Annotated in this window: 51 protein-coding genes (2 of these 51 only partly in view); 35 read left to right on the top strand and 16 right to left on the bottom strand. The window is 70.9% G+C overall.

Going from position 1 to position 57,671, the window contains the following annotated elements; genetic code table 11:
- From smc to ACFC1I_RS04075, 3 genes are all read left to right on the top strand, one after another.
- On the top strand, positions 1-3,266 hold the 3' portion of the coding sequence (gene smc / locus ACFC1I_RS04085; protein ID WP_376006569.1) for a chromosome segregation protein SMC. 280 nt of this gene lie to the left of the window's left edge; 3,266 of the gene's 3,546 nt are visible here — the last part of the coding sequence; its start codon lies beyond the left edge, outside the window; it ends in the stop codon at positions 3,264-3,266.
- A 21-nt stretch (positions 3,267-3,287) separates the two neighbouring features.
- Positions 3,288-4,160, top strand: coding sequence for a signal recognition particle-docking protein FtsY (ftsY, locus tag ACFC1I_RS04080; RefSeq protein WP_376006568.1), 873 nt, complete (start codon positions 3,288-3,290; stop codon positions 4,158-4,160).
- Between the two features lie 81 nt (positions 4,161-4,241).
- Positions 4,242-4,742, top strand: coding sequence for a DUF2004 domain-containing protein (locus tag ACFC1I_RS04075; RefSeq protein ID WP_376006567.1), 501 nt, complete (start codon positions 4,242-4,244; stop codon positions 4,740-4,742).
- 43 nt (positions 4,743-4,785) lie between these two features.
- Here ACFC1I_RS04075 and lipA read toward each other — a convergent pair whose 3' ends face one another.
- Positions 4,786-5,754: a lipoyl synthase gene (lipA, locus tag ACFC1I_RS04070; RefSeq protein ID WP_376006774.1), complete on the bottom strand. Its 969-nt coding sequence runs from the start codon at positions 5,752-5,754 to the stop codon at positions 4,786-4,788.
- Between the two features lie 86 nt (positions 5,755-5,840).
- Complete coding sequence (gene lipB / locus ACFC1I_RS04065) at positions 5,841-6,539, bottom strand: lipoyl(octanoyl) transferase LipB (RefSeq protein WP_376006773.1); 699 nt, start codon at positions 6,537-6,539, stop codon at positions 5,841-5,843.
- 68 nt (positions 6,540-6,607) lie between these two features.
- Here lipB and ACFC1I_RS04060 point away from each other — a divergent pair, with 68 nt between their 5' ends.
- From ACFC1I_RS04060 to ffh, 5 genes are all read left to right on the top strand, one after another.
- Positions 6,608-7,603, top strand: coding sequence for a TetR family transcriptional regulator (locus ACFC1I_RS04060; RefSeq protein WP_376006566.1), 996 nt, complete (start codon positions 6,608-6,610; stop codon positions 7,601-7,603).
- A gap of 72 nt (positions 7,604-7,675) precedes the next feature.
- On the top strand, positions 7,676-8,356 hold the full coding sequence (locus ACFC1I_RS04055; RefSeq protein ID WP_376006565.1) for a hypothetical protein: 681 nt from the start codon (positions 7,676-7,678) through the stop codon (positions 8,354-8,356).
- Positions 8,353-8,859, top strand: coding sequence for an RNA polymerase sigma factor (locus ACFC1I_RS04050; protein WP_376006564.1), 507 nt, complete (start codon positions 8,353-8,355; stop codon positions 8,857-8,859). Before ACFC1I_RS04055 ends, ACFC1I_RS04050 begins: the two co-directional genes overlap by 4 nt.
- Before the next feature lie 71 nt (positions 8,860-8,930).
- A complete protein-coding gene (locus tag ACFC1I_RS04045) occupies positions 8,931-11,000 on the top strand; it encodes an elongation factor G (RefSeq protein WP_376006563.1) in 2,070 nt (689 codons plus the stop codon).
- Between the two features lie 57 nt (positions 11,001-11,057).
- On the top strand, positions 11,058-12,620 hold the full coding sequence (ffh, locus tag ACFC1I_RS04040) for a signal recognition particle protein (RefSeq protein WP_376006562.1): 1,563 nt from the start codon (positions 11,058-11,060) through the stop codon (positions 12,618-12,620).
- A 90-nt stretch (positions 12,621-12,710) separates the two neighbouring features.
- Here the strand turns inward: ffh and ACFC1I_RS04035 are convergent, their stop codons facing one another.
- Positions 12,711-13,220 (bottom strand): hypothetical protein, encoded by a 510-nt coding sequence (locus ACFC1I_RS04035; protein WP_376006561.1) that lies wholly within the window; start codon positions 13,218-13,220, stop codon positions 12,711-12,713.
- A gap of 528 nt (positions 13,221-13,748) precedes the next feature.
- Positions 13,749-14,912 carry a glutamate--cysteine ligase gene (locus tag ACFC1I_RS04030; protein WP_376006560.1) on the bottom strand — a complete coding sequence of 388 codons (1,164 nt, stop codon included), beginning with the start codon at positions 14,910-14,912 and terminating at the stop codon, positions 13,749-13,751.
- Between the two features lie 229 nt (positions 14,913-15,141).
- Between ACFC1I_RS04030 and rpsP the strand changes: the two genes are divergently transcribed.
- From rpsP to ACFC1I_RS04010, 4 genes are all read left to right on the top strand, one after another.
- Entirely contained in the window at positions 15,142-15,573 is a 432-nt protein-coding gene (gene rpsP, locus ACFC1I_RS04025; protein WP_376006559.1) for a 30S ribosomal protein S16, read from the top strand.
- A 4-nt stretch (positions 15,574-15,577) separates the two neighbouring features.
- Entirely contained in the window at positions 15,578-15,808 is a 231-nt protein-coding gene (locus ACFC1I_RS04020) for an RNA-binding protein (RefSeq protein WP_045276246.1), read from the top strand.
- A 1-nt stretch (position 15,809) separates the two neighbouring features.
- A complete protein-coding gene (rimM, locus tag ACFC1I_RS04015; RefSeq protein WP_376006772.1) occupies positions 15,810-16,478 on the top strand; it encodes a ribosome maturation factor RimM in 669 nt (222 codons plus the stop codon).
- Positions 16,479-16,579: 101 nt separating this feature from the next.
- The gene (locus ACFC1I_RS04010) at positions 16,580-20,629 is read left to right on the top strand and encodes a molybdopterin-dependent oxidoreductase (RefSeq protein ID WP_376006558.1); all 4,050 of its coding nucleotides are present in this window, start codon (positions 16,580-16,582) and stop codon (positions 20,627-20,629) included.
- Between the two features lie 114 nt (positions 20,630-20,743).
- On the opposite strand, the gene ACFC1I_RS04005 is transcribed toward ACFC1I_RS04010, so the two are convergent.
- Positions 20,744-22,177: an MFS transporter gene (locus ACFC1I_RS04005; RefSeq protein ID WP_376006557.1), complete on the bottom strand. Its 1,434-nt coding sequence runs from the start codon at positions 22,175-22,177 to the stop codon at positions 20,744-20,746.
- A gap of 180 nt (positions 22,178-22,357) precedes the next feature.
- Between ACFC1I_RS04005 and trmD the strand changes: the two genes are divergently transcribed.
- A complete protein-coding gene (gene trmD, locus ACFC1I_RS04000; RefSeq protein WP_376006556.1) occupies positions 22,358-23,053 on the top strand; it encodes a tRNA (guanosine(37)-N1)-methyltransferase TrmD in 696 nt (231 codons plus the stop codon).
- A 21-nt stretch (positions 23,054-23,074) separates the two neighbouring features.
- Here the strand turns inward: trmD and ACFC1I_RS03995 are convergent, their stop codons facing one another.
- From ACFC1I_RS03995 to nirB, 4 genes are read right to left on the bottom strand one after another with little or no spacing between them, the layout of a single operon-like run.
- The gene (locus ACFC1I_RS03995; RefSeq protein ID WP_376006555.1) at positions 23,075-24,211 is read right to left on the bottom strand and encodes a uroporphyrinogen-III synthase; all 1,137 of its coding nucleotides are present in this window, start codon (positions 24,209-24,211) and stop codon (positions 23,075-23,077) included.
- Positions 24,208-24,981 carry a uroporphyrinogen-III C-methyltransferase gene (gene cobA / locus ACFC1I_RS03990; RefSeq protein WP_376006554.1) on the bottom strand — a complete coding sequence of 258 codons (774 nt, stop codon included), beginning with the start codon at positions 24,979-24,981 and terminating at the stop codon, positions 24,208-24,210. The genes ACFC1I_RS03995 and cobA overlap by 4 nt, the downstream gene beginning before the upstream one ends.
- The gene (nirD, locus tag ACFC1I_RS03985) at positions 24,978-25,379 is read right to left on the bottom strand and encodes a nitrite reductase small subunit NirD (RefSeq protein WP_376006553.1); all 402 of its coding nucleotides are present in this window, start codon (positions 25,377-25,379) and stop codon (positions 24,978-24,980) included. Before nirD ends, cobA begins: the two co-directional genes overlap by 4 nt.
- Positions 25,376-27,955: a nitrite reductase large subunit NirB gene (gene nirB / locus ACFC1I_RS03980; protein WP_376006552.1), complete on the bottom strand. Its 2,580-nt coding sequence runs from the start codon at positions 27,953-27,955 to the stop codon at positions 25,376-25,378. Before nirB ends, nirD begins: the two co-directional genes overlap by 4 nt.
- Positions 27,956-28,235: 280 nt before the next feature.
- On the opposite strand from nirB, the gene glgX (ACFC1I_RS03975) reads away from it, so the two are divergent.
- Entirely contained in the window at positions 28,236-30,437 is a 2,202-nt protein-coding gene (gene glgX, locus ACFC1I_RS03975; RefSeq protein ID WP_376006551.1) for a glycogen debranching protein GlgX, read from the top strand.
- Positions 30,438-30,501: 64 nt separating this feature from the next.
- On the opposite strand, the gene map is transcribed toward glgX (ACFC1I_RS03975), so the two are convergent.
- The gene (map, locus tag ACFC1I_RS03970) at positions 30,502-31,284 is read right to left on the bottom strand and encodes a type I methionyl aminopeptidase (protein ID WP_376006550.1); all 783 of its coding nucleotides are present in this window, start codon (positions 31,282-31,284) and stop codon (positions 30,502-30,504) included.
- Between the two features lie 119 nt (positions 31,285-31,403).
- Between map and ACFC1I_RS03965 the strand changes: the two genes are divergently transcribed.
- The 9 genes from ACFC1I_RS03965 (at position 31,404) to ACFC1I_RS03925 (ending at position 38,525) form a co-directional block, all read left to right on the top strand.
- Positions 31,404-31,898, top strand: coding sequence for an MFS transporter permease (locus tag ACFC1I_RS03965; RefSeq protein ID WP_376006549.1), 495 nt, complete (start codon positions 31,404-31,406; stop codon positions 31,896-31,898).
- 166 nt (positions 31,899-32,064) lie between these two features.
- Positions 32,065-32,415: a 50S ribosomal protein L19 gene (gene rplS, locus ACFC1I_RS03960; RefSeq protein WP_045297891.1), complete on the top strand. Its 351-nt coding sequence runs from the start codon at positions 32,065-32,067 to the stop codon at positions 32,413-32,415.
- 131 nt (positions 32,416-32,546) lie between these two features.
- On the top strand, positions 32,547-33,323 hold the full coding sequence (gene lepB / locus ACFC1I_RS03955; RefSeq protein ID WP_376006548.1) for a signal peptidase I: 777 nt from the start codon (positions 32,547-32,549) through the stop codon (positions 33,321-33,323).
- On the top strand, positions 33,320-33,979 hold the full coding sequence (locus tag ACFC1I_RS03950) for a ribonuclease HII (protein WP_376006547.1): 660 nt from the start codon (positions 33,320-33,322) through the stop codon (positions 33,977-33,979). Before lepB ends, ACFC1I_RS03950 begins: the two co-directional genes overlap by 4 nt.
- 61 nt (positions 33,980-34,040) lie before the next feature.
- Complete coding sequence (locus ACFC1I_RS03945) at positions 34,041-34,364, top strand: DUF2469 family protein (protein ID WP_376006546.1); 324 nt, start codon at positions 34,041-34,043, stop codon at positions 34,362-34,364.
- Positions 34,365-34,476: 112 nt separating this feature from the next.
- Entirely contained in the window at positions 34,477-34,845 is a 369-nt protein-coding gene (locus ACFC1I_RS03940; protein WP_376006545.1) for a YraN family protein, read from the top strand.
- Positions 34,842-36,365: a YifB family Mg chelatase-like AAA ATPase gene (locus ACFC1I_RS03935; protein WP_376006544.1), complete on the top strand. Its 1,524-nt coding sequence runs from the start codon at positions 34,842-34,844 to the stop codon at positions 36,363-36,365. Before ACFC1I_RS03940 ends, ACFC1I_RS03935 begins: the two co-directional genes overlap by 4 nt.
- Entirely contained in the window at positions 36,362-37,549 is a 1,188-nt protein-coding gene (gene dprA, locus ACFC1I_RS03930; RefSeq protein WP_376006543.1) for a DNA-processing protein DprA, read from the top strand. Before ACFC1I_RS03935 ends, dprA begins: the two co-directional genes overlap by 4 nt.
- Positions 37,550-37,619: 70 nt before the next feature.
- Entirely contained in the window at positions 37,620-38,525 is a 906-nt protein-coding gene (locus tag ACFC1I_RS03925) for a tyrosine recombinase XerC (protein WP_376006542.1), read from the top strand.
- Positions 38,526-38,533: 8 nt separating this feature from the next.
- On the opposite strand, the gene ACFC1I_RS03920 is transcribed toward ACFC1I_RS03925, so the two are convergent.
- Complete coding sequence (locus ACFC1I_RS03920; RefSeq protein ID WP_376006541.1) at positions 38,534-39,049, bottom strand: murein hydrolase activator EnvC family protein; 516 nt, start codon at positions 39,047-39,049, stop codon at positions 38,534-38,536.
- A 395-nt stretch (positions 39,050-39,444) separates the two neighbouring features.
- On the opposite strand from ACFC1I_RS03920, the gene rpsB reads away from it, so the two are divergent.
- The 6 genes from rpsB (at position 39,445) to ACFC1I_RS03890 (ending at position 44,296) form a co-directional block, all read left to right on the top strand.
- On the top strand, positions 39,445-40,341 hold the full coding sequence (gene rpsB, locus ACFC1I_RS03915; RefSeq protein WP_376006540.1) for a 30S ribosomal protein S2: 897 nt from the start codon (positions 39,445-39,447) through the stop codon (positions 40,339-40,341).
- 103 nt (positions 40,342-40,444) lie between these two features.
- Positions 40,445-41,272: a translation elongation factor Ts gene (gene tsf, locus ACFC1I_RS03910; RefSeq protein ID WP_116193167.1), complete on the top strand. Its 828-nt coding sequence runs from the start codon at positions 40,445-40,447 to the stop codon at positions 41,270-41,272.
- A gap of 84 nt (positions 41,273-41,356) precedes the next feature.
- A complete protein-coding gene (gene pyrH / locus ACFC1I_RS03905) occupies positions 41,357-42,076 on the top strand; it encodes a UMP kinase (protein ID WP_376006539.1) in 720 nt (239 codons plus the stop codon).
- Between the two features lie 52 nt (positions 42,077-42,128).
- Entirely contained in the window at positions 42,129-42,683 is a 555-nt protein-coding gene (gene frr / locus ACFC1I_RS03900; RefSeq protein ID WP_045297881.1) for a ribosome recycling factor, read from the top strand.
- A gap of 9 nt (positions 42,684-42,692) precedes the next feature.
- On the top strand, positions 42,693-43,736 hold the full coding sequence (locus tag ACFC1I_RS03895; RefSeq protein WP_376006538.1) for a phosphatidate cytidylyltransferase: 1,044 nt from the start codon (positions 42,693-42,695) through the stop codon (positions 43,734-43,736).
- On the top strand, positions 43,733-44,296 hold the full coding sequence (locus ACFC1I_RS03890; protein WP_376006537.1) for a DivIVA domain-containing protein: 564 nt from the start codon (positions 43,733-43,735) through the stop codon (positions 44,294-44,296). Before ACFC1I_RS03895 ends, ACFC1I_RS03890 begins: the two co-directional genes overlap by 4 nt.
- A 101-nt stretch (positions 44,297-44,397) precedes the next feature.
- On the opposite strand, the gene ACFC1I_RS03885 is transcribed toward ACFC1I_RS03890, so the two are convergent.
- Positions 44,398-44,562, bottom strand: a complete 165-nt coding sequence (locus ACFC1I_RS03885) for a hypothetical protein (RefSeq protein ID WP_376006536.1) — start codon at positions 44,560-44,562, stop codon at positions 44,398-44,400.
- On the opposite strand from ACFC1I_RS03885, the gene ACFC1I_RS03880 reads away from it, so the two are divergent.
- From ACFC1I_RS03880 to ACFC1I_RS03870, 3 genes are read left to right on the top strand one after another with little or no spacing between them, the layout of a single operon-like run.
- The gene (locus ACFC1I_RS03880; RefSeq protein ID WP_376006535.1) at positions 44,552-45,115 is read left to right on the top strand and encodes a lytic transglycosylase domain-containing protein; all 564 of its coding nucleotides are present in this window, start codon (positions 44,552-44,554) and stop codon (positions 45,113-45,115) included. The genes ACFC1I_RS03885 and ACFC1I_RS03880 overlap by 11 nt on opposite strands.
- 3 nt (positions 45,116-45,118) lie before the next feature.
- Positions 45,119-45,403, top strand: a complete 285-nt coding sequence (locus ACFC1I_RS03875) for a hypothetical protein (RefSeq protein WP_376006534.1) — start codon at positions 45,119-45,121, stop codon at positions 45,401-45,403.
- 1 nt (position 45,404) lies between these two features.
- Entirely contained in the window at positions 45,405-46,130 is a 726-nt protein-coding gene (locus tag ACFC1I_RS03870; RefSeq protein ID WP_376006533.1) for an alpha/beta hydrolase, read from the top strand.
- Positions 46,131-46,133: 3 nt separating this feature from the next.
- On the opposite strand, the gene ACFC1I_RS03865 is transcribed toward ACFC1I_RS03870, so the two are convergent.
- Positions 46,134-47,201 (bottom strand): AI-2E family transporter, encoded by a 1,068-nt coding sequence (locus ACFC1I_RS03865; protein WP_376006532.1) that lies wholly within the window; start codon positions 47,199-47,201, stop codon positions 46,134-46,136.
- A gap of 177 nt (positions 47,202-47,378) precedes the next feature.
- Here ACFC1I_RS03865 and ACFC1I_RS03860 point away from each other — a divergent pair, with 177 nt between their 5' ends.
- Together ACFC1I_RS03860 and ACFC1I_RS03855 are read left to right on the top strand one after the other, a co-directional pair.
- On the top strand, positions 47,379-49,232 hold the full coding sequence (locus ACFC1I_RS03860) for a glycosyl transferase (RefSeq protein ID WP_376006531.1): 1,854 nt from the start codon (positions 47,379-47,381) through the stop codon (positions 49,230-49,232).
- The gene (locus tag ACFC1I_RS03855; protein ID WP_376006530.1) at positions 49,232-50,170 is read left to right on the top strand and encodes a tetratricopeptide repeat protein; all 939 of its coding nucleotides are present in this window, start codon (positions 49,232-49,234) and stop codon (positions 50,168-50,170) included. Before ACFC1I_RS03860 ends, ACFC1I_RS03855 begins: the two co-directional genes overlap by 1 nt.
- 83 nt (positions 50,171-50,253) lie before the next feature.
- Here the strand turns inward: ACFC1I_RS03855 and glgB are convergent, their stop codons facing one another.
- The 3 genes from glgB to glgX (ACFC1I_RS03840) form a co-directional block, all read right to left on the bottom strand.
- Complete coding sequence (gene glgB, locus ACFC1I_RS03850; RefSeq protein WP_376006529.1) at positions 50,254-52,431, bottom strand: 1,4-alpha-glucan branching protein GlgB; 2,178 nt, start codon at positions 52,429-52,431, stop codon at positions 50,254-50,256.
- Positions 52,428-54,512 (bottom strand): maltotransferase domain-containing protein, encoded by a 2,085-nt coding sequence (locus tag ACFC1I_RS03845; protein WP_376006528.1) that lies wholly within the window; start codon positions 54,510-54,512, stop codon positions 52,428-52,430. Before ACFC1I_RS03845 ends, glgB begins: the two co-directional genes overlap by 4 nt.
- A gap of 76 nt (positions 54,513-54,588) precedes the next feature.
- Positions 54,589-56,673, bottom strand: coding sequence for a glycogen debranching protein GlgX (gene glgX, locus ACFC1I_RS03840; protein WP_376006527.1), 2,085 nt, complete (start codon positions 56,671-56,673; stop codon positions 54,589-54,591).
- Between the two features lie 114 nt (positions 56,674-56,787).
- Between glgX (ACFC1I_RS03840) and ACFC1I_RS03835 the strand changes: the two genes are divergently transcribed.
- Positions 56,788-57,671, top strand: the 5' portion of a protein-coding gene (locus tag ACFC1I_RS03835; RefSeq protein WP_376006526.1) for a cysteine desulfurase family protein. Its footprint extends 310 nt past the window's final position; only the first 884 of its 1,194 coding nucleotides appear in the window; the start codon lies at positions 56,788-56,790; its stop codon lies beyond the right edge, outside the window.

Here is a 57,671-nt window from a genome sequence, read left to right as displayed (position 1 = left end):
AGTACTCCGAGGTGACGATCAGCCGCACGCTGTTCCGCAACGGCTCGAGCGAGTACGCGATCAACGGTGAATCCTGCCGTCTGCTCGACGTGCAGGAGCTGCTGAGCGACTCCGGCCTCGGTCGCGAGATGCACGTGATCGTCGGCCAGGGACGGCTCGACAGCGTGCTGCAGGCGACACCCGAAGACCGCCGGGGCTTCATCGAAGAGGCGGCCGGCATTCTCAAGCACCGTCGCCGCAAGGAGAAGACCCTCCGCAAGCTCGATGCCATGGAGGCGAACCTCACGCGGCTGAGCGACCTGGCGGGTGAGCTGCGCCGCCAGCTGAAGCCGCTCGGCCGCCAGGCCGAGATCGCCAGGGAGGCGGCGACCATCGCCGCCGTGGTGCGCGACGCGAAGGCGCGTCTGTTCGCCGACGAGATCGTGGGCCTGCGCGCCGAGCTCGCCTCCCACGCGCAGAGCGAGCACGAGCGGCATGCCGAGCGCATGGTGCTGCAGGAGCGGCTCGACAACGCCCGGGTGCGCATCGAGCAGCTCGAGGGCGACCAGCGCTCCGAGAGCGTGGACCGCGCGCGCCGCGTGTCGTTCGGGCTGGAGCGGGTGCAGGAGCGGCTGCGCGGACTGTACGCCCTCGCGGGGCAGCGACTCGCGCTTCTCGGTGACGCGGAGGACGAGGACCGCATCGAACTGACGACCGTCTCCCAGGCGATGATCGACGAGGCCCGGGCTGAGATCGACGACGTCTCCGACGGCCTCGGCGCGGCGCAGGACGCCGCCGCCGACGCTGCGCGGGGCGTGGTGCGTGCCCGGGCCGAGCTCGACGCCCTCGATTCCGACATCGCCGCGCAGAGCGCGCTCGTCTCGGAGCACGACATGCGCATCACCGCGCTGCGCGGCACGGCGGAGGCCGCGGCATCCGCTCTCGCCGCCGTCCGAACGGCGGTTGAACGCCAGCAGAAGGCGCTCGACGCGGCGCTCGCGCGCCGCGCGGAGGCCGAGGAGATCCTCGCGGGCGTCGACCCCGACCTCGTCCCCGAGGAGTCCTCCGCCGACCACGCCGCGGCCTATGAGCGGGCGCAGCGCGACGCGTCCGAGTCCGAGTCCGAGGTGTCGTCGCTGCGGGAGCGCCTGCACGCCGCCGAGCGCGAGCGCGACGCCCTGACCGCACAGACGGCCGCGCTGAGCCGGGCCCTCGACGTGAAGAACGGCGCCTCCTCGCTGATCTCGGAGGGGCTCGACGGCGTCCGGGGACTCGTGGGCGACGCGGTGCAGGTGAGACCCGGTTTCGAGGCTGCGATCGCGGCCGTGCTGGGACCGATCGCCGAGGGCGTGCTCGTCGAGGACCGCGCCGCCGCGTTCGTCGTCGCCGAGGCCGCACGTGAGGCCGATGCGGGCGTGGTCGACATCGTGATCGCCGCGGCCGGCATGATGCACCCGGCATTCCCCGCACTGCCGGGCGTGGTTCCGGCGCGCGACGTCGTGACCGCACCCGAGGGCGTGCTCGGCCTGCTGTCGTACGTGGTCGTCGTCGACGATCTCGACACCGCGCGCGACGCCGGCCCGGCGCTCGCGGACGCCGAGCTCGGCGGCCCGATCACCCTCGTGACGCGCCGCGGCGAGGTCTACACCGAGTACTCGCTCCGCGCCGGCGCGGGAGCCTCGCGGTCGCGCCTGGAGCTGGCCGCGGAACGGGATGCTGCGGCAGACCGCCGCGACGAGATCGCCGTCGTGGCGGACTCGCTGCGCGCCGCACTCACCGATGCGACCCGCGAGCTCGAGTCTGCCCGCCTGCGGACCAAGACCACTCTCGCGACCCTCCGCGAGCACGACGCCGCCCTCGCGGCCCATGCCGAGCAGGTCAACCGGGCGACGGTGCGACACGAGGCCGCCGTCGCCGAGTGCGATCGCCTCGCCGCCGGCCTCGCCCAGGCGGCCGCGGCGGTCGAGGAGGCCGAGTCCTCGGCGCGCTCCGCTGATGAGCAGCTCACCACGGCCCTCGAGGCCCCGCGTCCGATCCTCGACGCGTCCGCACGTGAGGGGATGCTCGGCGCGCTCGAAGAGGCGCGCGACAGCGAGATGCGCTCACGCCTGGACGTCGAGACGCTGCGCGAACGCATCCGCGCCGGGGAAGCGCGCGTCGTCGCGCTCGAGCGCCAGCGCGAGCGGGAGCGCGAGGCGGCGGCTGAGGCCGCGCGGCGCGCCGTGATCCGACGCGCGCAGCGTGAGATCGCCGCCGGCGTCGCGGGTCAGCTGCCTGCCGTGATCGACTCGGTGGATCGCTCCCTCGCGCAGGCCCGCGCAGAGCTGGCCGCGGCGGAGTCCGAGCGCACGGCCGTGACCGCCGAGCTCGCCGAGCTCCGCAGCCGGGAGACCGGCGTCAGGGAGCGGCTCGCCGGGCTGACCGAGAGCGTCCACACCCTGGAGCTGCAGATCCACGAGAAGCGTCTCCACGTCACCGGACTCCTCGAACGGGTGCAGTCCGAGCTGGGGTTCGACGAGGATATTCTCGTTTCGGAATATGGTCCGGATCAGCCGGTTCTCGTCGAACTGGGCCAGCCCCCTCGAGATGACGACGCTGCTGAGGGCGCAGCATCCGTTCCCTACGATCGTGCGCAGCAGAAGCGGCGACTGCAGGAAGCCGAGCGCAAGCTCGCGCAGCTCGGCCGCGTGAACCCGCTCGCGCTCGAGGAGTTCGAGGCGCTCGAGCAGCGCCACAAGTTCATGACCGAGCAGCTCGCAGATCTCACCCAGACCCGCAAGGATCTGCTCACGATCATCGAAGAGCTCGACGAGCGCATGCAGACGATCTTCCTCGCGGCCTTCGAGGACACGAAGATCGCGTTCGGCGAGGTGTTCCCCATCCTGTTCCCCGGCGGCACGGGGTCGATCACGCTCACCGACCCGGACTCACCGCTTACCACCGGGATCGAGGTGGCCGTGCGGCCGGTCGGCAAGAAGATCGAGCGCCTCTCGCTGCTCTCAGGCGGAGAGCGATCCCTTGCGGCCGTCGCGCTGCTCACCGCGATCTTCAAGGCGCGGCCGAGCCCGTTCTACATCCTCGACGAGGTCGAGGCGGCGCTCGACGACGCGAACCTCGGGCGCCTGCTCGGCGTCTTCGAGCAGCTGCGCGCCTCGAGTCAGCTCATCGTCATCACGCACCAGAAGCGCACGATGGAGATCGCGGACGCACTCTACGGCGTGTCGATGCGGCAGGACGGGGTCTCGGCGGTCGTCGGCCAGCGCATCGCCGAACGCGCCGCCTCGTGACCTGACCCTAGGCTTAGAGGCATGGCAGAGAGCTCCTGGTCGCTCGGACGCGCGCTGCGCGGCATGTTCGTCAAGCCCACGATCGACGAGACGACGTGGGACGCCCTCGAGACCGCGCTGCTCACCGCGGACTTCGGACCGGACATCACCGAGCGGATCGTCGACGAGTTGCGCGAGAAGGTGGAGCGGTATCGCACCACCGATCCGCGGGATCTCCAGCGCATGCTGAAGGAGACCCTCGAGGAGCACTTCGCGAAGTTCGACACGACGCTGCGCCTCACCGAGCGCCCGGCCGTCGTGCTGGTCGTCGGCGTCAACGGCGTCGGCAAGACCACGACGATCGGCAAGTTCGCGAAGTTCCTGCAGCGGTACGGCCGCTCCGTCGTCGTCGGTGCGGCCGACACGTTCCGGGCCGCCGCGGTGGACCAGCTCGCGACGTGGGCCGAGCGCGGCGGCGCGACGATCGTCCGGCCGCAGCAGGAGGGACAGGATCCGGCATCCGTCGCCTTCCAGACGATCGAGTACGCGAAGAACACCGGCACCGAGATCGTGCTCGTCGACACCGCCGGCCGCCTGCACACCAAGGGCGGCCTCATGGACGAGCTCTCCAAGATCCGCCGCGTCATCGAGAAGCAGGCGCCCATCAGCGAGGTGCTGCTCGTGCTCGACGCGACGACCGGACAGAACGGTGTGATGCAGGCCCAGGCGTTCCTCGAGCACGCCGGTGTCACCGGTCTCGTCCTGACCAAGCTCGACGGCTCGGCAAAGGGCGGATTCGTCCTCGCCGTGCAGGAACGCACCGGCATCCCGGTCAAGCTGCTGGGCCAGGGCGAGGGGATCGGCGACCTCACGGGCTTCACTCCGCACGTGTTCGCGGCGTCCCTCGTCGACTGATTCCGCACCCGGATCCGACCGAATCCGCGCCATGCCGCGTTCGGGCTATCGCCGACGCGCTCGTTGCGGTTTCATGGGGTCATGGCGATCGAGCACGACTACTTCGGACTCCTCGAATCGGGGCCTGACGGATCGATCTTCTGGTCGGAGAACGTCGAACTGGGAGACCAGTCCGTCACGGTGGACCTCACTGCTCCCGACCAGGACGACGTGTCGGAGGCGGCCCTCGATGTGGCCGCCGCGCTCATCTCGTCGATCGAGGAGATCGACCGCAGCGCCCGCAACGCGATGGTCAACGAGCTCAGCGACCGCACCAGCGAGGTGACGGAGTACATCCTGCAGCAGCAGGAGGCGCTCGGCGATGCCCTCGAAGACACGCTCGTCGACATCTCGGGCGACGTGCACATCGACGTGATCCGCTCGCTGCAGCTGATGAGCATGACGATCCTCGCCGACGAGCACGGGGGTTCCGACCCGTTCGCGGTGCTCGAGTACGCACTCGACCCCGACGCCACCGACGACGTGCTGCTGGTGAACCTCGATTCCGACGGCGGCGTGCTGTCGGTGACCAGCGCGGACTGACCGCCGCGCCGGGATCGAGACGCGCGGCCGCGCCGGGCCCCGTTCAGACCGCCTGCGCGAACCCGCGCTCGACGTGCACGTCCTCGGCGATGTGCGCCAGGTGCGGCGGGATCTCGCGTCCCTTCGACAGCATCGACTGCGCCCAGAGGCGCCCGGCTCGGTACGACGAGCGCACCAGCGGTCCGGCGAGCACGCCGAGGAACCCGATGCGCTCAGCCTCCTCCTTGAACGCGACGAACTCGTCGGGCTTGACCCAGCGCGCCACCGGAAGGTGACGCGGCGTCGGGCGCAGGTACTGCGTGATCGTGATGATGTCGGTGCCGGCCGCGTGCAGGTCCTCGAGCGCCTGCACCACCTCCTCCGGCTCTTCGCCCATGCCGAGGATGAGGTTCGACTTGGTGATGAGCCCGGCGTCGCGCGCCTGCGTCAGCACGTCGAGCGAGCGTTCGTACCGGAACGCGGGCCGGATCCGCTTGAAGATGCGGGGCACCGTCTCGACGTTGTGCGCGAACACCTCCGGGCGGCTCTCGAAGACCTCGGCGAGGAGAGCCGGGTCGCCGTTGAAGTCCGTCGCGAGGATCTCGACGCCCGTGTTCGGATTCGCGGCATGGATGGCGCGCACCGTCTCGGCGTGCAGCCACGCCCCGCCGTCGGGCAGGTCGTCGCGGGCGACGCCCGTGACCGTGGCGTAGCGCAGGTTCATGCGCACGACGCTGTCGGCGACGCGACGAGGCTCGTCGGTGTCGTAGTCGGCGGGCTTGCCCGTGTCGATCTGGCAGAAGTCGCACCGGCGCGTGCACTGCGAGCCGCCGATCAGGAACGTGGCCTCACGATCCTCCCAGCACTCGTAGATGTTCGGGCAGCCGGCCTCCTGGCAGACCGTGTGCAACTCCTCGGTCTTCACGAGCGAGTGCAGCGCCTGGTACTCCGGCCCCATCTTCGCCCTGGTCTTGATCCACTCGGGCTTGCGCTCGATGGGAGTCTGGGCGTTGCGCACCTCGAGGCGCAGCAGCTTGCGACCGTCCGGAGCGGAGGACGGGGAGACGGATGCTGCGCCCCCTGCGCCGGCGGAGGCGCCGGACTCCGTGCCGCACGCGCTCACGCGGGCACCCCCGCGAAGTCGGCCGCGAACACGCGGCTCACGGTGTCGAGGACGTCGGCGGGGGAGATGTCGGCGCCGGCGATCTCGCTGACCGTCGTGACCCCGGCATCCGTGATCCCGCACGGGATGATCCCGCGGAAGCCGGCCAGCGAGTTGTCGCAGTTCAGTGCGAAGCCGTGCATCGTCACGCCGCGCTGCACGCGCACGCCGATGGCCGCGACCTTGTCCTCGCCCAGCGGGCGGCGCACCCAGACGCCGCTGCGTCCTTCGACGCGGTAGCCGTCGATGTCGAACTCGCCCAGTGCGTCGATCAGCAGCTGCTCGAGGCGGCGCACGTGCGCGACCACGTCGACCGGCTCGGCGAGCCGGACGATCGGGTAGCCCACGAGCTGGCCCGGTCCGTGCCACGTGATCTTCCCGCCGCGGTCGACGTCGACCACGGGTGTGCCGTCGGTGGGTCGCTCGTGACGCGCGGTGCGCGCCCCGGCGGTGTAGACCGGCTCGTGCTCGAGCAGCAGGAGGGTGTCGGGCCGAGCGCCCGCGACCACGTCGTCGTGGATGCGCCGCTGCAGCGCCCACCCGTCGAGGTACGGCACGTAGTCGGGGGAGAGGCCGACGGTCTGGATGTCGAGCATCGTGCTCCTTCGCTCTTCGCTTGTGGCGATTGATGGATCGCGTCCAAGAATACATCGCATCGGGTCGACGAGCTGCCGTGACGGCACCGCCGTGCCGCGCGCTCGAGGGGCCCAATAGGGTGGGCATCATGTCCACCGAGCCGCGCGCGGGGCGCCCCAAGGCGTCGTCGCGCGAGACGATCGCCGAGGCCGCCTGCGAACTCTTCCTGGAGCAGGGGTACGAGCAGACGTCGATCGTCGACATCGCCCGGCGTGCCGGGGTGAGCCGCTCGAGCTTCTTCAATTACTTCTCGTCGAAGTCCGATGTGCTCTGGGCGGGACTCGACGAGCGGCTCACGGCGTTCGAGCAGGGTCTGGTGTCGGGAGGCGGGACGGATGCTGCCGCCGACGTGCGCGCGGCGACGTTGGCCATCGCCGATTCCTTCGCCCCCGACAGCCTCGCGCTCGGCATCGTCAACGCGACGGCCATGGGCCTGGAGGCCGAGTACGAGCGCGACGCCGCGCTGCGCCGCGCCCGCGTGGCGCGAGCGGTCGCCGAGCGACTCCTCGACGGCGGCGCAGACCGCGTGCGCGCCGAGGTCGCCGGAGCCGCGTGGGGCGGCGCAGTCCTCACCGCGATCGAGGCGTGGGCCCACGACGGCGCGGGACGCACGTCACTCGCGCGGTTCCTCTCACTCGCCGCCGATGCGGCCGCGCCGGTGTCGTCGGACGCCCCGGTGGGGGAGGTCGCGCAGCTCCGCGTCGTGGTGCAGGCCGCCGCCTTCGAGCAGACCCTCGCCTTCTACCGCGACGTGGTCGGAATGCCGCAGGCCGAGGCGTACGAGGCCGACGGGGGTGCGCGCGTCGCGATCCTCGCGGCGGGGCGCGCGACGCTCGAGATCGCCAATCCCGCGCAGGTCGACTTCATCGACCGCGTCGAGACCGACGGCGACGCTCCGAGCGACCGCATCCGCCTGGCCCTCGAAGTCGCCGACACACCGACCGCCGTGACGCGTCTGGCCGACGCAGGAGCCGAGGTCGAGGCATCCGCCCGGGAAACTCCCTGGCGCTCGCTCAACGCCCGCCTGCGCGGCCCCGCCGGTCTGCAGCTCACCCTGTTCCAGGAGCTCGGCCCCGCGGAGTGACGCGCCTCGGCGGACGTTTCCCGCCATGCCGGACAGGTACGAGGTGACGACCCCCTCGACACTGGAGGCACGATGACCCCCGATCTGCTCGACGATCTCCTCGATCGCTCCTCGCCCGCCACGCGCGCGGCCGATCCCGCCGACCTGCGCGCGATGATCGGCCCCGCGTCGCGGGAGGCGCGCCGGCCCCGACGCCGGCGGATCGGGTTCGCAGCGGGGGCGCTCGCCGCGCTGCTCGTCGGTGGGGCCGGCGTTGCGGCTGCGACCGACGGCTTCGGGGCATGGACCATCGAGGAACCCGTGGGTGCGGTGGCGTTCACGATGTCCAACGGATTCCGTTGCGAACTGCGCTTCTCGGGGTATCGCAACGGCCCCGACCCCGCTTTCCTCTCCGAGGTCAATCGCACACTCGACGAGTGGTACCGCACGACCGATGTGGTCGGTGAGGCGCAGTCCCTCGTGCCGGAGAGGCAGGAGGAGTACCTCGCACTGAGGTCGCCCGAGGAGCGGACCGAACTCGACCGGCAGCTTGGTGAGCTGTCGCCGGAAGACCGCGCGGAGGCGATCGCTCACAACGCGTTCGCCGATGAGTGGATCGCGTGGACGCTCGTCGTAGCCGATCTCGAGGCCCAGGCGCTGAGGGATGCCGGGTTCTCGGTGCCGGATCCCCGATTCGTCGGCAGCGACGCGAGCTCGCAGATCCAGTGCTTCGAGGGAGACGGCCGGCTGTACGACTTCGGGGCCGGCTCGTGAGCCGGGACGACCGGCGCCTGACCGCGGCGCTGGAGGCGGCATCCGCCGATCTCCTCGCGTATCTCCAGCGACGCGTCGGCCTCGATGACGCCCCCGACCTCCTCGGCGAGACGATGGTCGTCGCCTGGCGGCGCGTCGGCGACCTGCCGAGCGATCCCGAGCAGGCCCGCATGTGGCTGTTCGGCGTCGCGCGCACGACCGTGCTCAACCACGCGCGGGGTGAGCGCCGCCGCTGGGCGCTGGCCGACCGCATCCGTCTCGATCCGGGGACGGATGATGCGGCCCCTGCCGCCGACGAGGGCTCAGAGGTGCGCGACGCCCTCGCGCGGCTCGATCCCGATCTGGCGGAACTGGTGCGCCTCGTGCACTGGGAGCGGTTCTCGATCGCCGAGGCCGCGGACGTGCTCGGGATCCCGGCATCCACCGCCCGCGGCAGGTATGCGAAGGCGAAGGAGGCGCTGCGCGCCGCGCTCGGCGTCGGAGCCGGGGCGCCTCGTCCCTGAATTGTCCTCTGGCAGCCGGCACCCGGACGGTGCACGATGGTGCCCAGCGCACATCGTCGTGGGAGGTCCCCGTGGAATCGGCAGCCGCACGCTCCAGGCATTGCTCCGTCGCCCTCATCGGTGCGACGGGATCGGGCAAGACGATGCTGGCGGAGGCGTTGCTGCTCGGCGCGGGCGCGATTTCTCGACGCGGATCAATCGAGCAGGGCACGACCGTATGCGATCACGAACCCGAGGAGATCGCGCGCCACACGACGCTCGGGCTGACGCCCGCCTGGCTGTCCTGGCGCGTCGACGACCTCGACTGCGGCATCACCCTCCTCGACACCCCCGGCCACCCCGACTTCGCGGGAGCGGTCGACGCGGCGCTCGCCGTCGCCGACGTGGCCGTCCTCGTCGTGAGCGCGATCGACGGGGTGACGGCCGGCGCGCGCGCCGCGTGGTCCGCCGCGGAGGCCGCCGGCGTTGCGCGCGTCGTCGTCGTGACGCAGGAGGATCGGGCGCGGGCATCGTTTCGCACCGTGCTCGATCAGCTGCGCGCGGAGTTCGGCGACCGCATCTGGGCGCTGGAACTGCCGGTCGGGGAGGCGCAGGGCTTCCACGGCGTCGCCGACGTCCTGACCGAACAGGCCGTGCTGTATGACGCCGACGGCGGTCATCACGCGGAGGCGGTGCCCGCCGATCTCGCGGACGAGGAGCACCGCCTGCACCAGGAGGTCACCGAAGAGATCGTGTCGCGCGACGATGAGCAGCTCGAGGCGTACCTCGAGGGCCGCGAGCCGCCGGCCACCGAGCTCGGGCGCACCCTCGCCCGCACGGTCGCCGCCGGCGACGGCGTCCCCGTCGTCGTGTGCTCGGGGGCGACGGGCACGGGCGTCGACCGCGTCCTCGACCTCCTCTGCGAGCTCGCACCCGCAGTGGCGGACCGGGACAGCCGCATCGTGCTGGGCGTCGACGCCGACGGCGGCGGAGGGGGCGAGCACCGGGTCGCGCCCGACCCCGACGGCGACAAGCTCGTCCACGTGTTCCGCACCGTGGCCGACCCGTTCGTCGGTCAGATCGCGATGCTGAAGGTGCTCTCCGGCGTCCTGCGCCCGGGGGACCGCCTGCGCAATGCGACGACGGGCGTCGAGGAGCGGATGCCGGCACTGTTCCGACTGCGCGGCGCCGAGCACCTGCCGGTCGACGCGCTGCGCGCCGGCGAGATCGGCGCCGTCGCCAAGCTCGCCGGCACGCCGTCGGGTTCGCTCCTGTGGAGCCGGCCGCAGACGAATGCGCGTCCCGCGCGGCTGCCCGCGCGGCCGCCCGTGTTCGCGATGAGCCTGCAGCCGGTGTCGCAGTCCGACGACACGAAGCTCACGACGGCGCTCGGCCGTCTGCTCGCCGAGGATCCGACGCTCATCGTCGATCGCACCGGCGCCGACACGATCCTCCGCGGACTCGGCGACACACACGTGGCGGTCGCCGTCGAACGGCTGGCTCGCGTGCTCGGCGTGCATGTCACGACCGGTCCCGCGCCGGTCGCGTACCGCGAGACGATCGCGCACGGCGCGACGGCCGAGGGGAAGCTCAAGAAGCAATCGGGCGGACACGGGCAGTTCGCCGTCGTGATGCTGAGGGTCGCGCCGCTCGCCCCCGGCGTGGGATTCGAGTTCGTCGACTCCGTCGTCGGCGGCGCCGTGCCGCGCTCGTACATCCCGGCGGTCGAGAAGGGCGCCCGCGACGCGCTCGCAGCCGGCGGCACGCTCGGGCACCCCGTCGTCGACGTGCGCGTCGAGCTCTTCGACGGCAAGTCCCACTCGGTCGACTCGTCGGAGATGGCCTTCCGCACGGCTGCGGCGATCGGGGTGAGGGCCGCGCTCGCGCAGGCGGGCGCCGTTCTCCTCGAACCGGTCTCCACGGTCGTGGTGATCGTGCCGGCGGCCGGTCAGGGGCAGGTGCTGACCGATCTGTCGGGACGCCGCGGTCGCGTGGTGCAGTCGGAGACCGACGCGGACGGACGCACCCGGGTCGTCGCCACCGTCCCCGATGCGGAACTCGCGCGCTACGTGCTCGACCTGCGCGCGCTCACCGGCGGTCAGGCGGAGCTGACGATCACCCCGTACGGCTACGAGCGCGCGCCGGAGGGCGCCCGCGCCTGAACGCGGGCGGAAGCCCACGCCGAAGCACGCGGTGCGCTCCCGTAGAATCGGGGCATCATGGCGACTTTCGGCACCCTCTCCGACCGGCTCACCGAGACCTTCCGCAACCTCCGCACCAAGGGCAAGCTCACGCCCGCGGATGTCGACGGCACGGTCCGCGAGATCCGGCGAGCCCTGCTCGACGCCGACGTGGCGCTGCCCGTCGTCAAGGAGTTCACCGCCAAGGTGCGCGAGCGCGCTCTCGGCGACGAGGTCAACAAGGCGCTGAACCCGGCTCAGCAGGTCGTGCAGATCGTCAACGAGGAGCTCATCGCGATCCTCGGCGGCGAGCAGCGCCGGCTGCAGTTCGCGAAGAACCCGCCGACCGTCATCATGCTCGCGGGTCTCCAGGGCTCGGGCAAGACCACGTTCGCCGGCAAGCTCGCGAAGATGCTCGAGAAGGACGGCCACACGCCCCTCCTCATCGCCGCCGACCTCCAGCGCCCGAACGCCGTCAACCAGCTCCAGGTCGTCGCCGAGCGCGCGGGCGCCGCGATCTACGCGCCCGAGCCCGGCAACGGCGTCGGCGACCCGGTGAAGGTCGCCCGCGACGGCGTCGAGGTCGCCCGCCGCCAGCAGCACGACATCGTCATCATCGACACCGCCGGCCGTCTCGGCGTCGACGCCGAGCTCATGAAGCAGGCTGCCGACATCCGCAAGGCGACCGACCCCGACGAGGTCCTCTTCGTCATCGACGCGATGATCGGACAGGACGCCGTCAACACGGCGAAGGCGTTCCAGGACGGCGTCGACTTCACCGGCGTCGTGCTCTCGAAGCTCGACGGCGACGCCCGTGGCGGCGCCGCGCTCTCGGTGGCCTCGGTCACCGGTCGCCCGATCATCTTCGCGTCGACGGGTGAGGGTCTCGACGACCTCGAGGCGTTCCACCCCGACCGCATGGCCTCGCGCATCCTCGACCTCGGTGACATCCTCACCCTCATCGAGCAGGCGCAGCAGGCGTTCGACGAGGAGGAAGCGCTCAAGGTCGCCGAGAAGCTCGCGACCGAGCAGTTCACGCTCGAGGACTTCCTCGAGCAGATGCAGCAGATGCGCAAGATGGGCTCGATGAAGAAGATGCTCGGGATGCTCCCGGGCATGGGCCAGATGAAGCAGCAGCTCGACGACTTCGACGAGCGCGAGATTGACCGCACCGAGGCGATCATCCGCTCGATGACTCCCTCCGAGCGTCGCAACACCAAGCTCCTCAACGGCTCGCGCCGCCTGCGCATCGCCCGCGGTTCGGGTATGACCGTGACCGACGTCAACCAGCTCGTGCAGCGGTTCGAGCAGGCCGCGAAGATGATGAAGACCGTCGCGCGCGGCGGCATGCCGAACATCCCCGGCATGGGCCCGATCCCGGGCGGCGGGCGCCCGGGCGCGTCGTCCAAGCGCGGCAAGCAGCAGAAGGCCAAGGGCTCGCGGTCGGGCAACCCGGCCAAGCGCGCCGCCGAGAACGCCGGCATCGCTGCGCAGGCACCCGAGGCTCCTACCGGTTCCGGCTTCGGGCTCGGCAGCAGCCCGAAGGGCGCGCCGACCGAGGCCGACCTCGCCGAGCTGCAGAAGATGCTCGGCCGCGGCTGACATCGGCTGAAGCGGATGCTGCGGGCCGCAGCATCCATCACCCACGCCCACGCGCGGATGCCCGTCGTGGTCTCTCCGTCCGTCTTCGAATCAGGCGATGAGGCGAAAACAGGCCGGGCCCGCGCTGATCGGGTCGCCGATGAGGCCGTCGACGGGGTGCCCAGCGAGGAACACCTGTTGCCGGACCCCGATGCCCGCCCGTCGCAAGCCGTGGATGAACCGCGTCTCAAGCCCGGAGTCCGAGAGATCCGACGCGACTCTCGCGAGCTCCGCGGCGGCGGGTGAATGCCACGCGACGAGCGACAGAGTCTTCGGATCGACACGTTTCGCGCGGATCGCCGATTCCCAGACTGCGAGCGCGTCATCGCGCGGCACGCACCGAGCAACCTGGAAGAGCACGTTGACGATGGGTTCCTTGGTGCTGAGGCGGCCGATCGGCGCCGGGCCGGGCGCCCAATGAAGACGAAGGCCGGTGGCGTCGAGGCGTGACGCGTTCCCGAGGACCGCGACGTGGAGGTCGGTGTGGTCCGGTGTCCAAAGGTCCGACATCGCTGCAGCGGTGATGCAGGTGGGGCGCCCACCGACGCGGATCGCGGCCACGCGCCGACTGTCCGTGCCGGGGGCCACGAGCCACGAGCGCCGTTCACGCCGTGCGCCGCCGATCGCCACGACCGCCGCGATCTCACGGGCCGAGTAGCCGGCCGCCCGCGCTTCCGAGGTGTGCGCGATGCTGCGTGTGGAGAGCCAGGCTGCGAGCGCGGCGTGGCGCTCATGGTCCGGAACCGGTTGGCGAGTCGAGGCCATGGTGACAGGGTGGACGCCCCCAGCCCGCCGGCGACGCCGCGCGGCGCGACCGGTGGAGAACCCGCGCATGCGCCGGGTTGGGGAGGAACGGCGTTCGACCTGCTCACCCGCACTGCCGAGCGGCTCCACTGGGGTGGTCGGGCGGCGCGGCCGCGCCGCTGTGCGTGCTCGAATCAGGCGATGAGGCGAAGACAGGTCGGTTTCGCGCCGATCGGGCCTGATTTCGCCTCATCGCCTGATGCGGGTACAGCGCTGACGCGGCTGACATCGGACCGGACGGATGCTGCGGGCCGCGGCATCCGTCCGGTCACACGTCCGCCGGGGTCAGTGGCCGAGGGTGGCGAGGTGGTCGCGAAGCGTCGGGCCGGAGCGGAACTCGCCGACCAGGTGGCGCACGACCTCGCGGAGGTCGCCGTCGGCGGCGTCGGCGATCGCGAGCTGACGCGAGTAGCTCGCGCCGCCCGTCAGGATCGCCTGGATGCCGGCGAGCTCACGGGCGCACTTGAGCTCCACGGCGATGTCGCCGACCTGCTCGAGGGTCTCATGCAGGTGCTCGACGACCGGGCGCTGGGTGCCGAGGTGGTCGACGATCACGCGCGCATCGAGGCCGTACCGCGCCGCGCGCCACTTGTTCTCGCGCAGGAACCAGGGCTGGATCGTCTCGAGCGGCAGTCCTTCGTCGAGGCGGCGCGAGAAGTGCTCCACGAGCACCTGCACCAGCGCGGCCACAGCGGCGAGCTCGGGGAGCGTCGACATGCCGTCGCACGCGCGCACCTCGATGGTGCCCCAGCGCGGAGCGGGGCGGATGTCCCACCGCACCTCGCTGGCGTCCTCCATGACGCCCGTGCGCACCATGTCGTCGAGGTATCCCTCGAACTCGCGCCAGTCGTGCAGCGGCCAGGGGAGTCCCGCCGTGGGCAGCTGCTGGAAGACGAGCGCCCGGTTCGACGCGTACCCGGTGCGGTCGCCCGCCCAGAACGGGCTGGACGCCGACAGTGCCTGCAGATGGGGCAGGTAGACCGCGAGAGCGTTGATGATCGGGAACACCTTGTCGACGTCGTCGACGCCGACGTGCACGTGGATGCCCCAGATCATCATGTTGCGTCCCCACCACTGGGTGCGCTGGATCAGCTTGTGATAGCGGGTCTTGTCGGTGACGCTCTGGTCGTACCACTGCGCGAACGGGTGGCTGCCGGCGCACAGCAGGTCGACGCCGTGCGCGTCGGTGAACGTGCGCACTTTCGCGATCGCATCGGCGATGTCGTCGGTCGCGGCCGCGACCGTGTCGCCGACGCCGCTCGTCACCTCGACGGTGTTCGTCAGGAGCTCTCCGGTGACGGTGTAGCGCTCGAGCGTCGAGTCCTCTTCGAGGGCCGCGAGCAGGTCCGGTGCGGCGGGGATGAGGTCGCCGGTCGCGGCATCGGCGAGCATGAGCTCCCACTCGAGACCGACGGACGATCGGGCGGATGTCGCGAAGGGCACCGTCATGCGCACAGTCTGACACGGTGACTCGCGGGGTCCGGTTGGTTCACGGCACAGGAAGACATCTGGTGGGCGGGGTGTTCGCGGGAGCTCCTGCGATATGAAATAATTGTGGGCTGGATCACCTGCTCGACCCTCTATCCAGCGGGGAGATCCTCCTTCAGAGCTTCCGCCGGGTGTGCACCCCACGCTCCAGGCGACCGGTTCAATCACTTTCCACACATTCAGGAGAATCGTGGCTGTCAAGATTCGTCTCAAGCGCCTCGGCAAGATCCGTGCGCCCTACTACCGCATCGTCGTGGCCGACTCGCGCACCAAGCGCGACGGTCGTGTCATCGAGGAGATCGGCAAGTACCACCCCACCGAGGAGCCCTCGTTCATCGAGGTCGACTCGGCGCGTGCGCAGTACTGGCTGTCCGTCGGCGCCCAGCCGACCGAGCAGGTGCTCGCCATCCTCAAGCTGACCGGCGACTGGGGTCAGTTCAAGGGCGACAAGAACGCGGTCTCGACCGTGAAGACCCGCGAGGACAAGGCCGCGTTCGAGGTCGACGCCTCGAAGAAGTCGGTCATCAAGCCGAAGGCTGAGAAGAAGGCTGAGGAGCCCGCCGAGGCTCCCGCCGACGAGGCGACCGACGCGGCCGACGAGGCCGCCGAGTCCGCCGAGTAATCCGTTGCTCGCCGCCGCGCTCGAACACGTCGTCAAGGGGATCGTCGATCACCCGGACGACGTCCGCATCGACTCGTCCACGTCGCCGCGAGGCGATGTGCTCGAGGTGCACGTCCACCCCGACGACCGGGGTCGCGTGATCGGGCGCGGCGGCCGCACGGCCAAAGCCCTGCGCACCCTCATCTCTGCCCTCGCCGACGGCCGCCGCGTGCGCGTCGACGTCGCGGATGACTGAGGTGTCAGGCGAAGAGACCACGGGATCGGGCGCGGACGCCCGGGGCCCCGTGAACGCCGTTCCCCCCGAGGGCAAGACGCAGCTCCGGGTCGGCCGCCTGGTGAAGGCGCACGGCCTGAAGGGCGCGATCAAGCTCGAGCTGTACACCGACGACCCGGAGGGCCGCTTCGTCCCCGGCGCGACGTTCACCCTCCAGGTGCCCGAGTCGTCGCCCTGGCACGGCAAGCCCCTCACGGTGCGCGAGTTCAAGTGGATGAACAGCCACCCGGTCGCCTTCTTCGAAGGTGTCGACGACCGCGACGCGGCCGAAGGGCTCATCCGCGCGATCCTCTGGATCGACGAGGACCTCGCAGCGTCGCCCGCCGAGGAGGACGCCTGGTTCGACCACCAGCTCGTCGGCCTCGATGTCGTGCGCGACGGTGAGATCGTCGGCAAGGTCGCCCGCGTCGATCACTTCCCCTCGCAGGACCTCCTCATCGTGAAGGTCCGCGACGAAGAGGTGCTCGTGCCGTTCGTCAAGGCGATCGTGCCGGAGGTCGACATCGAGGGCCGTCGCGTCATCGTGACGCCGCCCGCAGGACTCTTCGAGGAGATCCCCGGCGAGGCCGACGAGGCTCCCGCCGGATCCGAGTCCGAGTCCGCCGCAGACGGCGACGACTCCACCGACTGACGACTCTTCACTGCCTGCGTCCGCCGCGCGTGCGGCAGATGTGATCTGCGGGAAACACGGCGGGAAACGCCCCGGAACCTCCATCCCGGATCATCGGAGGCATGGGCGAAGTACGCACCGTGTGCTCCTACTGCGGCGTCGGCTGCGGCATCTCGGTGACGACCGCGGACGCCGGGGCGGGGCATCCACTCGCCATCGCGAAGGTGGCGGGCGACCGCGCCCACCCGACGAACGCCGGCCGCCTGTGCACCAAGGGCGCGACCCACGCCGAGCTGATGCAGGCTCCCGGGCGCATGACGACGGCGCACGTGCGGCCCGCGCGCGGCGAGCCGGCGGTGCCCGTTCCGCTCACCGATGCGGTGAGGGATGCTGCGGCCGGCCTCCGCGCGATCCTCGACGAGCACGGGCCCGATGCCATCGCCCTGTACGTCTCCGGGCAGATGAGCATGGAGGCGCAGTACCTCTCGAACAAGCTCGTCAAGGGGTACCTGCGGGGCATCCACATCGAGTCGAACTCGCGGCTGTGCATGGCGTCGGCAGGAACCGGCTACAAGCAGTCGCTCGGTGCCGACGGCCCGCCCGGCTCGTACGAGGACTTCGACCGGGCCGACCTCTTCTTCGTCATCGGCTCGAACACGGCCGACTGCCACCCCATCCTCTTCCTGCGCATGGCGGACCGGCTGAAGCAGGGCGCGAAGCTCATCGTCGTCGACCCGCGTCGCACGACGACGGCCGACCGCGCCGACCTCTTCCTGCAGATCCAGCCGGGCACCGACCTCGCGCTGCTGAACGGCCTGCTCCACCTGCTCGTCGAGGCCGGCGACATCGACGAGGAGTTCATCGCCGCCCACACCGAGGGCTGGGAGCACATGGCCGAGCTTCTCGCCGAGTACCCGCCGGCCCGCGTCGCGGAGCTGACCGGACTGGCCGAGGACGACATCCGCACCGCCGCCCGCTGGATCGGTGAGGCCGGCGAGTGGATGACGCTGTGGACGATGGGCCTCAACCAGTCCACGCACGGCACGTGGTCGACGAACGCCATCTGCAACCTCCATCTCGCGACCGGGGCGATCTGCCGCCCCGGCAGCGGGCCGTTCTCGCTGACCGGCCAGCCGAACGCGATGGGCGGGCGCGAGATGGGCTACATGGGGCCGGGTCTGCCCGGCCAGCGCGCCGTGTTCAGCGCACCCGACCGTGCGTTCGTCGAGGACGTCTGGGGTCTCGAGCAGGGCGCGATCCGCGCGGAGTCGGGCTCGGGCACCATCGACATGTTCCGCCGCGCGGCTGACGGCGAGATCAAGGCCGTCTGGATCATCTGCAGCAACCCCGTCGCCTCGGTCGCGAACCGCAAGACGGTGATCGAGGCGCTCGAGACCGCCGAACTGGTCATCGCGCAGGACGTCTACACCGAGACCGCCACCACCGCCTACGCCGACGTCCTCCTGCCGGCCACGCTCTGGGTCGAGGCGGAGGGTGTCACCGTCAACAGCGACCGCACGCTGACCCTCGTGCGCGACGTGATCCCGGCACCGGGCGAGGCGCAGCCGGACTGGCAGACGATCTGCCAGGTCGCCCGTGCCATGGGCTTCGACGGATTCGACTTCGCCTCGAGCGCCGAGGTGTTCGACGAGATCCGCCGCTTCTGGAACCCGCAGACCGGCTGGGACCTGCGCGGCGTGACGTACGAGCGCCTGCGCGAGACGCCGGTGCAGTGGCCGGCGCCGCCGGACGACGTCGCGACGCGGCATCCGATCCGGTACGTCAACGACGGCGTGAGCCAGTCGCTGCACGTCGAAGACGACGGCACGATCCCGCAGCTCGCGTTCGCGACGCCGTCGCGGCGCGCGCAGTTCCTCGCGCGGCCCCACCTCGCGCCGGCCGAGCTGCCCGACGACGACTACCCCTGGGTGCTCAACACCGGCCGCCTGCCGCACCACTGGCACACGCTGACGAAGACGGGGCGCGTCGCGAAGCTCGAGAAGCTGCACCCGGGGCCGTTCGTCGAGGTGCACCCCGGCGACGCGGAGCGCCTCGGGATCGCGGAGGGAGACCAGGTCGAGGTCGCCTCGCGCCGCGGCCGGTTCGTCGTGCCGGCGGTGCTCACCGACCGCGTCCAGCCCGGCGGGCTGTTCGCGCCGTTCCACTGGAACGACGAGCACGGCGAGTACGTCACGGTGAACGCCGTGACCAGCGACGCTGTCGATCCGCTGTCCGCCCAGCCCGAGTTCAAGTTCGCCGCCGTCACGCTCCGCCGCGTGGGCCCGGCGGTGGGCGGAGCGGGGTCGTCGACCGCGTCCGCCGACGAGGCACTCGCGAGCGCCGGCGTCGCCCTCGCGCCGCCGCAGCTGAACGACCTCGAGGGCGCGTACCTCGCGGGCTTCCTGTCGACCGTGCGGTCGGTGGCGCTCGCGCCGGGGGAGGTGCCGGTTCTCCCGGCCGAGGCCCCGCTCGGCGCCCTCGCGCGCGCGTGGTTCGACGGCGTGCTCGCCGGGGCGTACTCGCGCACGACGATCGGCACGGGGATGCCGGGGGCCCAGGCGCTCGACGAGGTCGTCGTGCTGTGGGGCTCGCAGACGGGCAATGCCGAGGAGTTCGCCACGGCGGCGACGGCCGCACTCGGTGCGCGCGGCATCCCGGCACGCGCCCGCAGCATGGCGGAGCTGCGCGCGACGGACCTCACCGAGGTGCGCCGGCTGCTCGTGGTGACGTCGACCTTCGGCGACGGCGGGCCGCCCGACAACGCCGCGACGCTCTGGCACGAGCTCAACGCCGAGGGTGCGCCCGAGCTCTCGGGGCTCCGCTACGCCGTGCTCGCGCTCGGCGACTCGAACTACGACGACTTCTGCGGGCACGGACGCCGGCTCGACGCCCGCCTGGGGGAGCTCGGCGCGACGGCGCTGCTCGACCGCGTGGACCTCGAGCCCGACGCCGACGAACCGCGCGAGGCGTGGCTCGCCCAGGTTCTCGAGACGTTGGCGGCCGAGGGGACGGCGGTGGCGGCATCCGTCCCCCTGCAGGCAGCGCCTGCGAAGCGCCTCTTCAGCCGTGCGAACCCGGTGCAGGCGCGGCTGGTGCGCAACGATCTGCTGAGCGGGCCCGCATCGCAGAAGGAGGTGCGGCGCTTCGCGTTCGACCTCGCGGACTCCGGCGCGACGTACGAGGCCGGCGACTCGCTCGGCGTCGTGTGCGCCAACGCTCCCGGCGTCGTCGCGGAGTGGCTCGACGCCACCGGCGTCGCCCCGCTCGAGATCGTCGAGATCGACGGCGAGGAGCGCACGTTCGCCGACGCCCTGCGCACGCGACTCGACATCACGAAGACCCCCGTCGACCTGGTGCGCTTCATCGCGGAGCGGAGCGCCGACAGCATGCTCGCGGGACTGCTGCGGCGCGAGAACAAGGGCCGCCTCGACCAGTTCCTGTGGAGTCAGCAGGCCGTCGATCTCGTGCGCGACTTCCCGGTGCGGGCATCCGCGGCGGAGTGGGTCGGCGTTCTCAAGCGCCTGCAGCCGCGCCAGTACTCGATCTCGTCGAGCCCGAAGACCGACCCCGACACCGTCGAGCTCACGGTCTCGGTGGTGCGCTTCGAGACCGACTCCGGCCGCGCGCGCGGCGGCGTGTGCTCGACGTTCCTCGCGGACGGCGACGGCCTCGCGGCCCCGGTGTACCTGCAGCGCTCGCCCGCGTTCCGTCCGCCGGTGGCCGGCGACACCCCGATGATCATGATCGGCCCCGGCACCGGGATCGCGCCGTTCCGCGCGTTCCTGCACGATCGCCGCGCCGACGGCCACACGGGCCGCAACTGGCTGTTCTTCGGCGAGCAGCACGCCGCGAGCGACTTCTACTACCGCGACGAGCTGGACGAGATGCGCGAGGACGGGTTCCTCACGCGCCTGGACGTCGCGTTCTCGCGCGACCAGCGCCAGAAGGTCTACGTGCAGGACCGCATGGTCGAGCACGGCGCCCACCTGTGGCGCTGGCTGGAGGACGGCGCCCACGTCTACGTGTGCGGCGACGCCATGCGCATGGCCAAGGACGTCGACGCCACGCTCGTGACGATCGCGCAGCAGCACGGCAAGCTGTCGGAGGAGGCCGCCGCCGAGTACGTGCGAGGCCTCGCCGCCGACGAGCGCTACGTCCGCGACGTCTACTGAGACCCGTCCACCACGCGACGCACGAGCGCGGGTGGGTGACAGCGCGTATGCACACGCGAAAGAGAGCGGATGCCTCGGGGCCGAGGCATCCGCTCTCCGTCAGAGCAGGTGCGGTCAGATGCGCTGCTTCGCCAGCGACGCACGCGGGATCACGTACACGAAGACCGTGAGCAGCAGCAGGCCGACGTACGCGGCGACGAAGCCGTAGAACGCGGCCTGGTAGCCGCCCGTGGCGAGCTGCGAGGCGTTGAGCACCTGTGGCACGAGGAACCCACCGTAGGCGCCGATCGCCGAGATGAGCCCGAGCGCCGCGGCCGACTTGCGGGTCATCTTGGTGGCCTCCGGCGTGCCGGCCTCGTAGCCGCGCGCCTGCGAGCGTGCGGCGAAGATGCTCGGGATCATCCGGTACGTCGATCCGTTGCCCATGCCGGTCGCGGCGAACAGCACGAGGAAGCACGCGAGGAACACGACGAAGTTGTGCATCGGCAGCGTCCAGACGAGGGCCAGCGCGCCGAGCGCCATGACCGAGAACGCGCACACCGTCACGCGCGCGCCGCCGAACCGGTCGGCCAGGCGGCCGCCGTACGGACGGGCGAGCGAGCCGACGAGCGCGCCGAGGAAGGCGAGCGAGACCGCCGCCTGCCCGACCTGGATCGTCGAGAACTCGGGGAACTGATCGGCGATGAGCTTCGGGAAGACGCTCGCGAAGCCGATGAACGAGCCGAAGGTGCCGATGTAGAGGAGCGCCATGACCCATAGGTGTCCCTCGCGCAGCGCCGCGGCCGAGCTTGAGAAGTCGGCCTTCGCCGACGACAGGTTGTCCATGTAGCGCCACGCGCCGAACATCGCGACGAGGATCAAGGGGATCCACATCCAGCCAGCGAGCGAGATGTTGAGCGTGGCGCCGGCGCCGAGCGTCACCACGATCGGCACGGCGAACTGTGCGACCGAGGTGCCGAGGTTTCCGCCCGCCGCGTTGAGACCCAGCGCCCAGCCCTTCTCCTTCTGCGGGAAGAAGTAGGTGATGTTCGCCATGGAGCTCGCGAAGTTGCCGCCGCCCACACCGCCGAGCGCCGCGACCAGCAGCAGCACGCCGAACGGGGTCTCGGGGTTGGAGACGACGATGCCCAGCAGGACGGCCGGGATGAGCAGCAGGCCTGCCGACACGATCGTCCAGTTGCGGCCGCCGAAGATCGCCACCATGAACGTGTACGGGAAGCGCAGGGTCGCGCCGACGAGGCTCGGCAGCGAGATGAGCCAGAACGACTCCGAGCTCGTGAGCTGGAAGCCGGCGGCCGGCAGCATCACGACGACGATGCTCCACAGCTGCCAGATGATGAACCCGAGGAACTCGGCGAAGATCGACCAGCCGAGGTTGCGCCGCGCGATCGCGCGGCCCGATGCCGCCCAGAACGTCGGGCTCTCGGCGTTCCAGCCGTCGATCCAGCGGCCGGGGCGGTGCGTGAGGGTGACCGGCGCGTCGGCCGGGGCGGTGGTGCGCGATGGTGCAGCGGTATCCGTCATCGACGGGGTGTCGGTCGTGGTCATGGCGCCTCCCTGATTGAGCAGACACTGGGGGTGAGTGTGCGTCCCACGCTAGGAACGCGGTGTTTCGGCCCGCCCCCTCCCACGGTTACCTCTCCGTCACTTCTCGATCACGGATGCCGCGGCCCGAGGTGGACGCCCCGTCACACGTCCGAAACACGCGGGGCTTCTAGACTCGAAGGCATGCGCGTCGACATCGTCACGATCTTCCCGACGTTCTTCGACGTGCTCGGCGTCTCGCTGATCGGGAAGGCGCGGGATCGCGGCATCCTGGACATGCACGTCCACGATCTGCGGGACTGGACCCACGACCGCCACCGCACCGTCGACGACACCCCCTACGGCGGCGGTGCGGGCATGGTGATGAAGCCCGAGCCCTGGGGCGAAGCGCTCGATCAGTTGCTGAGCGACGACGCCGTGCTGCTCGTGCCCTCGCCCGCCGGCGAGCTGTTCTCGCAGCCGATGGCCCGCGAGCTCGCCGACGAGAAGCACCTCGTGTTCGCCTGCGGACGCTACGAGGGGATCGACCAGCGCGTCGTCGACCACTACGCCGCGCGTGGGCGCGTGCGGCTCGTGAGCCTCGGCGACTACGTGCTCAACGGGGGAGAGGTCGCCGCGATGGCGGTGATCGAGGCCGTCTCGCGACTGATCCCGGGCGTCGTCGGCAACCCCGAGAGCCTCGTCGAGGAGTCGCACGAGCTCGGCCTGCTCGAGTACCCGAGCTACACGAAGCCCGCCGAGTGGCGCGGGCTCGAGGTGCCACCGGTACTCCTCAGCGGCAACCACGGCGCGATTGCGAAGTGGCGGCACGAGCAGAGCGTCGAGCGCACCCGCGCTCACCGGCCCGATCTGCTGGCAGAGCCCGACCCCGCGAGCTGACGGGCGCCCGCCGGCACGGCGTCAGGCGGGGTCGATGACGTTGAGCCGGTAGCCGCGCTTGACCACGGTCTTCACCAGGTCGGGAACACCCAGCGATTCGCGGAGCCGGGCGACCGCCATCTCGACGGCGTGCGTGTTCTCGCCCGAGCGCGGCAGCGCAGCCTGGAGCCGCGGACGCGAGACGACGCCGCCCTGCGCGTCGAACAGCGCGGCGACGATGTCGGTGGCGCTGCGCGACAGCTGAATGTGCCGGCCGTCGAGCACGATGCCCGTGCTGCGCAGTTCGAGACGCCCCGCGGAGGTCGGCAGTGACGCCGCACCACCTGCGCCGAAATGCGTGACGACGGCACGCACCAGCGACCCGAGGCGGCCGCGCTCGGCGATGAGCGGCTGAAGGCCGGCATCCTGCAGAGGACCGGCGGTGATCGGGCCGACGGCGGCCATGAGGAGGCGTCCCTCCGCCTCGCGCTCGACGATGTCAGCGAGCACACCCTCGTTCCGTGCCGCGGCGATCCACTCGGCGGCTCCCGGTGCGGAGGTGAACAGCACGGCGTCGACCTCGCCCTGTGCCGCGGCGACGACCGAGCGTGAGACCGCCGCGGGGTCCGGGGGAGGGCCCCAGCGGTAGACCGTCAGGCTCACCACGTCGGCGCCCGCGGTCTCGAACAGCTCGTCGAGGCCGTCGGCGCCCGAGCCGTGGTGCTGCACCGCCACGCGCCTTCCCGAGACACCCTCGGCGAGCAGGTACTCGCCGAGCTCGGCCGACGTCTCGGACTCCGCCACCCAGTCGGCGGTCAGGCCCGCCTGCTGGATCGCGCCCCGCGCCTTGGGGCCGCGCGCGACGATCTGGGCGCGGGAGAGCGCGGCGTGGAGGTCGTCGAGCAGCCCGGCTTCGTCGGCCGCCTCCATCCACCCGCGGAAGCCGACGCCGGTCGTCGCGACGACCACATCGGGCTGCTGCGCGATGAGCTCGCGCGTCGCCGCGATGAGCGCGTCGTCGTCGATGTGGGGCACGATCGTGAGCGCCGGCGCGTGGCGCACCTGAGCGCCGTGGCGCTCGAGGGCCGCGGCCAGCTCGGAGGAGCGACGGTCGACGGCGATGACGATCGTGCAGCCGTCGAGTGCGGCCGAGAGGGTGGGGCGTGGGGTGGAGCTCAAAGGACGATGTCACCTGCCAGTTGGGGGTCGGGAAGCAGCAGCCCGGCGCGGGCCACCTCGCCGACCACGATGACGGCGGGATTGCGCACGCCGGCGAGGCCGGCATCGACGACGACCGACCCCAGGGTACTGCGCGTCGTGCGCTGGTCGCGGTGGTGACCGCGCTCGACGATGGCGACCGGGCGATCTGCGGGGACGCCGGCGTGGAGGGCGTCCGCGACGATGCGCGGCAGCGCGCCGACGCCCATCAGGATGACCGTCGTGACGGTGTCGTCGCGGAGGGCGGCGAGCGTGGCCTCGGTCACCTCCGACGGTCCGTTCATGATGTGCACGGCGCCCGCGACACCCCGATGGGTGATCGGGATGCCGGCTGCCTGCGGCACGGCGACGGCGCTGGAGATCCCCGGCACGACGTCGACCGGGATGCCGGCCGCCAGGCACGCGGCGACCTCCTCACCACCGCGGCCGAAGACGAAGGGATCGCCGCCCTTGAGGCGCACCACGCGCTTGCCCGCCCGGGCGCGGTCCACGAGGAGCTCGTTGATCTCGTCCTGCGGCACCGGGTGGTGGCCGGGGAGCTTGCCCACGTCGACGATCTCGACGTCGGGGCCGACGTGATCGCGGATGTCGGTCGGACCCAGCCGGTCCATCACGACGACCTCCGCTCGCGTCAGCAGGCGCCACGCGCGCAGGGTGAGCAGGTCGATCGGGCCGGGGCCGCCGCCGATGAGGTCGACGCGCCCGACGGTGGTCTTCGCGCGACCGGTCACCGCTCGCCCTCCCACCGCACGAGGACCTGTCCGTCGTCGACCGCGACGGGCCAGACGTGCAGGCTCTTCGGCTCCTTGCCCTGCGTGTCGAGGCAGACGCCGGTGCGCAGATCGAAGACCTGCTTGTACATGGGCGAGGCGACGGTGGGGGCGTCCTGCCGTGAGCCGACGATCCCGCGCGAGATGACGTGCGCGTGGCTGTACGGGTCGAGGTTCGAAACCGCGTGCACACGGCCCGCGGCGCCGTCCGCGCCCCGCAACAGGAACAGCGCAATCTGCGTGCCGCCCAGGAGGGCGGCACGGCCGCGCTCGATTTCGAGGTCGTCGAGGGCGCACACCCGCACCCAGCCGTCGGGAGCGGTGTCCCCGGTCGTCTTCTGCGGGTCGACGAGGGTCATCGGCGCACCTCCAGGGTCGTTCCGGCGATGAGCACGCGCGAGTCGGCGCGCTCGTCATCGGTGGCGGGTCGGGGCTGGCCGCGCTCGGCGGTGTAGGCCAGTGAGGGATCGGGCGTCGTCGGGGCGTTGACGAACGAGGCGAATCGGCGCAGCTTCTCGGGGTCTTCGAGGGTCGCCTTCCACTCGTCTTCGTACGCGTCGAGGTGGGCCGCCATCGCGGCGTCCAGGTCGGCACAGATGCCGAGGCTGTCCTCGAAGATGACCTCGCGGAGCCCCTCGATGCCGCCGTCCAGGTCCTCGAACCACGGCGCGGTGCGCTGCAGCCGGTCGGCGGTGAAGATGTAGTACATGAGGAACCGGTCGATCGCCGTGAGCAGTTCGTCGTCGCTGAGGCCCTCGGCGAGCAGCACGGCGTGGCGGGGCGTGAAGCCGCCGTTGCCGCCGACGTACATGTTCCAGCCCGCTTCGGTGGCGATCACGCCGACGTCCTTGCCGCGTGCCTCCGCGCACTCGCGCGCGCAGCCCGAGACACCGAGCTTGATCTTGTGCGGGGAGCGCAGCCCGCGGTAGCGCAGCTCGAGCTGCACCGCCATGCCGACCGAGTCCTGCACGCCGTAGCGGCACCAGGTGGAGCCGACGCACGACTTCACCGTGCGCAGCGACTTGCCGTAGGCGTGACCCGACTCGAATCCGGCGTCCACGAGCTGCTTCCAGATCTCGGGCAGCTGCTCCAGGCGCGCGCCGAACATGTCGATCCGCTGTCCGCCGGTGATCTTCGTGTAGAGACCGAAGTCCTTCGCGACCTGGCCGATCACGAGCAGTCCCTCGGGCGTGATCTCGCCGCCGGGGATGCGGGGGACCACCGAGTAGCTGCCGTCCTTCTGCAGGTTCGCCATCACGTGGTCGTTGGTGTCCTGCAGAGTGGCGTTCTCGCCCTCGAGCACGTGACCGCGCACGAGCGTCGACAGGATGCTGGCGAGAGCGGGCTTGCAGATGTCGCAGCCGCGCCCGGTGCCGAAGCGCTCGATCACGGCGCTGAACGTGATGAGTCCCGACACGCGCACGGCGTCGAACAGCTGGCGGCGCGACATGTCGAAGTGCTCGCAGATGGCGTTGCTGAGCGCCGCACCGGACTTCGCGAGCTCCGTGCCCACGATCTTCTTGACCATCATCACGCACGAGCCGCATGCCGCCCCGGCCTTGGTGCAGGACTTGATGGCCGCGACATCCGTGCAGCCCTCCTCGTGCACCGCGTGGCGGATCGCGCCCGCCGTGACGCTGTTGCACGAGCACACGAGCGCGTCGTCGGGGAGGTCTCCGGTCGGCGCGGCGACGCCGCCCTCGGGCATGAGGTAGGCGGCGGGGTCGCCGCCGAGCGCGCCGCCGACGAGCGGACGTAGCGACCCGTAGGCCGATGCGTCGCCGACGAGGATGCCGCCGAGCAGCGTCTTCGCGTCGTCCGACAGCACGAGCTTCTTGTAGACGCCGGCCACCGGGTCGGCGTACGTGACGTCGAGTGCGCCCGGCGTCTCGGCGAACGCGTCGCCGAAGCTGGCGACGTCGACGCCCGACAGCTTGAGCTTGGTCGACAAGTCGTAGCCGGGGAAGGATGCCTCGCCCCCGAGCAGTCGCGTCGCGGCGACCTCGGCCATCGCGTAGCCGGGAGCGACCAGGCCGACGCACATCCCGTCGTAGTTCGCGACCTCGCCGATCGCCAGCACGCGCGGGTCGGAGGTTTGGCAGCCGGCGTCGATGAGCACGCCGCCCCGGGGGTGCACGTCGAGGCCCGCGGTGCGCGCCAGCTCGTCGCGGGGCCGCACGCCGACCGTGAACACCACGACGTCGGTGCGCGCATACGATCCGTCGCGGAACTCCAGGCCCGCGACCTGCCCCGAGCGGTCGGGGTCGAGACGCGTGGTGACGGCCTCGGTCTTCACCGCGATGCCGCGCGACTCGATGAGCCGGCGCAGCGCGTTGCCCGCGGGGAGGTCGAGCTGCGCCGACATCAGCCGGTCGGAGGACTGCACCACCGTGCAGTCGACGTCGAGACCCTGCAGGGCGCCCGCGGCCTCGAGTCCGAGGAGTCCACCGCCGATCACCGTGCCGACGAGGGGACGCCCGAGCTCGGCCGACCGCTGCTGGACGAACTCCTCGAGCTTCTCGACGTCGTCGAGCGTGCGGTAGACGAAGCAGCCCTCGAGCCCGAAGCCGTCGACGGCGAGCTTCGCGGCGTACGAGCCCGTCGCGAGGATGAGCCGGTCGTAGGCGACGCTCGTGCCGCTGCGGGTGGTGACGCGGCGCGCCGCGCGATCGATGCGGGTGACCGCCTCGCCGCGGAGGAACCGCACGCGCTCGTCGTCGAGCACCGCGCGCTCGAGTTCGAGATCCTCAGGCGACGCACCCGCGAAGAATCCGGTGAGGCCGACCCGGTCGTATGGGTGACGCTCCTCCTCGCCGATCAGCGTGATGCGCCATTCCTCGCCGGCCCGGCTGAGCAGGCTCTCGACGAAGCGGTGCGCCACCATGCCCGCACCGACGATCACCACGTGGGTGCCGAGGGCGGGGGTCTCGTTCATGCCGTCACCGTACGCCGGTGATGTTGCAGCGGCGTCAGCGTCATGTTTCCGGCTGTTGACACGGTCGCGGTGGGCCATGGCTCCTCCTCGGGGGCGGACGTCTCGGTGACGCTGACGCTACGAGCGCGGTGTTTCATCGCCCGACCACCGGCCGTTACCCCGAGCGAACGTTTCGATCACACCGCCGCCGGAAGGGAAGTGAGAAGAGCGGGACGGCTGCTGCGGCCCGCGGCATCCCTCATCGATAAAGTGGCGGGAGCAACACGGTGGGGGAACAGCGATGCACACGTGGCCGGGATCGGCTTATCCGCTCGGAGCGACGTTCGACGGGAGCGGCACGAACTTCGCGCTGTTCAGCGAAGGCGCCGAGCGCGTCGAGCTCTGCCTGTTCGGCGAGCGCGGCGCCGAGACGCGCCTCGACCTCGTGGAGGTCGACGCGTTCGTCTGGCACACGTACGTGCCGAACATCCAGCCGGGGCAGCGCTACGGCTACCGGGTTCACGGTCCGTACGACCCCGCGAACGGCCTGCGCTTCAACCCCGCCAAGCTGCTCCTGGACCCGTACGCGAAGGCGGTCGAGGGCGCCGTCACGTGGGGCCAGTCGGTCTACGGCTACACGTTCGGCGACCCCGAGTCGCGCAACGACGACGACTCCGCCGCCGACATGATCAAGGGCGTCGTCGTCAATCCGTTCTTCGACTGGGCGGGCGACCGGCGGCCCGGCACGCCGTACTCCGAGACGCTCATCTATGAGGCGCATGTGCGCGGGCTCACCGAACGTCACCCGGCGATCCCAGAAGACATGCGCGGCACGTACAGCGCCGTCGCGCACCCGGCGATCATCGAGCACCTGACGAAGCTCGGCGTCACGGCGATCGAGCTCATGCCGGTGCACCAGTTCGTGAACGACTCCGTGCTCCAAGACAAGGGGCTGTCGAACTACTGGGGCTACAACTCCATCTCGTACTTCGCGCCGCACAACCGCTACGCCGCGACGGGTGACCGCGGCCAGCAGGTGCAGGAGTTCAAGGGGATGGTGCGCGCGCTGCACGCCGCGGGCATCGAGGTGATCCTCGACGTCGTCTACAACCACACCGCCGAGGGCAACCACCTCGGGCCGACGCTCTCGATGCGCGGCATCGACAACGCCGCCTACTACAAGCTCGATGACGACAAGCGCTACTACACCGACTACACGGGCACCGGCAACAGCCTCAACGTGCGCAACCCGCACTCGCTGCAGCTCCTCATGGACTCGCTGCGCTACTGGGTGCTCGAGATGCACGTGGACGGATTCCGCTTCGATCTCGCCTCCGCCCTCGCCCGCGAGTTCTACGACGTCGACCGCCTGTCGACCTTCTTCGAGCTGGTCCAGCAGGACCCGGTGGTATCGCAGGTGAAGCTCATCGCCGAGCCGTGGGACGTCGGCCCGGGCGGCTACCAGGTCGGCAACTTCCCGCCCCAGTGGACCGAGTGGAACGGCAAGTATCGCGACACCGTCCGTGACTTCTGGCGCGGTGAGCCGCAGGCGCTCGGCGAGTTCGCCTCACGCCTCACCGGCTCGAGCGACCTGTACGAGCACTCCGGGCGACGGCCCGTGGCATCCGTTAATTTCGTCACGGCCCATGACGGGTTCACGCTGCGCGATCTCGTGTCGTACAACGAGAAGCACAACCAGGCCAACGGCGAGGACGGCCGCGACGGCGCCGACGACAACCGGTCCGACAACTTCGGCGTCGAGGGACCCACCGACGACCCCGCGGTGCTGACCATGAGGGCCCGCCAGCAGCGCAACTTCATCGCGACGCTCATGCTGAGTCAGGGCGTGCCCATGCTGCTGCACGGCGACGAGCTCGGTCGCACGCAGCAGGGCAACAACAACGGCTACGCGCAGGACAACGAGACGACATGGATCGACTGGGATGCTGCGGACCGCCCGCTGCTTGAATTCACGGCGGCGCTGAGCCGGCTGCGGCGGGACCACCCCACATTCCGTCGGCGGCGGTTCTTCGAAGGCCGTCCGGTGCGGCGGGACGCGGGTGTTCCGATCCAGGACATCGCGTGGCTGCGTCCTGACGGGACCCTCATGCAGTCGGACGACTGGGAGTCCGGCTTCGGCCGTGCCATCGGCGTGTTCCTCAACGGTCAGGGGATCCGCGAGAAGGACCGGCGCGGCGAGCCGATCCGCGACCGCCACTTCATCGTCCTCTTCAACGCGGGCGACGACATCATCGACTTCCGCATCCCGGTGGTCGAGTTCAGCCCCGACTGGGAGGTCGTCATCGACACGGCGGGGGAGCGGGCCGATTCGGCGCTCGTCCGGCCGGGCGACACGCTGCGGCTGGCGGCGAAGTCGCTCATCGTGCTGAGCGAGCACCCGCGGGTCGAGCGTGAGGTCGATCACTCGGTGGCGGCGTCGCTCGCAGCGCTCGCCGGAGCCGGAACGCCCGCGCACGCGCCGCGCGCCGAGCTGCGCACCTGACGCGGCGCGCATGGGCCGGGCGCAGTCGGGCCCGGCGCGTGGGAGTGGGACGCGCGTGGAGGCGTCAGGCCACGCCCAGCCAGGACCGGTCGGTCAGGACGATCGGGCCGTCCTCGGTGATCGCGACGGTGTGCTCGGAGTGCGCGCCGCGGGATCCGTCGGCCGATCGCAGCGTCCAGCCGTCGGGGTCGGTGATGAGCTCGTCGGTGGTCTGGAGGAACCACGGCTCGAGCGCGAGCACGAGGCCGGCACGGAGCGGATAGCCGCGTCCCGCCTTGCCGTCGTTGGCGACATGCGGATCGCCGTGCATCTCACGACCGACGCCGTGCCCGCCGAAGTCGGTGTTGATCGAGTAGCCGTCGCCGTGCGCGACCTGGGCGATCGACGCCGAGATGTCGCCGATGCGGTTGCCCACGGTCGCCGCGCCGATGGCTGCGGCGAGGGCCCGCTCGGTCGTGTCGATCAGGGCGAGGTCCTCGTCGCGCGGCGTGCCCACGACGAACGAGACGGCGGAGTCTGCGACCCAGCCGTCGACCGAGACGGCGAAGTCGAGCGACACGAGGTCGCCGTCGCGCAGCGTGTAGTCGAACGGGAGGCCGTGCAGGACCGCGTCGTTCACGGACGTGCAGAGGACCTTGCCGAACGGGCTGGCGCCGAACGAGGGGTGGTAGTCGATGTAGCACGACTCGGCCCCGGCGCGGCGGATCAGGTCGTGCGCGCGGCGGTCGATCGCGAGGAGGTTCGTGCCCACCTTGGTCTCGTCGCGCAGCGTCGCGAGGGTCTCGGCGACGAATCGCCCGGCGGGCTTCATCGCCTCGATCTCGGCAGGGGTGCGCAACTCGATCATGTGGGGGATCCTCTCGTTCCCCTCCATTCTGTCTGACCCTCGGGCGCGGGGCTGGGAGGATGCTCCGCGGCGCGCGGAAGCGGACCACGGCGCTCCACAGCGGGCGTACCATCAGTGTCATGTGGCTGCGTCGCGCATTCTTCGGCTGGTTGATCCCGGCCGCCTTCTTGCTGCCGCTGTGGCTCCTCGTCGGCTGGGCGGTGTTCAACGCCGGCGGGTGGGCGTTCCTGTGGGTGCTGTTCCTCGCCATCCCCGGCGTCTTCCTGTGGCAGCTCCTCCTCACGCTCCTGGTGCGGGCTCGTGGAACCGTGCGGGCGCACCGCGCCGTGTCGTGGTGGGACGTGCTCGGCTTCACGGTGTGGCACCTGCTCGTCATCTCGCTCGGCTTCTTCGCCGAGGCGTGGTGGGCGCCCGTGATGGTCGTCACGATCCTCGCCGGCGTGGGCCTCTTCTGGCTGGAGCTGTGGCAGCTGTGGAGCGAGGCGCGGCCGTCCCGGTTCGTCCTGCACACCACCGACGGCGTCGCGTACATCCCCGCCCAGGAGAACGAGCCCGAAGCCGCGCCTCGCGAGGTCATCGTCATCACCGAGAAGCAGACGCCACCCTCGAGCTGACTCGTTTTGGCCGCGTGTGCGATCCGTGGCAGAATAGGCGTTTGTGCCCTGACCGGTTCTGCCTCAGGGGAACCAGCTGTACGGCGTCAGCCGGAGGCCTTCGGCACACTCAGTCCTTACCATCCTTCCCGCGGTCGACCTGTGGCGGTCGCAGAGAGAGACGATCATGCAGATCCTCGACGCCGTCGACGCGGCTTCGCTCCGCTCCGACATCCCCGCCTTCAACGCCGGCGACACCGTGAAGGTGCACGTCAACATCACCGAGGGCAACCGCTCGCGTATCCAGGTCTTCCAGGGCGTGGTCATCGGCCGTTCCGGCGATGGCGTGCGCGAGACCTTCACGGTCCGCAAGATCAGCTTCCAGGTCGGCGTCGAGCGCACCTTCCCGGTGCACTCCCCGGTCATCGACCACATCGAGGTCGTGACCCGCGGTGACGTGCGTCGCGCGAAGCTGTACTACCTGCGCAACCTCCGTGGCAAGAAGGCCAAGATCAAGGAGAAGCGCGAGAGCAACTGACGCTCTTCCGCAGCGTTTTCGCGAAGCCCCGGACCCGTGAGGTCCGGGGCTTCGTCGTATTCGGGAGGGGCCGGAGTATGCGACCCTTGAAGGCGGGGTGGCTGCGACCGTCGGCACCCGTGAAGGAACTCATGACGACCGAGAAGTCGGCTCCGGCCGAGCCGGCGCCCGGGCCCGAGCCCGCCGCGACCATTCAGCCGCGTCGCCGGGGCTGGCTGGTGTTCCTGCGCGACGTGGTCGTGATCATCCTGATCGCGGTCCTCGTCTCTCTCGTCGTCAAGACGTTCCTCGTACGGTCGTTCTACATCCCGTCGGGATCGATGGAGGACACCCTCCACATCAAGGACCGCATCCTCGTCGACGAGATCACGCCGCGCTTCGGCGGGTACGACCGCGGCGACATCGTCGTGTTCCAGGATCCGGGCGGGTGGCTGCCTCCCAATCCCGCGCCGGCGCGCCCGCCGATCGTCGAGGGCGTCGAATGGGTGCTGTCGCTCGTGGGCCTCGCCGCCCCCGACAGCGACGACCATCTCGTCAAGCGCATCATCGGCCTGCCGGGCGACCACGTGGTGTGCTGCAACGCCATCGGCCAGATCACGGTCAACGACGTGCCGATCGACGAGAGCGCCTACCTCAAGCTGCCCGGCGGTGAGACCGCAGCCTCGGGTGACGCCTTCGACGTGACAGTTCCCGCCGACAGCCTCTGGGTGCTCGGCGACAACCGCTACCGGTCCAAGGACTCGCGCTACAACACCGATCAGCCCGGCAAGGGCTTCGTGCCGATCGACAACCTGGTCGGACGCGCGTTCCTGGTGACGTGGCCCTTCGACCGCTTCGGGCTCCTCGACTTCCATCACGACGTGTTCGCCGGGGTTCCCGACGTGGAGCCGGAGGGCGGCGGGCAGTGACCGTCGCCGAGCCCCGCCTCACGCTCGAGCGCCGGCTCCTGCGCGAGCACACGCTCGTCATCGCGTGCGACGAGGTGGGGCGCGGAGCGCTGGCCGGGCCTGTCGCGGTCGGCGCGGCGGTCGTCGACGCCCCGCGATCGCGCAAGCGCATCCCGCAGGGGCTGCGCGACTCGAAGCTCGTGCCCGAGCCCAAGCGCGCCGACGTCGCCGCACGCGCGGCATCGTGGGTCGCCGCCAGCGCCGTCGGCTGGGCGAGTTCGGAGGAGATCGACGAGATCGGCATCATGCGCGCGCTCGGACTCGCCTCGATCCGCGCGATCGCGGATCTCCGCGCGCACGGCGTCGTCCCCGAGGACGCCGTCGTCATCCTCGACGGCAACTACGACTACATCCGTCCCGCAGGGGAGTGGGGGCTCACGGTGCGTCCCGTGATCAAGGCCGACCGCGACTGCGCGTCGGCGGCCGCGGCATCCGTCATCGCCAAGGTCGCGCGCGACAGCCTCATGACCGAACTGCACGACGAGCTGCCCGCGTACCAGTGGGCGCGCAACAAGGGCTACGCGAGCCCCGAGCACCGCGAGGCGATCCGCGCGCACGGGATCAGCCGGCACCATCGCGCGTCGTGGTCGATCGCCGACGCGCCGACGCTGTTCTGAGCGTTCGCCACACGCGCACGCGGGTCGCCGCACCCGCTCGCGCCCATAGGATGGATTCACCATGGATGACGAGGTCTTCGAAGACTACGACCGCGAGCTCGAACTCGCTCTGTACCGCGAGTACCGCGATGTCGTCTCGCAGTTCCAGTACGTGATCGAGACGGAGCGGCGCTTCTACCTCGCGAACGAGGTGAACGTCGTGCGCCGCGACACCGAGCACGACTTCTACTTCGAGATCTCGATGGCCGATGTGTGGGTGTGGGACATCTACCGCGCCGACCGCTTCGTGAAGGCGGTGCGGGTGCTGACCTTCAAGGACGTCAACGTCGAAGAGCTCTCGCGCCGCGACTTCCACCTTCCCGAGGAGCTCTCGCTCGACACCTGAGCGGGCCTGACGCCTCCTCCCCAGACCGCTCGTTTCGGGACTTCCCCCGAGTTCTGAACGGATGCTGCGTCCCCGCGTCCGCGCGCCTGCCCACGGGCGCGACGATGCCGGAATGGCAGATAAAGACGTCCTCGGGCGCGCGGGCGAGGATCGCGCGGCCCGGTACTTCGAGGCGCTGGGCTTCATCGTCCTCGCCCGCAACTGGCGATGCCCGCAGGGCGAGATCGATCTGGTGGTCGCCGACCGCTCCGCCGTCGTGGTGGTCGAGGTCAAGACCCGGCGTGGCGAGCGGTTCGGGCATCCGTTCGAGGCGATCGACGGGCGCAAGCGCGGCCGGCTCTGGCGCCTGTCGGTCGCGTGGGCGAGCGCCCACCGCGAGCTGGTCCAGGGGAGGCGGCTGCGCATCGACGCGATCGGCATCGTCGGCCCCGACCCGCGCACGGCCCGGCTCGAGCACCTCGTCGACGTGGAGGTGCCGTGAAGGTCGCGCGCACATGGGCCGTCGCCCTCGTCGGCGCTGAGGGCGAGTGCGTCGAGGTCGAGGCCGACCTCTCGAACCAGCAGCCCGACTTCCGCATCATCGGACTTCCCGACAAAGCCCTCGGCGAGTCGGTCCAGCGCGTGCACAACGCGTGCGCGAACAGCGGCGCGCCGCTCAGCCGGCGGCGCCTCACCGTGAACCTGTCGCCCGCGAGCCTTCCCAAGCAGGGGTCAGGCTTCGACGTCGCCATCGCGGTCGCGTCGCTCGCGACCGAGACCTCGATGGATGCCTCGTCCCTGGCGTCGGCCGTCCACATCGGCGAGCTGGGCCTCGACGGCCGGCTGCGGCCCGTTCCGGGGGTCCTCCCGGCGGTGGTCGCGGCGCGGCGCGCGGGGCACCGGCGCGTCGTCGTGCCGCACGCGAACGGTCCGGAGGCGTCGCTCGTCGAGGGGATCGAGGTTCTCGCCGCCGTCAGTCTCGCGCAGGTGATCGCGTGGCACGGTGGCGACGTCGAGGTCGCCGATGTCGAGCCGGTGGCCCTGCCGGACGACGACGAGGCGGCCGATCCGCCCCTCGATCTCGCCGAGGTCATCGGCCAGCGCGACGCCGTCGAGGCGCTCGTCGTCGCCGCCGCGGGCGGTCACCACCTGCTGATGTGCGGTCCTCCCGGGGCCGGCAAGACGATGCTCGCCCGGCGGCTGCCCGGCATCCTCCCCGAACTCGACGATCGCGCCGCGCTGTCGGCGGCGTCGATCCGAAGTCTCGCGGGCTCCCGCGTCGTCGAGCTGTCGCGCATGCCGCCCTTCGTCGCACCGCACCACAGCGCGAGCGTCGCCGCCCTGGTCGGCGGCGGCACCCGCGTGGTGCGCCCCGGCGCGATCGCGCGGGCGAGCGAGGGCGTGCTGTTCCTCGACGAGGCGGGGGAGTTCACCGCCAGCGCGCTCGACGCGCTGCGGCAGCCGCTCGAGTCCGGCTCCATCACGATCGACCGCGCGGGCGCCCACGCCCAGTTTCCGGCGAGGTTCCAGCTCGTGCTCGCCACCAACCCCTGCCCGTGCGGCGACTACGGGATCCGAGGCGGCACGTGCACGTGCCCGCCGGCGGCGATCCGCCGGTACCTCGGCCGCCTGTCGGGGCCGCTGCTCGACCGCATGGACATCGCACTGACCCTCACCCGCGTCGCCGTGGCGCAGCGCGGCAGCGGACCGACGATCTCTACGGCGGCCGCGAAGGCCCAGGTCGCCGAGGCGCGTGCCCGCGCACACCGCCGCCTCGCCGAGACACCGTGGTCGGTCAACGCAGACGTCCCCGGCACGTGGCTGCGCGAGGGGCCCGCCGCACCGAGCCCGGTCATCCGGCGACCGCTCGACGCCGCCCTCCACCGCGGCGCGCTCACGCTGCGGGGGTATGACAGGGTGCTCCGCGTCGCGTGGTCGCTGGCCGACATCGAGGGGCGCGGCCAGCTCGGGGCGGACCACGTCGGCCGCGCGCTCTACCTCAAGAAGGGGATCGCGCTGTGATCGGGTTCGACCTCGGAGCCGACGCGGCCCGGCGCGCCCTGGCGCCCGCTGGCCTCGACATGGACGACCATGAGGCCCTCGAGCGGTACGCGACAGCGGTGTGGTGCCATCTCATCGAGCCCGGCGATTCGGTGGCGGGGCGCGTCATCGCCGCCCGCGGCCCGGTCGCGAGCCTGCGGGCGGTCATCGTCGGCGACGAGCTGCCCGAGCTGACGACGAAGGAGGCGGCGGAGGGGCGCAAGCGGTGGCTGCCGCGGCTGTCGGCGGGCGCCGTGGCCGACTCGCTCGCCACGGCGGCGGCGCGCGGAGTGAGGCTCGTGACCCGGGCCGACCCCGAATGGCCGACGCAGCTGGATGACCTCGGCGCGCACGCGCCGCTGTGCCTGTGGGTGCGCGGTGACGTGTCGGCGCTCACGCGGCTGCAGACATCGGTCGCGATCGTCGGGGCGCGGGCCGCGTCCGGCTACGGCGACCTGGTGGCGCGCGAGCTCGCGGCCGAGCTGGCCGGCAGCGGCATCGCCGTGATCTCCGGGGGCGCCTACGGCATCGACGGCTCGGCGCACCGGGCCGCGCTTCTGGCGGGCGGCCTGACCGTCGCGCTGCTGGCGGGCGGAGCGGACCGCGCCTACCCCGCCGGTCACACCCAGCTGATCGACGACGTCGCGCGCCAGGGTGTCGTCGCGAGCGAAGTCGCATGCGGATCCGCACCGACCAAGTGGCGCTTCCTGCAGCGCAATCGGCTCATCGCCGCGCTCTCGGCCGCCACCGTGGTCGTCGAGGCCGGGTGGCGCAGCGGCTCGCTCAACACCGCCGGCCACGCAGCCACGCTGTCGCGACCGCTCGGTGCGGTGCCCGGGCAGATCACGTCGGCGACGTCGGCGGGAACGCACCGGCTCATCCGCGAGTACGGCGCACAGTGCATCACGAGCGCCGACGACGTGCGCGAGCTCCTCGGGCTGACAGACGGGGCGGATGCCGCCACCACCGCGGGCGGCGCCTACACCGGAGATGCGACCCGCGTGAAGGACGCGATGAGCACTCGTGTGTGGCGGGATGCCGGCGAGATCGCGCGCCGCGCGGGGATGGCGGCGGACGCCGTGGCGGGCCTCCTCGGGGTTCTGGGGCTCGAAGGAGCGGTCGAGTCGGGCGTCGAGGGCTGGAGGCTAGCGCGAACCGGCGGCTGAGGGACGCGTGGCGGGCGGGGAGGGCGCGTCGCGCGGCCGCCGAGCGCGCGCCCGGGGCCATGCTGGGAGCATGGACATCCCCGACGGAGCGGCGGCGTATCTGCGTCACCTGGCCGAGGTGCGCCGACTCTCGCCGGCGACCGTGCGGGCCTACCGCTCCGACCTCGAGGGACTCGCCGTGGCCTGCGGCGACGTCGAGCTCGCCGCCGTCGATCTCGAGAGTCTTCGCGACTGGCTGTGGCACGCCGTCCAGCGCGGTGACAGCCGCGCCACCATCGCACGGCGCACGGCGGCGGTCCGGGGCTTCTTCGCCTGGGCGACCGAGACCGGCGCGATCGCCGCCGATCCGAGTCTTCGCCTGGTGGCACCCAAGCGCGGGAAGACCCTGCCCAAGGTCGCCACCGCCGACACGCTGAGCGGGATGCTCGACCGCCTCGCGTCGGCGGCCGCCGACGGGGACCCGATCGCGTTGCGCGACCACGCGATGCTCGAGCTGCTGTACGGGGCCGCGGTGCGCGTCTCGGAACTGTGCGGGCTCGATGTCGGCGACCTCGACCACGATCGCCGCACGGCCCGGGTGCTCGGCAAGGGATCGAAGGAGAGGGTGGTGCCGTTCGGGCTTCCCGCGCTGGGTGCGATCGACGCCTATGTCGTGCGCGGCCGACCGGCGCTCCTGGCCCGGCGCGTCGACGACTCGCCGGTTCCGGCGCTCTTCCTCGGCGCGCGCGGCGGGAGGATCGGGCCGCGCGCCGTGTACGACCTCGTGTCACGCCGGCTCGGCCCCGAGCTCGGCGCGCAGGTGGGACCGCACGCGCTGCGCCACTCGGCCGCGACCCATCTCCTCGACGGCGGCGCCGATCTCCGCGCCGTCCAGGAGATGCTCGGCCACGCGAGCCTGGGCACCACGCAGATCTACACGCACGTGTCCAGCGAGCGGCTGACCGCGTCGTACCGCCTCGCGCATCCGCGAGCCTGAGGCAGCGGTCAGCAGCAGGGGAGCAGCACCGCGCGCGGCACGCCGCCCAGCAGGACGAGCGGGTTGATGTAGGCGCCGTCCAGCCGGACCCCGAAGTGCACGGTCCCCGCCTCGGCGTGCCCGCCCGCCGACACCGTGCCCAGCGGCGTCGCGACATCCACCGGCGTCCCGGCGGCGAGGGCGGAATCGACGGGCTCGAAGGTCGACACCAGGCCGTCGCCGTGGTCGACCGTGACCACGCCGCGTCCTGCGACCTGACCCGAGAACGCGACCACGCCGGGCGCGGGGGCGCGCACGACGCCGTCGCCGACGGGCAGCAGGTCGATGCCCCGATGGCCTGGTCCGTACTCGTGCGGCGGTGCGACGAACGGGCGGGCCAGCCGGAACGGCCGCACCGGCCACTGCCAGTCGCGCGCGAGCACCGCCGTTCCGCCGTCGACCGTGGGCCCTGGCTCCGTCGCCTCCGCGTGCGCCACCGCAGCGGGCGCCGCCGCCACCAGGACCGCGACGGCGAAGGCCGTCACGTGCCGGCGAGAACGCCGGCGGGGCCGTCGGCGGCGATGACGGGGCACGGACGGCGACATGACTCCACCCTGACCCGCCGGAGCGCGCCGCCGAGTGCGCCGGCGCAACCCCGTGGATAAGCACCGCGCACGGCCGGTGGGGGAGGAGAAGCGGTCCGGGCGCTGCTGATACACTGGGTGCGCACTCCGCATGTCGGGGTGACTCCGCGTGCCCATAGCGCCGCAAGCCCCGAGTCTGACGAAGGGTGCGGCGCGGCATCCATTCCCAACGGTCCCGGCGATCGCCTCCGAGCGAGCGCAGGGCGGGAATGAGCCGGGCACCAGGCTACGCCGGCCACGAGCCGGCGTGAGAACAACCGCAACAGGCGCGCACGCGCCGGAACAGGAGAACGGCCATGGCCGTCGTCACCATTCGCCAGCTGCTCGACAGCGGCGTCCACTTCGGACACCAGACCCGCCGGTGGAACCCGAAGGTCAAGCGCTTCATCCTCACGGAGCGCAGCGGCATCCACATCATCGACCTCCAGCAGTCGCTGACGTACATCGACAAGGCGTACGAGTTCGTCAAGGAGACCGTCGCGCACGGCGGCACCGTCCTCTTCGTCGGCACCAAGAAGCAGGCTCAGGAAGTCATCGCCGAGCAGGCGACCCGCGTGGGCCAGCCCTACGTCAACCAGCGCTGGCTCGGCGGTCTGCTCACCAACTTCTCGACCGTGTCGAAGCGTCTTGCGCGCATGAAGGAGCTCGAGGAGCTCGACTTCGAGAACCCGGCTGAGAGCGGCTTCACCAAGAAGGAGCTCCTCCTCAAGAAGCGCGAGCTCGACAAGCTCCACAAGTCGCTCGGTGGTATCCGCAACCTCCAGAAGACCCCCTCGGCCATCTGGGTCGTCGACGCCAAGCGCGAGCACCTCGCGATCGACGAGGCGTCGAAGCTCGGCATCCCGGTGATCGGCATCCTCGACACCAACGCCGACCCCGACGAGTTCCAGTACCCGATCCCCGGCAACGACGACGCGATCCGCTCGGTGGGCCTGCTCACCCGCATCATCGCCGACGCCGCCGCGGAGGGCCTCATCCAGCGCCACCAGCCCACCGACGAGACCGCTGACGCGGAGCCCCTCGCCGACTGGGAGCGCGAGCTGCTCGAGCAGGGCGCGCCGGTCGTGACCGACGTCGCCGAGGTCGAGACGGCTGCGACCGAGTCGGCCGCCGACGAGGCGGGCGCCGAGGCCGCTGAGGTCGTCGAGACCGCTGAGGTCGTCGAGGCCGCCGAGGCGACCCCCGCCGAGTAAGGCTCACACACACTCCGCCCCGGCGGGATCGCCCTGATCGCACGATCCGGACGGTCCCGCCGAGGCATCCACGAGAACTCATACAATCAAGGAGCCGCCACCCATGGCAAACTTCACGATCGCTGACATCAAGACGCTGCGCGAGCAGCTCGGCACGGGCATGGTCGACACCAAGAAGGCGCTCGAGGAGGCCGACGGCGACCTCGAGAAGGCCGTCGAGATCCTGCGCCTCAAGGGTGCGAAGGGCAACGCCAAGCGCGCCGACCGCTCCACGAGCGAGGGCCTGGTCGCGGCCAAGGAGGTCGACGGTCAGGTCACGATCATCGAGCTCAACACCGAGACCGACTTCGTCGCGAAGAACGATCGCTTCATCGCCCTCGCGGAGAAGGTGCTCGACGCCGCGGCCGCCGCGCACGCCGACTCGGCCGAGGCCGCCCTCGCCGCCCCCGCCGGCTCGCAGACGGTCGCCGAGCTCATCTCGGACGAGGCCGCGATCATCGGCGAGAAGGTGGAGCTCCGTCGCGTGAACACGCTCTCGGGCGACAAGTTCGAGATCTACCTCCACAAGACCAGCAAGGACCTGCCGCCGCAGGTCGGTGTCGTGCTCGCCTACTCGGGTGACGACGCCGAGACGGCCCGCAGCCTCGCGCAGCACATCTCGTTCGCGAACCCGTCGTACCTGTCGCGCGACGAGGTCCCCGAGGCCGAGGTCGAGAAGGAGCGCGAGATCGTCACCGAGATCTCGCGCAACGAGGGCAAGCCCGAGGCGGCTCTCCCGAAGATCGTCGAGGGTCGCGTCAACGCGTTCTTCAAGCAGGTCTCGCTCCTCGACCAGGACTACGCGAAGGACAACAAGCAGTCGGTCGCGCAGGTCGCGAAGGACGCCGGTCTGACCCTGACGGGCTTCGCCCGCTACAAGGTCGGCGCCTGACCTTCTGAGAAGGCCCGCATCGGCAATCCGATGCGGGCCTTTTCTCATGCCCTTCGGTAGTTTGTGGGAGACGAGAGGACCATAGTGATCAACGAGAACACCGGGCGCCGCCGCGTCCTTCTGAAGCTGTCCGGCGAGGCGTTCGGCGGAGGACAGCTGGGTGTGAACCCCGACGTCGTCAGTCAGATCGCACAGGAGATCGCGGCAGCGGTCGACCGCGTCGAGATCGCGATCGTCGTCGGCGGCGGCAACTTCTTCCGCGGCGCGGAGCTGAGCCAGCGCGGTATGGACCGTGGCCGCGCCGACTACATGGGGATGCTCGGCACCGTCATGAACGCCCTCGCCCTGCAGGACTTCCTCGAGCAGGCCGGCGCCGCCACGCGCGTGCAGTCCGCGATCTCGATGACGCAGGTCGCCGAGCCCTACATCCCGCGCCGGGCGGAGCGCCACATGGAGAAGGGACGCGTCGTCATCTTCGGCGCCGGCGCCGGACTCCCGTACTTCTCCACCGACACGGTCGCCGCGCAGCGTGCGCTCGAGATCGACGCGCAGGAGGTGCTCGTCGCGAAGAACGGCGTCGACGGCGTGTACACCGCGGATCCGAAGAAGGATGCCTCGGCCACCCTCATCGATCGCATCACCTACCTCGACGCGCTGCAGCGAGGTCTCAAGGTCGTCGACTCGACGGCGTTCAGCCTCTGCATGGACAACCGCATGGACATGCGCGTGTTCGGCATGGAGCCCGCCGGCAACGTGACGAGGGCGCTCCTGGGCGAGACCATCGGCACGCTGGTCACGGCGTGACGCGCGCCGCGTCGATAGACTTGACCAGCCCCATCTACGCGAAGGAGACACTGTGATCGCGGACGTCTTGGCCGATGCCGGAGTGCGCATGGACCGCGCCGTCGAGGCTGCGAAGGAGGACTTCGCCACGGTGCGCACCGGACGCGCGAACCCGCAGCTCTTCCAGAAGGTCCTCGTCGACTACTACGGCAGCCCGACGCCGCTCGCGCAGCTCGCGTCGATCAACAACCCCGAGGCGCGCACGCTCCTCATCACGCCGTACGACAAGTCGGCGCTGAAGGCGATCGAGCAGGCGATCCGCGACATCCCGAACCTCGGCGTCAACCCGACGAACGACGGCAACCTCGTGCGCGTCACGATGCCCGAGCTCACCGAGGAGCGCCGCAAGGAGTACGTGAAGCTCACGCGCACCAAGGGCGAGGACGCCAAGGTCCACGTGCGGGGCATCCGCCGCAAGGCCAAGGACGACATCGACGCGCTGAAGGGCGAGGTCGGCGAGGACGAGCTCGCTCGCGGCGAGAAGGAGCTCGACGCGCTCACGCGCGCGCACGTCGACGCCATCGACGAGGCGCTCAAGCGCAAAGAGGCCGAGCTCCTCGAGGTCTGAGGTCTGCCCATGACCGACGCATCCGAGCCGCCGCACGCCGGCGAACCCGCCTCACCGCAGACGCGGCGCGAGGCGGGCGAGGCGCGTCGTGCCGCAGAGCCCCCTGACACGGGTCCGGCGCTGCAGTCGCATCTGCGCGCGGCGCGCAGCGAGCTGGAGGGTCACGTCGCGCAGGCGCGAGCCGACTTCGAAGAGGCGAACGAGCGCATCAAGGAGCGCACGGGACGCGATCTCATCGTCGCGATCCTCATCGGGCTCGCGATCGGCCTCGTCCTGCTCGGGTCGCTCCTGTTCGTGAAGTGGGCCTTCGTGCCGTTCGCGCTGGCTGCGGCGCTCCTGGCGATCTTCGAGTTCTCCCGTGCCCTGATCGCGAGCGGGCGGAGGGTCGATCTCGTTCCGCAGCTCATCGCGGGCGCGGTCGTGGTGCTGTCGGCGTTCTTCGTCGATTCCTGGCTCCACTGGGTGCTGCTGTTCGTCGCGCTGGCGTTCGTGGTCGTCTGGCGACTCGTCGGCCAGATGGCGTCGCACGACGGCCGCACGTACGCCCTGGTGCTCGGCGATGTGCTCATCGCGACCTTCCTGCAGCTGTACGTCGCCTTCCTCACCAGCCTCTGCCTCGTGCTGCTGGCCAAGGAAGGCGGCGAATGGTGGGTGCTGGCGTTCATCATCGTCGCTGTCGCGGTCGACACCGGGGCGTACGCTGCGGGCATCAGCTTCGGCAAGCACCCCATGGCGCCGCGGATCAGTCCGAAGAAGACCTGGGAGGGCTTCGCCGGGGCGGGGGCGGCCGCGATCCTCGCCGGCATCCTCGTCGGGATCTTCATGCTCGGCCTCGAATGGTGGATGGGTGCCGTGTTCGGCATCCTGATCCTCGCGACGGCCACCGCGGGCGACCTGGGCGAGTCGATGATCAAGCGCGATCTCGGCATCAAGGACATGAGCTCGTGGCTGCCCGGTCACGGCGGCGTGCTGGATCGACTGGACTCGATCCTGCTGTCGGTGGTCGCGGCGCTGACTCTTTACTATCTCTTCACTCCGCTGGTGGCATCATGACGGCATCGCAGGCGACCGACCGGACATCGTTCCCCGAAGCACGGGGGCGTGACAAGGGCTATGACAAGGAGCCGGTCGACGAGTTCCTCGCGCGGGCACGCGCGTCGTTCGAGCGCGGAACCGACGCCCTGACGTCGGCCGATGTCCGGCAGGTGGCCTTCCCGTTGGTGCGTCACGGCTACGCGATCGCGTCGGTCGACGCCGCGCTCGGACGCATCGAGGACGCTTTCGCGGCGCGCGAGCGCTCGTCGGCGGTGGCGGCGACCGGTGCGAAGGCGTGGGTCGGCCATACCCGCGAGCTCGCGCAGGAGGTGCTGGACCGCCTGACGCGGCCGGCCAAGCACCGCTTCGATCGTGTGTCGCCCCTGCGCTACGGCTACCGCATCGCAGAGGTCGACCTCGTCACCGACAAGCTCGCGCGCTTCCTCGAGACCGGCGACTCCGTCACCGTCGAGCAGGTGCGCTCGGTCGCGTTCCGCATGCAGCGCGGAGGCTATCGCGAGACGCAGGTCGATGCCGTGCTCGACGCCGTCGTCGAGGTGATGCTCGCCGTCAAGTGAGACGCGCGGGCCGGCGGATGGCGACCGTGCGCGCCGGTATGCGAGAATCGGGACACTGTGACTTCTGGAAACGAGCTGCACCCGACCAGACGCGCCCGACGTCACGAGTTGGCGGCGCAGTCGGCGAGGCCGTCGACGGTGAGCGCCTCCGCTCCTTCCACGCCCTCCTCGGCGGCCCCCAGGCCTGCTCCGCGCTGGTCGCGCCGTCGCGGAGTGGTCGGCGCGTTCGCGGCCTTCGCCGTTCTCGGCTTCGTCGTGGCGTACATCGGTCCGACGGGCCTCGCGCTCGCGCAGGCCAGCGCCGACGAGGAGCCCCAGGTCTCGCTCTACGCCAGCTCGCTGGGTGACGTGCAGTCCCGCGCCGGCGACGAGACCGCAGCCGATCCGGAGCCCGCGGTGCTGGACCGGGGCAACTACACGGTCTATGTGAAGCCGAAGCCCACGCCGACGGTCCAGCCGCCCGCCTCGACGTCGACGTCGTCCGGTGGCTGGCGCCCGCCGTTCGTCACGCCCGACCCGGGCAGCGCGCAGGCGATCGCGTACGACATGGTGCTGGGGCGCGGCTGGGGAGACGACCAGTTCGCCTGCCTTGTCGCTCTCTGGAAGAAGGAGTCCGGCTGGCGCGTCAACGCGTACAACGCCGGCAGCGGCGCGTACGGCATCCCTCAGGCGCTGCCGGGAAGCAAGATGGCCAGCGCCGGTGCCGACTGGGAGACGAACCCGGCGACGCAGATCGCGTGGGGTCTCGGCTACATCGGCGGTCGCTACGGCACGCCCTGCGGTGCGTGGGACCACTCGCAGCGCACAGGCTGGTACTGAGCCGTGCCGCGGTCCAACCGCCGCCGGCACGACTCGGGCGGCGACGACTCGTTCGAGCGCCTGCTGGCCGGCTGGAAGCGCACCGAGATCCGACGCGGTGTCGAGTGGACGGTGCAGCCGGTCTCGGCCGCCCAGGCGCAGAAGCCGTACACCTGCCCCGGCTGCGGTCGCCAGATCGACGTCGGGATCGCGCACCTGGTGGCATGGCGCGCGGACGGCGTGCTGGGCGACGCCGCGGACCTCGCCGCGCGCCGGCACTGGCATCAGCACTGCTGGAAGGTGGCTTGACATGGAGATCCGCGGACCGATGCTGCTCCCCGCGCGCCGCGAGGACATCGAGCTCGAGACGCTCGACGGGCTGACGCTCGTCGGCGAGCTCGCGCTCCCGGAGACCCGCGACCCCGTCGCCACGCTGGTGACGCTGCATCCGCTCCCGACCGCCGGCGGGTTCATGGATTCGCACATCCTCCGCAAAGCGGCGGGGCGCCTGCCCGCACTTGCGGATCTCGCCGTGCTGCGTTTCAACACGCGCGGCACCACCTCGCCTCGAGGAACGAGCGACGGCTCGTTCGACGGCGGCCGTGCCGAGGCGTTCGACGTCGCGGCGGCGATGGACTTCGTCCGCGAGCGCGGGCTTCCGCGCCCGTGGTTCGTGGGCTGGTCTTTCGGCACGGAGCTCGCCCTCAAGTACGGTCGCGACCACGGTGTCGAGGGCGCCGTGCTGCTGTCGCCGCCCCTGCACCGTGCGACCGATGACGAGGTGGCGGCGTGGGCGGGCGACGAGCGCCGTCTGATCGTGCTCGTCCCCGAGTTCGACGACTATCTCCGGCCGGATGCTGCGACCCAGCGCTTCGCGAGTGTGCCGGAGGCCGTCCTGATCCCGGTCGAGGGCGGCAAGCATCTGTGGGTGGGCGAGAACCAGACCCGCCGCGTGCTGACCGAGATCGTGGCGGCCGTCAACCCCGACGCCCTGCCGCTGCCCCTCGAATGGCACGGACCGGCCGCAGAAGGCTGAGCGTCACCGCTCGTTCTGCCGCGGGATGACGACCTGACGGTAGATGATCAGGATGCTGGCCGCCACCGGGATCGCGACGAGCGCGCCGAGCAGGCCCAGCAGCGAGCCGCCCGCGAGGGCCGCGATGACGACCACCGCGCCCGGCACCGCGACGGCGCGCTGCATGATGCGCGGCGAGATCACGTAGGCCTCGATCTGCATGTAGATGAGGTAGTAGATCGCGGCGATCAATGCGGTCGTCGGAGACCCCACCAGCAGACACGTCAGAACGATGATGATCGAGCCGGTGAGCGTGCCCACCAGGGGGATCAGGGAGAAGAAGAACGCGATGACCGCAAGCACGGCGGGGAAGGGCGCCTTGATGATCGAGAGGAAGATCGCGCTGAGAACGCCGTTGACGAGGCCGAGCGTGACCTGCCCGATGACGTAGTAGCCGACCGAGTCGGTGATCTGCTCGCCGAGGTCCATGAACCGTGCGCGCTTGGAAGCCGGGACCAGCTGGTAGACGGCCCGCTTCAGGTTCGGCGTCGACGCCGTGAAGTAGATCGTGAGGATCAGCACGATGAACGCGCCGGCGAAGCCGGCGATGAGTGCGCCGATGACCGAGATGATTCCGCCACCGACCTCGGAGCCGATCGCGCCCACGTCGAGCGACGCGTACCAGTCCTCGATGTAGCCCCACGCCTCGTCCACGTTGAGCGCGGGGAACACCGCGTGGAGCCAGTCCTGGATGGCGCCGACGGGGTCGTCGAATGCGCCCTTCTCCGCCAGATCCTGGATGGCGGTCACCAGCTGCCCGATCTGCTGCACGATGATCGGCACCACCATGAGGATGATGCCGGCGAACGCGGCGAGCACGCCCAGGATCGTGATGAGCACCGCGGCCCAGCGCGGCAGCTTGCGACGCTCCAGCCAGGCCACGATCGGATCGAGGCCCAGCGACAGGAAGAGCGCGGTGCCGACGTACAGCAGGATCGTCTGGAGGTTCTGGATGCCGGCGATGAGCATGAGTCCGAGCCCGACACCCAGCGTTGCGAGAAGCGCCGTGCGGAACGGATTGTGCAGCTTCATCGAGTTCCCCCTCAGATCGACGTGGCGTCGATGCGTGTGTCCGCCCAGGATACGCATCAGTGACGCCCAGTCCCGGCAATGCCACCTCCCACGCGCCTCACAGGTCGTATTCGCTAGTCTGAACTGTCGAATCGAAGGGTTGCGCCCTGTCCGCGCGCCCGGGAAAGGGTGTTCTTCGTGCGTTTCGTGTGGGCCGTGGCGGCTTTCGTGCTCGCCACCGTGATGATCGGTGCCGGCATCGCCCAGCGGACGATCTTCCAGGGACCCAAGACCGAGACCGCGGCGATCTCGGTCGAAGAGCAGACTCCGTATCTCCTCATCGACGGCGCCGTGCTCAACCAGATGCCGGGCACGCAGACGCTGCGCGCCCAGGCCGAGGGTGACATCTTCGCGTCGTACGGCCGCACGGCCGACATGGAGGCATGGCTCGCCGACTCGACCTACACCCACGTCACGCTGGACGACGAGGGCGGACTCGAGACCGCGGTCGTCGAACCCGAGGTCGACGCGACCGTGGATCCGGCCGAGCAGACGCCCGCGGAGCAGCCGGCCGAGGGGGACGCCGCAGCCGGCGGAGACGCGGCTGCCGACAGCGCAGGTCGCAGCCCGGTCGGATCGGACCTGTGGCTCGACGAGTACCAGCAGACCGACCTCCTCATCGCGCCGCTGCAGCTGCCCGACGAGATGAGCGTGCTCGTCGCCGCAGACGGCACCGCACCCGCGCCGAGCAAGGTGACCATCTCCTGGCCGCTGCAGACGTCGACGCCGTGGGCGGGTCCGCTCATCGTCATCGGCGGCATCCTCATGGCCGTGGGCGTGTTCCTGTACATCCTCGGCATCCGCCACGCGCGCCGCAAGCGCGGTCCGCGCCGCAAGGGGCTGCCGCTGCCGGTCACCGAGCCCATCGACATCGCGATCGACAACGACGACAAGGGCGTGATCAGCAGCGCGAAGCCCACGCGCCGCGCCGTCTCGAGCGGCGGCCGACGCGCGTTCGCCGTCGTACCGGTGGTCGCCGTCTCTGCGCTGCTGTTCTCGGGCTGCTCGGCCGACGCCTGGCCGCAGCTCGGCTCCTCGCCGACCCCGTCGCCCACGGCGACCGTGATCGCCCCGGACGGCCAGCAGGCCCCGGCGGTGACCAAGGCACAGGCCGAGCGCATTCTCACCCGCATCGCCGCCACGGTGGCCGACGCCGACGCGGCGATGGACGGCGATCTCGCCGACACCCGTCTCGAGGGCGCGGCACTCGCGGCGCGCGACACGAACTACAAGCTCCGCGCCGCCCTCGGCGACTACCCGGCGCCGGCGCCGATCCTGGCGAAGCCGCTCGAGATCATCCTGCCGCAGGCGTACGACGGCTGGCCTCGCTCGGTCATCGCCGTCGCCGACGACGACGAGTCCAAGACGTCGAGCATCATGGTGCTGACCCAGCAGGACCAGTGGGCGGACTACAAGCTGTCGTATGTCGGCAGCCTCGAGGCCTCGACCTCGCTTCCGGACCTCGCGCCCGCCTACATCGGCGCGCCGCAGGTCGAGCCCGATTCGCCGTTCCTCCTGCTGCCGCCGAACGAGGTCGCCGCCGCGTACGCGGACATCATCACCAACGGCGAGTCCAGCAAGTACTACGACCTCTTCGAGGCCGACGGCGACCAGCTCCGGGCCAGCATCGCGGCAGACCGCCAGCGTCGCCTCGACGAGTTCAACAAGACCGCTTCGTCGACCGGAAATCTGGAGTTCAGCACCGCAGCCGGAACGCAGGCGCCGTTCGCCCTGCAGACGGTCGAGAGCGGCGCGATCGTCGCCGTCAACATCGACGAGATCGACACCGTGAAGCCGACCAACGCGGACGCCGTGATCAAGGTCAACGACAACCGCACGGTCAAGACCCTCGCGGGCGTCGACCAGTCGCAGACCGGCTTCGCGACGACCTTCAGCGACCAGGTCTTCTTCTACGTGCCGGGCCCCGGGTCGAACGAGAAGATCCGGCTGCTCGGTTACTCGTCCGACATCCTCGATGCGAAGATTCTGTAGTGACCGATCCCACTCTGGGCGCCTCGCTGCGCGGCGCCGTCGACCTGTCCTCCCTCCGCAACCGTCCGGCGCCCGCCGCGCCCGGTGAGGAGGCGCCGGCCGGTGCCGGCGTCGCCGTCCCGTCGCTCGTCCTGGATGTCACCGACGAGACGTTCCCCCAGGTGCTGGAGCTCTCCCGCACCGTCCCGGTGGTCGTGGACCTGTGGGCGGAGTGGTGCGGCCCGTGCAAGCAGCTCAGCCCCATCCTCGAGAAGGTCGTGCTCGAGCTCGGCGGCCGGGTCGTGCTGGCCAAGGTCGACGTCGACGCGAACCCGCAGCTGTCGCAGGCATTCCGCGCGCAGTCGATCCCGATGGTCGTCGCGCTCGTGGCAGGTCAGCCGGTGCCGATGTTCACGGGCGCCGTGCCCGAGCAGCAGGTGCGCGAGGTGTTCGCGCAGCTCCTGCAGCTCGCGGCCCAGAACGGCGTGACCGGTTCCGCAGCGGTCGACGGCGAGGCCCCGCAGGAGGCGGCTGCCGAGCCGCCGGTCCCGCCGCTGCACGCGGAGGCGTTCGAGGCCATCGAAGAGGGCGACTACGCCCGCGCGATCGCCGCCTACGAGAAGGCGCTCCTCGAGAACCCTCGCGACGCCGAAGCGCGCGCAGGCCTCGGCCAGGTGCGCCTCCTCGACCGGGTGCAGGGAGTCGATCTGCAGGCCGCGCGGGCGGCCGCAGCATCCGCCCCTCAGGATGTCGCCGCGCAGTTCACCGTCGCCGATCTCGACCTCGCGGGCGGGCACGTCGAAGACGCCTACGGGCGCCTCCTGGATCTGTTCTCGCAGCTCCCTGCCGACGAGCGCACGCCGGTGCGCGAGCGGCTGCTCGAGCTGTTCGCGCTCGTCGGCGATGCCGACCCCCGCGTCATCGCGGCCCGTGGCCGGCTCGCGTCGATGCTGTTCTGAGGCACCTCGCGTCCGGTGGCACGGCCGCCCGCGAACGAGGCCCCCGGGTGCACCCGGGGGCCTCGTCGCATGTCCGGCGGATCTCAGCCCTTCGTCGGCGACGGGATGTGGGCGTCGGTCCGGTGGCGCAGCCACAGCACGCCGAGCGGCGGAAGCACGAGCGACGCACGACCGCCTTCACCCGCGTGGACGACGCCGAGGTTGCCGACGCCCGAGCCGCCGTAGATCTGCGCGTCGGTGTTGAGGATCTCGTCCCAGACGCCTGCCTCGGGCAGATCGAGCTCGTACGCCGAGATCGGGTTTCCGGAGAAGTTCGCGGCGACGACGACGGTGTTGCCGTGCCAGTCCCGGCGCGCGAACGCGATGACGTTCGGATTCCACTTCGGGCCGCCCAGTCGCGTGAACGCCGCGCCGTCGCTGTCGCGCGCCCACAGCGCCGAGTGCTCGCGGTAGATCCGGTTGAGCGCTCCGACGTACTCCTGCAGCTGCGCGTGCGTGGGCTGATCGAGCAGCCACCAGTCGAGGGAGCGACCCTCGGACCACTCCGAGAGCTGCCCGAACTCCTGGCCCATGAACAGCAGCTGCTTGCCCGGGTGCCCCCACATGTAGGCGAGGAACGCGCGCATGTTCGCGAGCTTCTGCCAATGGTCGCCGGGCATCCGCGAGAACAGACTGCCCTTTCCGTGGACGACCTCATCGTGGCTGATGGGAAGCACGTAGTTCTCGCTGAACGCGTAGACGAACGAGAACGACAGCTCGCCTTCATGATGCGAGCGGTAGATCGGATCGCGCTTGATGTACTGGAGCGAGTCGTTCATCCAGCCCATGTTCCATTTGAATCCGAAGCCGAGGCCGGCCTGGCTCGTGGGGGCGGTGACGCCGGGGAAGCTCGTGGACTCCTCGGCGATCATCGCGATGCCGGGGTAGCGCTTGTACGCGGTGGCGTTGACCTCCTGGAGGAAGCGGATCGCCTCGAGGTTCTCCCGCCCGCCGTGCACGTTGGGCGCCCACTCGCCCTCGTTGCGCGAATAGTCGAGATAGAGCATCGACGCCACGGCATCCACCCGCAGGCCGTCGACATGGAACTCCTCGAACCAGTACAGCGCGTTGGCGACGAGGAAGTTGCGCACCTCGTTGCGGCCGTAGTCGAAGATGTACGTGCCCCAGTCGCGGTGCTCGCCGCGTCGCGGGTCGGCGTGCTCGTACAGCGGCTCGCCGTCGAAGCGGGCGAGGGCGAAGGAGTCCTTGGGGAAGTGCCCGGGGACCCAGTCCATGATGACGCCGATGTCGGCCTGGTGGAGCCGGTCGATGAGGTAACGGAGATCGTCGGGGTGCCCGAAGCGACTGGTCGGCGCGTAGTACCCGGTGACCTGGTACCCCCACGACCCGCCGAACGGGTGCTCGGCGAGCGGGAGGAACTCGACGTGGGTGAAGCCCTGCGCGCTGACGTAGTCGATGATCTCGTCGGCGGCCTCGCGGTACGACAGACCCTGCCGCCACGATCCGAGATGCAGCTCGTACACCGACATCGGTCGTGACACGGGAGTGGACTTCGCGCGCTGCGTCAGCCACGCGCCGTCGCCCCAGGAGTACGAGGAGCCGACGACGACGGACGCCGTGGCGGGCGGCACCTCTGCGTACCGGGCCATCGGGTCAGCCTTGAGCACCCATTCGCCGCCCCGTGCCCGGAGCTCGAACTTGTAGGTGGCGCCCTGGCCGACGCCGGGGACGAAGAGCTCCCAGACGCCGCTCGCGCCCATCGAGCGCATCGCGTGGCCCTGGCCGTCCCACCCGTTGAAGTCGCCGACCACGCGCACCGCGCGGGCATTCGGCGCCCACACGGTGAAAGCCGTGCCCATCGAGCCGTCGTGCTCGCGCTCGTGTGCGCCCAGTACCCGCCACAGTTCCTCGTGGCGCCCTTCGCCGATGAGGTGGAGGTCGAGCTCGCCGATCGTGGGGGAGTGCCGATACGGGTCGTCCGCCGTGAAGTCGGGGCCGTCGGGATAGGTCGTCAGAAGCTCGTAGCGGGCCGGCGAGCCCGCGCGCGTGCCCTCCCAGATCCCCGCGCGCACGTGCTCGAGCGGCACCCGGGTGCCGTCGGCGAACACGGCGGTGACACTGTGCGCCAGCGGTCGGCGGGCGCGCACGGTCCAGGTCGCGGTGCCTTCGGCATCCGTATCGGGATGGATGCCGAGCACGGCGTGGGGATCGTGGTGCGAGCCCGTCGCGACGGCATCGAGGATCTGGTCGGCGGGCGTCATCGGGGCTCCTTCACGTGGAGGATGTGGACCGGCTCGGTGAACGCGTCGAGCATCACGTAGTTGTGATCCGACCACGTCCACCGGGCGCCGGTGACGAGGTCCTCGACCTCGTACGGCGTACCCGGCTCGACGCCCCATACGCGGGTGTCGAGGTGGACCATCGTCTGCCGCACCGAGTGCGGATCGGTGTTGACGACCACGATGATCGTGTCGCTGCGGCCATCGGGCGACAGCGCGGCGTCGAGGTGCTTGGCGTATACCAGGATCGCGTCGTCGTCGCTCCAGTGGATGCTGAGGTTGCGCAGCTGCCGCAGCGCGGGGTGCGCGCGCCGGATCTCGTTGAGGCGCGTCAGGAACGGGGCGAGCGAGTCGCCCCGCTCGACCGCGCCGGCCCAATCGCGGAGCTTGTACTCGTACTTCTCGTTGTCGATGTTCTCTTCGGACCCCGGACGGGCGACGTTCTCGTACAGCTCGTAGCCCGCGTACACGCCGTAGCTGGGGGCGGCGGTCGCCGCGATGGCGGCACGGATGCGGTAGGCGGCCCGTCCGCCGAACTGCAGGTACTCCGTGAGGATGTCGGGGGTGTTGACGAAGAGGTTCGGGCGGAGGAACGCCGAGGTCTCGTGGGCCAGTCCCGCCAGGAACTCCTCGAGCTCGGCCTTGGTGTTGCGCCACGTGAAGTACGTGTAGCTCTGCTGGAAGCCGGCCGACGCGAGGCTCTGCAGCGGCGCGGGGCGCGTGAACGCCTCGGCGAGGAAGACGACGTCGGGCTCGTCGGCGCTGACCGTCGCGATGAGCCACTCCCAGAACTGCAGAGGCTTCGTGTGCGGGTTGTCGACGCGGAAGATGCGCACGCCCTGCGCTATCCAGTGGCGCACCACCCGCAGCACCTCGGCGCGGATCCCCGCCGGGTCGTTGTCGAAGTTGACCGGGTAGATGTCCTGGTATTTCTTGGGCGGGTTCTCGGCGTAGGCGATGGTGCCGTCGGGGAGTGTCGTGAACCACTCCGGGTGCTCGGCGACCCAGGGATGGTCGGGCGCGGCCTGCAGCGCCAGGTCGAGCGCGATCTCGATCCCCGCCTTGTTCGCGGCCCGCACGAACGAGCGGAAGTCGGCCAGCGTGCCGAGATCGGGGTGGACCGTGTCGTGGCCGCCTGCGGCCGAGCCGATCGCCCAGGGAGATCCGGGATCGGCGGGGCCGGCGTCGAGCGTGTTGTTCGGCCCCTTGCGGTTCAGCGTCCCGATGGGATGGATCGGCGGCAGGTACAGCACCTCGAAACCCATGTCGGCGACCGCCGGCAGTCGCTTCGCCGCCGTGCGGAAGGTGCCGCTCTTGATCGAGCCGTCCTTGCTGCGCCGGGCGCCTTCGGAGCGCGGGAAGAACTCGTACCACGCACCGACCCCCGCGCGCTCGCGCTCGACGAGCAGTTCGAGGTCGTCGCCGATGGTCACGAGCGACATCAGCGGCCGCTGGTGGAAGAAGCGGGCGATCGCCGGGTCCTCGACGATCGTCAGCGCGCCGGCATCGTCGAGATCGGCGTCGCGGAGGGACGAGGCCGCGTCTGCGAGCGCCCGGCGTTCCGCGGCGGGACGGCCTTTCTCGGCACCGGCCCGGTCGAACAGGTGCGCTCCCATCTCACGCATGAGCGCAGCATCCACTCCCGCCGCGATCTTGAGCGACGCGGCGTGCTCCCACGTGGCGAAGTCGTCGCCGAACGACTCGAAGCGGAACCGCCAGATCCCCTGCTCGATGAGCGCCACCTCGGTGCGCCACCGGTCGAAGCCGTCCTCGAGGGGGTCGAGGCGATGCAGCGATTCGTCGCCGGAGGGGGAGAACAGCCGCACCTGCACGCCGATGCGGTCGTGCCCCTCGCGGAACGACGTCACGCCGAACGGCACGACCTCGCCCGCGAAGGCGGTGGGCCGGTAATCGCCCCACGGGACGGCCGGCGTCGGCTGGGCGAGGGGAACGCGCCGCGCTGCGGTATCGCGTTCGGCCTGCCAGGCACGGGTCTTGCGGACAGGGAGTGCCGAGGCGCTCCGCCACGGGCTGGAGCGCACGGAGCGCGTCTTCGTGACCACGACTCGAACCTATCGCGCGCTCGGCGGGGATGACAGCGACGTGACGCGGTGCCGCGATCCCGGAGCGGGTCGCGGACTACTCGGCACGGAAGAGACGCATCGACGTGCCGGCGAGCGGGACGACATCTCCGGGGGCGAACGACTCGGCCTCCTCGGACGGCGCCTCGTCGGCGCTCGACCACAGCGAGACGTAGCGCGTCACGTCCTCCACATCGGGGAGGGTGACCTCGACGGGCCGTTCCGTCCCGTGCACCATCAGCAGCACCCGGTTGAAGCCCTCGAACTCGGGCGTCGAGGAAGCCACGTACTGCAGCGTGCGGTGCGATGGATCGGTCCACCGCTCGATCGACATCGTCTCGCCGTTCTCGTCGTACCACTCCATGACGGACGCCGAGGGCGTGCGTTCCCCGAGCCGCGCGAAGCGCCCGGGGCGCAGCGCCGGATTCTCGCGGCGCAGGCGCAGCAGGTGGCGCACGTGGGCGTACAGATCCTGCTGCCACGGGGCGTGCTCCCACGACAGCCACGTCAGGGTGGAGTCGTGGCAGTACGCGTTGTTGTTCCCGCGCTGCGTGCGGGCGAATTCGTCGCCCGCGGTGAGCATGGGCACGCCGGCTGACAGCAGCAGCGTCCCCATGAGGTTGCGCATCGCCTTGCGCCGGGTCGCGAGGATGCGCTCGTCGGCCGTCGGGCCCTCTGCGCCGTGGTTGAAGGAGCGATTGGTGTCGGCTCCGTCGCGGTTCTGCTCACCGTTGCCGAGGTTGTGCTTGACGTCGTACGACACCAGGTCGCGAAGCGTGAAGCCGTCGTGGGCGGTGACGAAGTTGACGCTCGCGAGCGGGCCGCGCGCTTCGCTGAACGTGTTGGCGGAACCCGCGAGACGGTTCGCGAAGCCCCCGATGCCGACCGGCGAGGTCGACGCGCGCCGGGCGTAGTCGACGTCGCTCAGCCAGAAGTTGCGGACGCGATCGCGATAGCGGTCGTTCCACTCGCTCCAGCCCTCGCCGAAGTTGCCCGTCTGCCATCCGCCCATCCCGACGTCCCACGGTTCGGCGATCATCTTGACCCCGGCGAGCGCGGGGTCGTCGAGGATGCCGCGCAGGAGCGCGTGCTCCGGGGTGAACACGTGCCCCTCGTCCCGCCCGAGCGTCGTCGCGAGATCGAACCGGAAGCCGTCGATCTGCACCTCGTTCGCCCAGTAGCGCAGGGAATCCAGCACCAGGCGGGCCGCGGCATCCGTCGAGGTGTTCACCGAGTTGCCGCAGCCGGTGACGTCGATGTACGCGCCGTCCTCCTGCTGGCGGTAGTAGGCGCGGTTGTCGATGCCGCGCAGGCCCGAGCGCGGGCCGCCGATCCCCTCCTCGGAGGTGTGGTTGTAGACGACGTCGAGGATCACCTCGAGGCCTGCCTCGTGCAGCAGCTTCACCATGCCCTTGAACTCGCGCAGAATCGCTTCGGGGCCCTTCCGGCGGGCCTCCTCGGTGGCGTACGCCGCGTGCGGGGTGAAGAAGTTCAGCGTGTTGTAACCCCAGTAGTTGGTGAGCCCGTGCTGCAGCAGCCGCGGTTCGGTCGTGAACGCGTGCACCGGCAGCAGCTCGATGCTCGTGACACCGAGATCGAGGAAATGCTGCAGCATGGCCGGGTGCGCGAGGCCGGCGTACGTGCCGCGGAGGGCGCCGGGGACGTCGGGATGCCGCTTCGACAGGCCCTTGAGATGGCCCTCGTACAGCACCGTGCGATCCATCGGAATGGCCGGCTTGGCGACGCCGCCCCAGTCGAACGCGCCCTCGACGACCTCGGAGCGCCAGCCGTCGTAGCCGGTGCGGACGAGTCCGCGCGAGTAGGGCTCGAGCAGGAGCGTGCCGCTGTTGAAGGTGTTGCCGGGACCGTGCGGGCCGTCGACGCGGATCGCGTAGCGCGTGCCCGGGCGCAGCAGCGGCGTCGTGATCTCCCACACACCGCCGCCGACCGCGACGAGCGGCTCGGTCGCGGTGATCCAGTCGAGGTCGGTGTCGTCGAAGACGACGAGGTCGATCGCGTCCGCGGCGCCGGACCACACGCGCAGACGCGCCGAGCCGTCGAGGAGCACGACGCCCAGCCCGTCGAGCCGAGGGTCGTGAAGACCCGCGTCAGGGGGCGAGATGACGGAGACCGGGCTGATCATGCGGACTACCATAACCATGGTCCGAGTCGGCGGTGTTACGGCACCGGGTCCCACCGGACACGGAACTCGGATGCACCGACCCGCCGCCCCGACCGCGAAGGAGGCCCACCGGTCATGAGCGACGCGCGGATCTACCTCGATCACGCCGCGACCGCACCGCTGCGGCCGGAGGCGCGTGACGCGTGGATCGAGACCGCGGCGACCGTGGGCAACGCCTCGTCGATCCACGGCGCCGGTCAGCACGCGCGACGCGTGCTCGAGGAGGCGCGCGAGCGCCTCGCCGCTGTGGTGGAGGCTGACCCGATCGAGGTCGTGTTCACGTCGGGCGGCACCGAGGCGGTCAACCTCGCGGTGAAGGGCCTCTGGTGGGCGCGCGGCGCGGACGCGGACGCGGTCGTACTGCCGGACGGCGAGCACCACGCGACCCTCGACGCCGTGGAGTGGCTGGAGGCGCAGGGAGCGATCCTGCGGCACGTCGGCATCGACCGCACCGCGCGCATCCGTTCCGAAGCCTTCGCGGCCGCCCTGCCCGGGGCGGCTCTGGCGACCGCGCTCGTCGCGAACAACGAGGCCGGCACCGTCAACGACGCCGCCGCGCTGTCGGAGGCCGCCGCCGACGCGGGCGTGCCGCTGCACCTCGACGCGGTCGCGGCCTTCGGCCACGTGCCCGTGTCGTTCCGGGACTGGCGCGGCGACGCGCGCGGCCGCGCCGGCCTCGCGGCGATGAGCGTCTCGGCGCACAAGATCGGCGGTCCGGCGGGCGTCGGGGCGCTCGTCGTGGCGCGCGGTGCGGAGCTCACGGCGCTCCTCCACGGCGGAGGGCAGCAGCGGCGCCTGCGAGCCGGCACGCAGGACGTGCCCGGGGCCGTCGCGTTCGCCGTCGCGGCCGAGCTCGCGGAGGCGGAGCGCGTCGCCGAGGCCGAACGGCTCACGGTACTCCGCGAGCGGCTGGTGCGCAGCATCCGGAACGCGATCCCCGATGCCGAGCTGCTCGGAGA

The organism is Microbacterium sp. NPDC056044, from assembly GCF_042267145.1.
In the GTDB taxonomy this organism is placed as follows: Bacteria; Actinomycetota; Actinomycetes; order Actinomycetales; family Microbacteriaceae; genus Microbacterium.
Note: the sequence above shows the minus strand (reverse complement) of the source record. Positions and strands in the feature narration are given on the sequence as shown.

What these genes read in the sequence shown, in the direction of transcription:
- ftsY (WP_376006568.1), top strand. Translation starts at nt 3,288, where the DNA reads ATGGCAGAGAGCTCCTGGTCGCTCGGACGCGCGCTGCGCGGCATGTTC.
- ACFC1I_RS04075 (WP_376006567.1), top strand. Translation starts at nt 4,242, where the DNA reads ATGGCGATCGAGCACGACTACTTCGGACTCCTCGAATCGGGGCCTGAC.
- lipB (WP_376006773.1), bottom strand. Translation starts at nt 6,539, where the DNA reads ATGCGATGTATTCTTGGACGCGATCCATCAATCGCCACAAGCGAAGAG.
- ACFC1I_RS04060 (WP_376006566.1), top strand. Translation starts at nt 6,608, where the DNA reads ATGTCCACCGAGCCGCGCGCGGGGCGCCCCAAGGCGTCGTCGCGCGAG.
- ACFC1I_RS04055 (WP_376006565.1), top strand. Translation starts at nt 7,676, where the DNA reads ATGACCCCCGATCTGCTCGACGATCTCCTCGATCGCTCCTCGCCCGCC.
- ffh (WP_376006562.1), top strand. Translation starts at nt 11,058, where the DNA reads ATGGCGACTTTCGGCACCCTCTCCGACCGGCTCACCGAGACCTTCCGC.
- ACFC1I_RS04030 (WP_376006560.1), bottom strand. Translation starts at nt 14,912, where the DNA reads ATGACGGTGCCCTTCGCGACATCCGCCCGATCGTCCGTCGGTCTCGAG.
- ACFC1I_RS04010 (WP_376006558.1), top strand. Translation starts at nt 16,580, where the DNA reads ATGGGCGAAGTACGCACCGTGTGCTCCTACTGCGGCGTCGGCTGCGGC.
- ACFC1I_RS04005 (WP_376006557.1), bottom strand. Translation starts at nt 22,177, where the DNA reads ATGACCACGACCGACACCCCGTCGATGACGGATACCGCTGCACCATCG.
- trmD (WP_376006556.1), top strand. Translation starts at nt 22,358, where the DNA reads ATGCGCGTCGACATCGTCACGATCTTCCCGACGTTCTTCGACGTGCTC.
- nirD (WP_376006553.1), bottom strand. Translation starts at nt 25,379, where the DNA reads ATGACCCTCGTCGACCCGCAGAAGACGACCGGGGACACCGCTCCCGAC.
- nirB (WP_376006552.1), bottom strand. Translation starts at nt 27,955, where the DNA reads ATGAACGAGACCCCCGCCCTCGGCACCCACGTGGTGATCGTCGGTGCG.
- glgX (WP_376006551.1), top strand. Translation starts at nt 28,236, where the DNA reads ATGCACACGTGGCCGGGATCGGCTTATCCGCTCGGAGCGACGTTCGAC.
- map (WP_376006550.1), bottom strand. Translation starts at nt 31,284, where the DNA reads ATGATCGAGTTGCGCACCCCTGCCGAGATCGAGGCGATGAAGCCCGCC.
- ACFC1I_RS03965 (WP_376006549.1), top strand. Translation starts at nt 31,404, where the DNA reads ATGTGGCTGCGTCGCGCATTCTTCGGCTGGTTGATCCCGGCCGCCTTC.
- rplS (WP_045297891.1), top strand. Translation starts at nt 32,065, where the DNA reads ATGCAGATCCTCGACGCCGTCGACGCGGCTTCGCTCCGCTCCGACATC.
- lepB (WP_376006548.1), top strand. Translation starts at nt 32,547, where the DNA reads ATGACGACCGAGAAGTCGGCTCCGGCCGAGCCGGCGCCCGGGCCCGAG.
- ACFC1I_RS03945 (WP_376006546.1), top strand. Translation starts at nt 34,041, where the DNA reads ATGGATGACGAGGTCTTCGAAGACTACGACCGCGAGCTCGAACTCGCT.
- ACFC1I_RS03940 (WP_376006545.1), top strand. Translation starts at nt 34,477, where the DNA reads ATGGCAGATAAAGACGTCCTCGGGCGCGCGGGCGAGGATCGCGCGGCC.
- ACFC1I_RS03925 (WP_376006542.1), top strand. Translation starts at nt 37,620, where the DNA reads ATGGACATCCCCGACGGAGCGGCGGCGTATCTGCGTCACCTGGCCGAG.
- rpsB (WP_376006540.1), top strand. Translation starts at nt 39,445, where the DNA reads ATGGCCGTCGTCACCATTCGCCAGCTGCTCGACAGCGGCGTCCACTTC.
- tsf (WP_116193167.1), top strand. Translation starts at nt 40,445, where the DNA reads ATGGCAAACTTCACGATCGCTGACATCAAGACGCTGCGCGAGCAGCTC.
- ACFC1I_RS03895 (WP_376006538.1), top strand. Translation starts at nt 42,693, where the DNA reads ATGACCGACGCATCCGAGCCGCCGCACGCCGGCGAACCCGCCTCACCG.
- ACFC1I_RS03890 (WP_376006537.1), top strand. Translation starts at nt 43,733, where the DNA reads ATGACGGCATCGCAGGCGACCGACCGGACATCGTTCCCCGAAGCACGG.
- ACFC1I_RS03885 (WP_376006536.1), bottom strand. Translation starts at nt 44,562, where the DNA reads ATGTACGCCACGACGAAGCCGAGAACGGCGAAGGCCGCGAACGCGCCG.
- ACFC1I_RS03870 (WP_376006533.1), top strand. Translation starts at nt 45,405, where the DNA reads ATGGAGATCCGCGGACCGATGCTGCTCCCCGCGCGCCGCGAGGACATC.
- ACFC1I_RS03865 (WP_376006532.1), bottom strand. Translation starts at nt 47,201, where the DNA reads ATGAAGCTGCACAATCCGTTCCGCACGGCGCTTCTCGCAACGCTGGGT.
- glgB (WP_376006529.1), bottom strand. Translation starts at nt 52,431, where the DNA reads ATGACGCCCGCCGACCAGATCCTCGATGCCGTCGCGACGGGCTCGCAC.
- glgX (WP_376006527.1), bottom strand. Translation starts at nt 56,673, where the DNA reads ATGATCAGCCCGGTCTCCGTCATCTCGCCCCCTGACGCGGGTCTTCAC.